The organism is Acinetobacter sp. Brlt_5 (assembly GCF_051949055.1).
GTDB lineage: Bacteria > Pseudomonadota > Gammaproteobacteria > Pseudomonadales > Moraxellaceae > Acinetobacter > Acinetobacter indicus.
Genome location: NZ_JAYJLP010000006.1, coordinates 57672 through 115342, shown reverse-complemented (window position 1 = coordinate 115342; position 57671 = coordinate 57672). Strand labels below are relative to the sequence as shown.

The 57671-nt window shown below is 46.4% G+C and carries 52 protein-coding genes, 5 tRNA genes, 1 pseudogene and 1 riboswitch (2 of these 59 cut by a window edge); of the genes and pseudogenes, 16 read left to right on the top strand and 42 right to left on the bottom strand.

The features are described 5' to 3' along the window. Positions 1-160, top strand: the final stretch of a protein-coding gene (gene fadA / locus VF685_RS05995) for an acetyl-CoA C-acyltransferase FadA (RefSeq protein WP_286385103.1). Its footprint begins 1013 nt before the window's first position; 160 of the gene's 1173 nt are visible here — the last part of the coding sequence; its start codon lies off the left edge, out of view; its stop codon occupies positions 158-160. Positions 161-204: 44 nt separating this feature from the next. Here the strand turns inward: fadA and VF685_RS05990 are convergent, their stop codons facing one another. The 4 genes from VF685_RS05990 to VF685_RS05975 form a co-directional block, all read right to left on the bottom strand. Further along, a complete protein-coding gene (locus VF685_RS05990) occupies positions 205-1335 on the bottom strand; it encodes a hypothetical protein (protein WP_286385102.1) in 1131 nt (376 codons plus the stop codon). Further along, the gene (locus VF685_RS05985; protein ID WP_286385101.1) at positions 1332-1853 is read right to left on the bottom strand and encodes a Panacea domain-containing protein; all 522 of its coding nucleotides are present in this window, start codon (positions 1851-1853) and stop codon (positions 1332-1334) included. The genes VF685_RS05990 and VF685_RS05985 overlap by 4 nt, the downstream gene beginning before the upstream one ends. Before the next feature lie 243 nt (positions 1854-2096). Then, positions 2097-3458: a nucleobase:cation symporter-2 family protein gene (locus VF685_RS05980; RefSeq protein ID WP_005181726.1), complete on the bottom strand. Its 1362-nt coding sequence runs from the start codon at positions 3456-3458 to the stop codon at positions 2097-2099. Between the two features lie 543 nt (positions 3459-4001). Further along, positions 4002-4751, bottom strand: a complete 750-nt coding sequence (locus tag VF685_RS05975) for a hypothetical protein (protein ID WP_286385099.1) — start codon at positions 4749-4751, stop codon at positions 4002-4004. Between the two features lie 283 nt (positions 4752-5034). Here VF685_RS05975 and VF685_RS05970 point away from each other — a divergent pair, with 283 nt between their 5' ends. Further along, positions 5035-5718, top strand: a complete 684-nt coding sequence (locus VF685_RS05970; protein ID WP_177155267.1) for a DsbA family oxidoreductase — start codon at positions 5035-5037, stop codon at positions 5716-5718. Between the two features lie 65 nt (positions 5719-5783). Here VF685_RS05970 and VF685_RS05965 read toward each other — a convergent pair whose 3' ends face one another. Then, positions 5784-5984 carry a dodecin family protein gene (locus tag VF685_RS05965; RefSeq protein ID WP_005181715.1) on the bottom strand — a complete coding sequence of 67 codons (201 nt, stop codon included), beginning with the start codon at positions 5982-5984 and terminating at the stop codon, positions 5784-5786. Positions 5985-6388: 404 nt separating this feature from the next. Here VF685_RS05965 and VF685_RS05960 point away from each other — a divergent pair, with 404 nt between their 5' ends. The 4 genes and pseudogenes from VF685_RS05960 to VF685_RS05945 form a co-directional block, all read left to right on the top strand. After that, positions 6389-6550 (top strand): hypothetical protein, encoded by a 162-nt coding sequence (locus tag VF685_RS05960; protein WP_164844932.1) that lies wholly within the window; start codon positions 6389-6391, stop codon positions 6548-6550. A gap of 322 nt (positions 6551-6872) precedes the next feature. Beyond that, complete coding sequence (locus VF685_RS05955; protein WP_005181710.1) at positions 6873-7052, top strand: hypothetical protein; 180 nt, start codon at positions 6873-6875, stop codon at positions 7050-7052. Positions 7053-7061: 9 nt separating this feature from the next. Beyond that, positions 7062-8399 carry a hypothetical protein gene (locus tag VF685_RS05950; RefSeq protein ID WP_163143075.1) on the top strand — a complete coding sequence of 446 codons (1338 nt, stop codon included), beginning with the start codon at positions 7062-7064 and terminating at the stop codon, positions 8397-8399. 262 nt (positions 8400-8661) lie between these two features. Then, a pseudogene (locus tag VF685_RS05945) lies at positions 8662-9624 on the top strand (hypothetical protein); the annotation flags it as partial. A 59-nt stretch (positions 9625-9683) separates the two neighbouring features. Here VF685_RS05945 and htpG read toward each other — a convergent pair. The 5 genes from htpG to VF685_RS05920 form a co-directional block, all read right to left on the bottom strand. Continuing rightward, positions 9684-11603 (bottom strand): molecular chaperone HtpG, encoded by a 1920-nt coding sequence (gene htpG / locus VF685_RS05940; protein ID WP_286385096.1) that lies wholly within the window; start codon positions 11601-11603, stop codon positions 9684-9686. Positions 11604-11695: 92 nt separating this feature from the next. After that, positions 11696-12040, bottom strand: coding sequence for a lysozyme inhibitor LprI family protein (locus tag VF685_RS05935; protein ID WP_016659674.1), 345 nt, complete (start codon positions 12038-12040; stop codon positions 11696-11698). A 171-nt stretch (positions 12041-12211) separates the two neighbouring features. Beyond that, on the bottom strand, positions 12212-12799 hold the full coding sequence (locus VF685_RS05930; protein ID WP_180036771.1) for an OmpW/AlkL family protein: 588 nt from the start codon (positions 12797-12799) through the stop codon (positions 12212-12214). Positions 12800-13155: 356 nt separating this feature from the next. Next, positions 13156-14523, bottom strand: a complete 1368-nt coding sequence (locus tag VF685_RS05925; protein WP_005181697.1) for a Na+/H+ antiporter family protein — start codon at positions 14521-14523, stop codon at positions 13156-13158. A 110-nt stretch (positions 14524-14633) separates the two neighbouring features. Beyond that, positions 14634-15509 (bottom strand): alpha/beta fold hydrolase, encoded by an 876-nt coding sequence (locus VF685_RS05920; protein ID WP_168382476.1) that lies wholly within the window; start codon positions 15507-15509, stop codon positions 14634-14636. A gap of 134 nt (positions 15510-15643) precedes the next feature. Between VF685_RS05920 and VF685_RS05915 the strand changes: the two genes are divergently transcribed. Beyond that, positions 15644-16126 (top strand): DUF4442 domain-containing protein, encoded by a 483-nt coding sequence (locus VF685_RS05915; RefSeq protein WP_163143096.1) that lies wholly within the window; start codon positions 15644-15646, stop codon positions 16124-16126. 56 nt (positions 16127-16182) lie between these two features. Here the strand turns inward: VF685_RS05915 and VF685_RS05910 are convergent, their stop codons facing one another. The 29 genes from VF685_RS05910 to VF685_RS05770 form a co-directional block, all read right to left on the bottom strand. Continuing rightward, positions 16183-16539: a DNA transfer protein p32 gene (locus VF685_RS05910; protein WP_286385091.1), complete on the bottom strand. Its 357-nt coding sequence runs from the start codon at positions 16537-16539 to the stop codon at positions 16183-16185. A 223-nt stretch (positions 16540-16762) separates the two neighbouring features. Further along, complete coding sequence (gene rpoC / locus VF685_RS05905; RefSeq protein WP_075167624.1) at positions 16763-20953, bottom strand: DNA-directed RNA polymerase subunit beta'; 4191 nt, start codon at positions 20951-20953, stop codon at positions 16763-16765. A gap of 152 nt (positions 20954-21105) precedes the next feature. Then, positions 21106-25194 (bottom strand): DNA-directed RNA polymerase subunit beta, encoded by a 4089-nt coding sequence (gene rpoB, locus VF685_RS05900; RefSeq protein ID WP_104470485.1) that lies wholly within the window; start codon positions 25192-25194, stop codon positions 21106-21108. Positions 25195-25504: 310 nt separating this feature from the next. Then, on the bottom strand, positions 25505-25876 hold the full coding sequence (gene rplL, locus VF685_RS05895) for a 50S ribosomal protein L7/L12 (RefSeq protein ID WP_004774018.1): 372 nt from the start codon (positions 25874-25876) through the stop codon (positions 25505-25507). A 48-nt stretch (positions 25877-25924) separates the two neighbouring features. Continuing rightward, complete coding sequence (rplJ, locus tag VF685_RS05890; protein WP_075167586.1) at positions 25925-26431, bottom strand: 50S ribosomal protein L10; 507 nt, start codon at positions 26429-26431, stop codon at positions 25925-25927. A gap of 349 nt (positions 26432-26780) precedes the next feature. After that, positions 26781-27476 (bottom strand): 50S ribosomal protein L1, encoded by a 696-nt coding sequence (gene rplA / locus VF685_RS05885; RefSeq protein WP_005181684.1) that lies wholly within the window; start codon positions 27474-27476, stop codon positions 26781-26783. Positions 27477-27479: 3 nt separating this feature from the next. Then, positions 27480-27908 (bottom strand): 50S ribosomal protein L11, encoded by a 429-nt coding sequence (gene rplK / locus VF685_RS05880; protein WP_004868049.1) that lies wholly within the window; start codon positions 27906-27908, stop codon positions 27480-27482. A 118-nt stretch (positions 27909-28026) separates the two neighbouring features. Then, a complete protein-coding gene (nusG, locus tag VF685_RS05875) occupies positions 28027-28560 on the bottom strand; it encodes a transcription termination/antitermination protein NusG (protein WP_005181681.1) in 534 nt (177 codons plus the stop codon). A 7-nt stretch (positions 28561-28567) separates the two neighbouring features. Beyond that, positions 28568-29008, bottom strand: coding sequence for a preprotein translocase subunit SecE (gene secE, locus VF685_RS05870; RefSeq protein WP_005181678.1), 441 nt, complete (start codon positions 29006-29008; stop codon positions 28568-28570). A gap of 72 nt (positions 29009-29080) precedes the next feature. Beyond that, positions 29081-29156: transfer RNA gene (locus tag VF685_RS05865), tRNA-Trp, on the bottom strand. Positions 29157-29207: 51 nt separating this feature from the next. Beyond that, a complete protein-coding gene (tuf, locus tag VF685_RS05860) occupies positions 29208-30398 on the bottom strand; it encodes an elongation factor Tu (RefSeq protein WP_152342173.1) in 1191 nt (396 codons plus the stop codon). A 148-nt stretch (positions 30399-30546) separates the two neighbouring features. Further along, positions 30547-30621 (bottom strand) — tRNA-Thr (locus VF685_RS05855). 15 nt (positions 30622-30636) lie between these two features. Continuing rightward, a tRNA-Gly gene (locus tag VF685_RS05850) sits at positions 30637-30712 on the bottom strand. Between the two features lie 36 nt (positions 30713-30748). Further along, positions 30749-30832 (bottom strand) — tRNA-Tyr (locus VF685_RS05845). A gap of 56 nt (positions 30833-30888) precedes the next feature. After that, positions 30889-30964 (bottom strand) — tRNA-Thr (locus VF685_RS05840). A 98-nt stretch (positions 30965-31062) separates the two neighbouring features. Next, a complete protein-coding gene (gene trpE / locus VF685_RS05835) occupies positions 31063-32556 on the bottom strand; it encodes an anthranilate synthase component I (protein ID WP_286385180.1) in 1494 nt (497 codons plus the stop codon). Positions 32557-32676: 120 nt separating this feature from the next. Beyond that, positions 32677-33348 (bottom strand): phosphoglycolate phosphatase, encoded by a 672-nt coding sequence (gph, locus tag VF685_RS05830; RefSeq protein ID WP_005181670.1) that lies wholly within the window; start codon positions 33346-33348, stop codon positions 32677-32679. A gap of 63 nt (positions 33349-33411) precedes the next feature. Continuing rightward, the gene (locus VF685_RS05825) at positions 33412-34119 is read right to left on the bottom strand and encodes an FHA domain-containing protein (RefSeq protein WP_005181667.1); all 708 of its coding nucleotides are present in this window, start codon (positions 34117-34119) and stop codon (positions 33412-33414) included. Between the two features lie 66 nt (positions 34120-34185). Then, the gene (gspD, locus tag VF685_RS05820; RefSeq protein WP_168407435.1) at positions 34186-36435 is read right to left on the bottom strand and encodes a type II secretion system secretin GspD; all 2250 of its coding nucleotides are present in this window, start codon (positions 36433-36435) and stop codon (positions 34186-34188) included. A 40-nt stretch (positions 36436-36475) separates the two neighbouring features. After that, positions 36476-37312: a type II secretion system protein N gene (locus VF685_RS05815; protein WP_160241692.1), complete on the bottom strand. Its 837-nt coding sequence runs from the start codon at positions 37310-37312 to the stop codon at positions 36476-36478. Beyond that, complete coding sequence (gene gspN / locus VF685_RS05810; RefSeq protein ID WP_104473370.1) at positions 37312-38052, bottom strand: type II secretion system protein N; 741 nt, start codon at positions 38050-38052, stop codon at positions 37312-37314. The genes VF685_RS05815 and gspN overlap by 1 nt, the downstream gene beginning before the upstream one ends. A 163-nt stretch (positions 38053-38215) precedes the next feature. Continuing rightward, positions 38216-38542, bottom strand: coding sequence for an H-NS histone family protein (locus tag VF685_RS05805; protein ID WP_005181647.1), 327 nt, complete (start codon positions 38540-38542; stop codon positions 38216-38218). A 145-nt stretch (positions 38543-38687) separates the two neighbouring features. Continuing rightward, the gene (locus tag VF685_RS05800; RefSeq protein WP_016659684.1) at positions 38688-39116 is read right to left on the bottom strand and encodes an acyl-CoA thioesterase; all 429 of its coding nucleotides are present in this window, start codon (positions 39114-39116) and stop codon (positions 38688-38690) included. A gap of 10 nt (positions 39117-39126) precedes the next feature. Beyond that, entirely contained in the window at positions 39127-40320 is a 1194-nt protein-coding gene (locus VF685_RS05795) for a heme biosynthesis protein HemY (protein WP_127799618.1), read from the bottom strand. Between the two features lie 2 nt (positions 40321-40322). After that, positions 40323-41168 (bottom strand): hypothetical protein, encoded by an 846-nt coding sequence (locus VF685_RS05790; RefSeq protein WP_005181639.1) that lies wholly within the window; start codon positions 41166-41168, stop codon positions 40323-40325. Further along, entirely contained in the window at positions 41165-41944 is a 780-nt protein-coding gene (locus VF685_RS05785; protein ID WP_075167812.1) for a uroporphyrinogen-III synthase, read from the bottom strand. Before VF685_RS05785 ends, VF685_RS05790 begins: the two co-directional genes overlap by 4 nt. 1 nt (position 41945) lies before the next feature. Further along, positions 41946-42863 carry a hydroxymethylbilane synthase gene (gene hemC, locus VF685_RS05780; RefSeq protein ID WP_034598116.1) on the bottom strand — a complete coding sequence of 306 codons (918 nt, stop codon included), beginning with the start codon at positions 42861-42863 and terminating at the stop codon, positions 41946-41948. Between the two features lie 108 nt (positions 42864-42971). Further along, complete coding sequence (locus tag VF685_RS05775; RefSeq protein WP_127799612.1) at positions 42972-43712, bottom strand: LytR/AlgR family response regulator transcription factor; 741 nt, start codon at positions 43710-43712, stop codon at positions 42972-42974. A gap of 55 nt (positions 43713-43767) precedes the next feature. Continuing rightward, positions 43768-44922, bottom strand: coding sequence for a sensor histidine kinase (locus tag VF685_RS05770; protein ID WP_104989206.1), 1155 nt, complete (start codon positions 44920-44922; stop codon positions 43768-43770). Here VF685_RS05770 and argH point away from each other — a divergent pair. Both argH and VF685_RS05760 read left to right on the top strand, forming a co-directional pair. Further along, entirely contained in the window at positions 44913-46343 is a 1431-nt protein-coding gene (gene argH / locus VF685_RS05765; protein ID WP_171065096.1) for an argininosuccinate lyase, read from the top strand. The two genes, VF685_RS05770 and argH, sit on opposite strands and share 10 nt — an antisense overlap. Positions 46344-46364: 21 nt before the next feature. Beyond that, complete coding sequence (locus tag VF685_RS05760; RefSeq protein WP_005181625.1) at positions 46365-46634, top strand: oxidative damage protection protein; 270 nt, start codon at positions 46365-46367, stop codon at positions 46632-46634. Between the two features lie 961 nt (positions 46635-47595). On the opposite strand, the gene phoU is transcribed toward VF685_RS05760, so the two are convergent. Beyond that, positions 47596-48318, bottom strand: coding sequence for a phosphate signaling complex protein PhoU (gene phoU, locus VF685_RS05755; RefSeq protein WP_005181619.1), 723 nt, complete (start codon positions 48316-48318; stop codon positions 47596-47598). A 124-nt stretch (positions 48319-48442) separates the two neighbouring features. Further along, positions 48443-49783 (bottom strand): TolC family outer membrane protein, encoded by a 1341-nt coding sequence (locus tag VF685_RS05750; protein WP_168383639.1) that lies wholly within the window; start codon positions 49781-49783, stop codon positions 48443-48445. Positions 49784-50131: 348 nt separating this feature from the next. Here VF685_RS05750 and VF685_RS05745 point away from each other — a divergent pair, with 348 nt between their 5' ends. The 7 genes from VF685_RS05745 (at position 50132) to VF685_RS05715 (ending at position 56813) form a co-directional block, all read left to right on the top strand. Beyond that, positions 50132-51154 (top strand): hypothetical protein, encoded by a 1023-nt coding sequence (locus VF685_RS05745; protein ID WP_440203587.1) that lies wholly within the window; start codon positions 50132-50134, stop codon positions 51152-51154. A gap of 60 nt (positions 51155-51214) precedes the next feature. Beyond that, positions 51215-51345, top strand: a riboswitch (TPP riboswitch). A gap of 84 nt (positions 51346-51429) precedes the next feature. Next, entirely contained in the window at positions 51430-53325 is a 1896-nt protein-coding gene (gene thiC, locus VF685_RS05740; protein ID WP_005181616.1) for a phosphomethylpyrimidine synthase ThiC, read from the top strand. A gap of 77 nt (positions 53326-53402) precedes the next feature. Continuing rightward, on the top strand, positions 53403-54011 hold the full coding sequence (locus VF685_RS05735) for an NUDIX domain-containing protein (protein WP_005181612.1): 609 nt from the start codon (positions 53403-53405) through the stop codon (positions 54009-54011). Positions 54012-54032: 21 nt separating this feature from the next. After that, on the top strand, positions 54033-54836 hold the full coding sequence (locus VF685_RS05730; protein ID WP_168384668.1) for a metallophosphoesterase: 804 nt from the start codon (positions 54033-54035) through the stop codon (positions 54834-54836). A gap of 214 nt (positions 54837-55050) precedes the next feature. Beyond that, positions 55051-55578: an RNA polymerase-binding protein DksA gene (gene dksA, locus VF685_RS05725; RefSeq protein ID WP_016659695.1), complete on the top strand. Its 528-nt coding sequence runs from the start codon at positions 55051-55053 to the stop codon at positions 55576-55578. 2 nt (positions 55579-55580) lie between these two features. Further along, positions 55581-56501 (top strand): tRNA glutamyl-Q(34) synthetase GluQRS, encoded by a 921-nt coding sequence (gluQRS, locus tag VF685_RS05720; RefSeq protein ID WP_075167818.1) that lies wholly within the window; start codon positions 55581-55583, stop codon positions 56499-56501. 51 nt (positions 56502-56552) lie between these two features. After that, positions 56553-56813 (top strand): zinc-ribbon domain-containing protein, encoded by a 261-nt coding sequence (locus tag VF685_RS05715; RefSeq protein ID WP_005181597.1) that lies wholly within the window; start codon positions 56553-56555, stop codon positions 56811-56813. Here VF685_RS05715 and ftsW read toward each other — a convergent pair. Then, positions 56802-57671 carry the 3' portion of a putative lipid II flippase FtsW gene (ftsW, locus tag VF685_RS05710; protein WP_440203586.1) on the bottom strand. Its footprint extends 327 nt past the window's final position, so only the last 870 of its 1197 coding nucleotides appear in the window; its start codon lies off the right edge, out of view — the gene reads right to left on this strand; the stop codon is at positions 56802-56804. The two genes, VF685_RS05715 and ftsW, sit on opposite strands and share 12 nt — an antisense overlap.

Genomic DNA, 57671 nt, shown 5'->3' with positions numbered 1-57671 from the left:
CGGTGGTGCAATTGCATTGGGTCACCCATTGGGTTGTTCGGGTGCACGTATCACCACCACATTGCTGAACGTGATGGAACAACAAGATACCCAAATTGGTCTTGCGACCATGTGTATCGGTCTTGGTCAAGGTATCGCGACCATTATCGAGCGTGTTTAATCTTTAAATACCAAGATAAAAAACCCCGCTTAATGCGGGGTTTTTTAATCTGAACCTTTTGTTTTAATTTCTAACTCGAATTGTGACTTATTGGTATCAGATGTATTAATAGGATTATCATGAATTAATCCTCCACAAACTACTGCAACAATAGTAAGAATTATCAATGTCATCCAACGGAGCACATAATAATTTCTTGTCTCGACTTTACTATTTAATGAAGATATCCAAGAAGTTAATAAAATAATAAGTAGGCTAAAGGACAACAATAGAATAGAGGTTACAAATACTAAAACTAATAAATTTCCATTATTCTGTAATAATTCAACAGTTGCTCTTATTAAACTCATTCCTCCAAATAAAGCCACAATAATAGATGCAAAAATACCTAGGATAGTGACAAATTGGGTTGTCATATTTTTACTGGTATTTTCAGCTTCACTCCTAGCTAGTTTAGCTTGTTCTAATGCATGATTTGACGCATTTGATGCATTATCAGCGTTGATAAGTGCAGTGCTAACTTTTTCCGCAATAGCATTTGCACTTTGAACTGCTATAGCAGAGGTCTCAGAAGCTTTTTTTGCATCCTCTAGAGCATCTTGGACCTGAATAGTGGCCTGATTAGCACTACCTAGCGCATCTTCTGCTCTCTCTGAGGCTTCTCCTACTTTGGTTAAAATTGATTGAGAGTTCTTTAATGCCTCATTAGCTGCTTCTTTTGCTTGATTTGAGATTTCTGTAGCTTTATTAGCTGTCTTCAAAATAAAATTTTTCTGTATAACAGCAAGACTAATATGGCCAACAAATTTCCTATAACAAGCTTTTATATGCTTAATACAAGTATCTTGAGAAGTTTCTTCTCCTCTCCTTGTTGTCCCATCCATTATTTTAATTAAATTTGAAGGAACCCCTGAAATACGTAAATTTTTTTCTATTCTCTCTTCTATCATAGTTTTTAATTCATCTAGCTCACTCTTTTTAAAAGAATATTCTTCATTAAAAACTATCTCAGTAATTCGGTCATATGCTAGCTCGTAAAAAGTTTCACCAGCTTCACTAACTAAATATGCAGGAACTTCTTGAATAAAATACGCAGCACACGCACTAATTAGCCGTCTATTACTTAAAGTATCAGACGGCGCTAAGTGACTTTTTATAAGCTTTTCTAAACTCATATAATTTTTGTAGCTGAACGTAACTCCTCTATAGAATAAGTCAGCCCTCGTCCCCCACTTTTAATAATTGATTCATAATTTGACCATGCTGGTTCTTGATGAGTCATTTCCACAAGCTCAAAAGCATCTTTATTTATTAGTTTAGATATAACATTTTGTGCCAGAGATATAATAGATGGATTATTACCCTCAAAATTTTCTTTATCAAACTCTTTAATTATAAAATCAGTATCTTCATCTTCTACTAAAGAGAACTCAATTTCTGTACTTGGCATTGTAATAGCCCGTCCACCATAAGTTTTAAATTCATTGTACACACTCGGTAAAACTGGTCCAAACTGCCACTTCTCAATTTTCTCATTATCTGTAAAAAATTCACAAGCATCAGTATTGTTCGCGAAATAAGTCGCGACAATGTAATATAAAATTTTTTGAAGTTTAAGATGAGTAATTGGGTACTGTGGGTATTTCTCAATTGCTTCACATATGATGTAGTTTGCTAGATTTAGTGCTTTCATTTCTTACCTCCACTCATACCCCCAACTTATAAGTTAATTCCTCAAAATTGGTCGGAGTATTATCCCTGTTTTTTTATTTTTATAAAGTAAAAAGTATATTCTTTAACCTTTTATTTAACATCATACGACACAAGTTGTCACTAATTTTTCTCTCGGTTAAACAGCTTAAACGCCCCATGTGCTACATCGGGCGTTTTTAAATTGCATCTCAATCACGACTGAAACAAGCTTCAGCTCATCGCCTTAATGTTCCGGCTTGGCCACTGTGGTTAACACTGGCTCAACCACTGTCTTTTTACCAAAATGAAGATGGTTAAACAGGATATTCAGGAAAATCGCCATCACACAGGTCGAGCTAATGCCCGAATGGAACAGGGTTTTAAACCAGGTCGGAAACTGGGCATAGAAAGAATGATCAATAATTGGAATCATCCCGGCGGCTAAAGACGTTGCCACAATAATCAGATTCTTCTGGTCGCTATAGTCCAGTTTAGATAAAGTACGAATCCCGCTGGCCGCCACTGTACCAAATAGGACCAGACCAGCGCCGCCTAATACCGGCGTAGGAATGGAAGCAATAATACGGCCCATAATCGGCAGCAAGCCCAAGATCACCAGAATCAAGCCACCGGCAGCTACCACAAAACGGCTTTTCACACCGGTAATCGCCACCAACCCCACATTCTGAGCAAAGGCACTTTGCATAAAGGTGCCAAAGAAGGGCGCTACTGCTGAGGAAATCATATCGGCGCGCAAGCCATTGGCAATACGCTTGTCATCGACTTTGGCACCGACAATATCTCCCACTGCAATAATATCGGCCGTGGTTTCAGTTAACACCACCACCATCACAATGGTCATGGCCAGAATTGCAGACAGATGAAAAGTCGGTGCGCCAAAAGCCAAAAAGTCAGGAAAGGCAAACCAGGCACCCTCACCCACTTTGGAAAAATCGCCAAAACCCAAGACATAGGCCAGAATCGAACCGATCAGAATCGCCAGTAAAATTCCGGTACGGCGAATGGTTTCAGAACCAAAACGGCTTAAAAGCAGCAAAATCCCCAGGGTCATGGCGGCCAGACCAATATTCTGCATAGAACCCCAGTCAGGTGCATTGCTATTGCCACCCATAATCCAGCGCACGGCCACCGGCAATAAAGACAGGCCGATGATGGTAATCACACAGCCAGTCACCACCGGTGGAAAGAAACGGATAATCTTGGCAAAAAACGGTGCCAGCAATAACCCGATTAAGGAGGAGGCAATCACCGCGCCCAGAATGGCATTAAAACCGCCACCCGTGGTGGCAATACCCACCATGGTGGCTACACCGGCAAAAGACACGCCTTGCACCAGTGGCAAGCGTGCCCCGAAATATTTCACCCCCAAGGTCTGTAACAAAGTCGCCAGTCCGCCCATAAATAATGAGGCAGTAATCAAAATCCCGATTTGCGCAGCAGTTAAACCGGCCGCTGTGCCAACAATCAATGGCGGCGCCACAATACCGCCATACATGGTTAATACATGCTGTAAGCCATAAGTCAGGCTTTTTCCTGTCCCTAAAAATTCATCTTCGGGCGAAATATTCTGTTTGCTCGTTGTCATATGTAGCCCCACGCCGCAGCCTAGTGATGCTTTTCTCTGAAGCCATCCTTAAAAATATACTGGCCCTTGCCTGCATGTTGCAGACAAGCGCGATTCCTGCGGGATTGGAGCAATTACTATGCCATTTTAAAAAATCTGCCGGATTTTGCTGGTAAATCGGCACCAACATGAGGATGAGATGAACTAGTTAAAGACAGGAAAAAATAGAGAGATACTTTCTAAAATTTCAAAACTTTATCAATTACTTAGACCAATTTTTTTTATTCATAATTTTATTTTTCTACTCTGTTTAAGTAGATCACGCACGATGCTGTCCATTTATATAACTTGTAGCCATCCACACCCTGAAAAAGCGCTAGAGACTGTACAGTCACAGTGCATTTTCATAGCCATCTCGGCCAGCAGCAGCACTAAAATATATCCTGAGCCCGTGACTCTATGATCATTAAGGATACACCTTACATCTACCGATACTGCCCCATCACGGTATTGGGGCAGTATTAAGCTTTGGCTTAAAACAGGTGCAAGAAGTTGAGCTATTGCTTATAGCTTTTCAGCCAATGCCTGCTGATGCGCCTGGGTAATGTCCTGCATTTGCTGATTCAGCTTGAGCATGTCCTGATAGGCCTGATTAAACTGTTTCAGGCCTGCATCTTCATAGAACATAAACAGGTTGTTTTTCATTTCCCAGCGATTATTTTTTAGAATCCCAAGCAGCACATAGGCCTGACTCAGGCTCTGTTTTTCCAGCTCAAACAGCACCATGCCTTCATCATTCTGGCGGCTTTCCAGCAGAGATTCACTTAACTGACGGCGCAGGTGCGATTTAATCGGTAATTCTTCAATTTGGGCCAGCGCCTGTGCTTCATGTTCAGTCAGATGCTCCTGATACAGCTCCATCATGGCCTTGACCTGTGACAGCATCGCTTCAGTTTCAGTATAGTCCTGTTTTTTATCTTCATTCAGGCGTTTAAGATCCAGAAACTGATCCCATTGCAGCGCTTTCAGTTCGCGTAAATAGCTATTACGCGCTTCGGCACTTTGCACCAGATGACTAATCACAAATTCAGCCATCAGGGCATAATCACCACTTAAACGCGGATCGGACGGATCAACCTGAATCGGGGTCGACCAATCCTGCGCCTGTAGATAAATCTGCTCGGCCTTGTCATACAGCACGTTCTGATATTCATGTAATTGGGTCAGTTCTTTTTGTTGTGCCTGATATTGATAAAACATCAATCCAAACACGGCACAGGTCACGAGGACGATGATCCACACTATACGTCGCATATCCTGTCCTCTTGTTGTAGTTCTCGTTATCATAACGCTTTGTTGCTGTATCGCCCGTTTTTTAGACAAAATTATTCAACAAAGCACACAAAAGATCAAACAATAAAAATGACTTAAGTGATTTATTTTATTAAGCTAATTTTTTATTGTTTAGCTCATTTTGGAAAAATATAAAGTGATGAGGATGAAAAATACGGTTTGCTGGCGGCAAAGTACCCATCTCGGCTTTAATTCAGGCAAATCATCCCCATCAATAGTTGAAAACAAGGCAAAGAGAATATTCATGCGTGTAGATATCTGGTCCGATGTGGTCTGCCCTTTCTGTTATATCGGCAAAAAACGTCTTGAAGCCGCGGCAGCACAGGTCGGCGTAGAACTTGAGGTGCACTGGCACAGTTTCCAGCTTGACCCCGACGCACCGGAACGTCAGGAAATTTCCAACTCTGAACGTCTGGCGCAAAAATATGGCCGTACCTTGGCAGAAGTAGAAGACATGCAGCGCAATATTGCCAGCATGGCTGCTGAAGAAGGTATCCAATTTAACTGGGAACAGGCCAATTCCGGCAATACCTTAAATGCCCACCGCCTGATTCATCTGGCGCAAAGCAAAGGCTTGGGCAATGAAGCCAAGGAAGCCTTTTTCTACAGCTATATGACCCAAGGTCTAGCCATTGGCGAACGCGAAACGCTGGAAGATGTCGCTGCGCGTATCGGTTTAAACCCGGTGGAAGTCGATGATGTGCTCGATTCTGATGCCTATGCCGATTTTGTGAAATTTGATCAGGATGTAGCGCGTGATCAGCTTAAAGTGACTGGCGTCCCATTTTTTGTATTTGACCAGCGCGTCGCTTTAGCCGGTGCACAGCCACGGGAAGTGTTTGAACAGGTGCTGAAAAAAGCTTTGGAAACACCTGCAGACAACGGCGCGCAATGTCAGGATGACCAGTGCGATGTACCGGAACAATAAGCAGTTGTATCTTTAAGCATCGCTGCCATAAAAAAATCCCCTTACGGGGATTTTTTCTATGTGCCTTATTCCACCAGGAAACTGATTTTTAAATTGACCCGATACTCGGTAATCTTATTGTCCTTAATCACCACTTTCTGTTCATTAATCCAGGCACCCTGCAGGTTTTTGACTGTTTCACCGACTTTGGCAATGCCGCTTTGAATGGCATCTTCAAAACTTTTATTACTGCTGGCATTCACTTCTACTACTTTTGCAATCGCCATGATTGATCCCTCAGTGTTGGTATAAACGTTCATCTTAGAATAAAAAATAGACAATAAAAGAGCGCTTAACCATACCGCGTCAAAAACTTACATCTCTATACAGATCAAGGGATTTGTACAGAGATGACGCATGGATGGGGCAAAAAATCTGGAGATTTTTTCATCTTAAAACAGGATGATCTCGTTCTTGTAAAAATCATCATTAATTTAAATCTTGTAGCTAAATGATTAGAGCAATTATTCTAATTTATTGTTTTTAAATGTTATTTTTTAACAAAAAGTCTTAAACTTGCCGATATGATCATTTTCTCTCAATCACAACGCGCTATCATAGCTGTTGTTTGAATACACTCTCTCACGATGACTTTTCTCCCAAGTCATCCTTTTTTGTGAAGGTAAGATTGATGAACTTTTTAAAAGCGCTTGGCCTGTTTATGGTCACCCTGTATGCAGCCAATGTATCAGCAGAAATGGTTTATGTACCAAGCTTCCCGACTGAAAAAGCCCACACTGAAACCGTGAGCAACGATCAGCCTGTAAGCGCTGAACAGAACAAAGAAGCTTAAGCACTTCTTTAAATACAAGCAGACCTCAGGTCTGCTTTTTTTATTGCGGGTTAGAACAATTCTGCGGCTGACACCTGATCCGACCGGACAATTTGAGACTGACATTTTTTGTCAATTCGGCAGCATGATCTGTTTATTCTCTGATTTAACTGAAATTTATCTAAAAAATTTTTTAATATTTCTTATATTGAAATCCCAATTTCTGTCATAAATGCCTAAAAATCCACAAAAGCTGACATTTTTTTTCATGTAATTTTTAGTGAAATACCTATAATCAAAGTGATCCAAAACAATTATTTAAGTACAGGTTGATGAGAGAGCAATGCACGAACTTCAAGCCCTGATTCAGAGAAAAATTTCTCCACAAGAGATTAATGTAGAAAATCTGGTGGCGCTGGCGGAACATTATTCACAGCCGCATTCTGCCGAATACAAATTGGTTGAACTGGCCCTGAATATTGTCCTGGCCAGTTATCTGGAAAAAGCACAACAACTGGTTTAAGTTTCCACCATGAATACTTTAGAAAAATCCCGGCTGATTAAAGAACTGCATGACCTGACGGGCGCACTGGAGCGTCGTTCCTTGAGTCTGTATGAAACCGCCAAGGCCAAAAGCCGGATTAAAAGTATTTTTGTTGAATGCGACCAGCCACTGTTTAAAAAACAGATTCTGGCCTATAAGGCACAGGTGCAGCCGGAACGTTCTGCCGAAGAATTTGCGCGCGACACCATTTATGCATGTTCTTTTCGGGGGGTGTTTCAGCAGGTTGAGGCTCTAGAACAAGCTTTATATACCCAGCCCGATTCAGGTTGGGCTATCTTGTATCAGCCCGCCTCCGGCTGGCAAATCTGGCTGATTCCGGCACCCGCACGTACTGCCCTGCTCAGTGACTGGGGCAATCTGGAACAGGTCTATCGCTGGATGTTGCAACAGCAGCATCAGTATCGCAGTCTGCACACCGATCTGGAATTACTTAACCAGCAAAACTATGCCGCAACGCAGGCCTTTCAGCATACCGTCGCAGCACGTTCATCTGTAGCGATAGAACCTGAAGAAGCAGCTCAGCAGTTCAAGCCTACCAAAGCCGCACCTGTTCAGCCTGAACAGCAAGCAGATTCCGTACCCGAAGCAGAGTCTAGCGCCCGTCATCTGCTGCTCAATCAGCTCAGCTGCCCGATTTCCGAATTACCCCTGGACCATCTGCCGGCGGAAAAACTGTGCCGGGTATTTTTACCAGCCCGGCCTGAAGTGATGCAGTATGCCGATGTGCTGGTTCATGATGCAGAGCAAGCGGCTCTGCTCAAGCGCCCCGGTTATGTGGCCGAGCAGATCAATGCCCAAGGTCGTTTTATTAAATATCTGGTCTTGTTTGGCGCCTTGGATGCCATGCAAGCCACCCGTTTTGCCCACGCCTTTAGCCAGCAGCATGAACATGAAATTGCCGCAATTCGTGAAATAGACAGCGCTGTACTGGAAAGCCAGCTGTTTGCGCTGGACAGTCTGTTTCAGTGCTATCAACATGCCGAGCAGATGATCTGGCACAAAGAAGATTATTATCCGTTTATTCCGCTGCACCTGATTCATACCCAGAAATTTATCCAGTTTGAGGAAACAGCAGCCACGCTGGCCACCCCGCTGATTTTATTAAAAGAGCGACAAAAAATTCGCCTGATTCATGGCCAGCAGCGTTTACAACTGGCGCGTACCGAACCGGCCTATCCCTATATTCTGCTCGATCGTCAGCAGGGCGTGAGCTGGCAAATCATTCAAAAAGTCTTGAATCACCTGCCTGCGCCGGTCGACCCTTTACGTCTGGTTCAGGCCATTCAACGGCTCACCGCCAGTTAATGTTTATGTTTTTGTAGCTGCATCTTGCTTTTCGCCTGAAGATTTTCAACACTAGCAAAAAGAGCTTAAAGATCAGTAAATAATGCCAAGAAAAGTACATTTTATAGCGCCATCATTATTATTATTTTGCCTGTTAGGCAGTGGATATACGGTTGCAGACAACAATACCAACCTGGAGACAGAACCGCAGACCGCACCACCAGGTTATGAGGTGCCGCTGGTGCCCGAAACTGAGGCGGGTAATGGTTTTTTCTATACCCTGCCGCGGCTGATTGATGCCACCCCGACCATTTTGCCGGAACAGTCGAATGAACCGATTGTGCCGCCCACGCATGAAACCGAAGAACAAAGCTGGGTAGACCGGCGCCAGAAGCAGATTCGCCATTGGGCAGACAATACCGCACATAAAATTGATAACTGGTTTGGAGAAACCAGCCCGGAGGAACCGGCCTCTGCGACCTTGCGTATTCTGGTCGACAGTCGCTGGAACAAATATGATGACTACGATATTAAACCGCGGGTACGTGGCCGGATTAAACTGCCGACGCTGGAACGCAAATTAAGTCTGGTCTTTGGTGATGACTCGCTGGATAACGAACTGCAAAACAGTGTTGCCATTACCAATGAAAACCCCAGTAACAGCCCGGACAAAACCCTAGATGGCCGACGGGCACGTGAAGACAACAGCTCGCTGGCCTTACGCTGGTCTGACTTCACTGAACGCTTACCCTTTGAAACTGATGCCGACCTCGGGGTGCGTTCCGGCGATGATATTTATGCCCGTTTAAAAATTGCCAAGGACTGGGAACTGGTCAATGATTTTTCCTTTCATGCCGAGCAGATTTACCGTTACGGCCTCGACAGTGAAAACTATTTAAGAACCAACCTGGAACTTATTCATGCCCGGCCCGATCATCCGTTTTTAAGCAACCAGTTTAGCCTGACCTATGCCGATGAACAGGATGATGACCTCAGATGGGACAATTACAGCTTTAGACAGCACCAGTTCTTCCACGGCAACCGTTTTAACTACGGACTCTACACCGGCGGTTATTATCATAATGATGATTTACGCCTGAACAGCTGGGGACCGTTTGTGTCCTGGCGTCAGCCGTTCTTGCGTGAATGGTTTTTTGTGCAGGGCGACCTGAATTACTATAATGATGACCGTGAAGACCGCAGCCATTACCCGAGTGTCTTGCTACGTTTAGAAGCCCTGTTCTAAAGCCGTCAACAATATAATCGTGCATTAAAAAACCTCCCGCAGGAGGTTTTTTAATAGGCTTATTTTAAGAGCAGACTGTTGATGCGTTTCAGGTACTCTGCCGGATTTTCTGGCAGTCCCCCTTCTGCAATCAGGGCCTGATCAAAAATCACATTGGCCAGATCATCAAACTGAGCCGAACCTTGCAGTTTTTGCACCAGTGGATGCTGCGGGTTAATTTCCAGAATCGGCTTCATTTCTGGCACCGGCTGACCGGCATCTTTCAGCATCCGGATCAGCTGTGGCGACAATTCCCCATCAGCCGTAACCAGACAGGCCGGAGAATCAACCAATCGTGTGGTCACGCGCACTTCTTTGGTTTTATCTTTCAGCGATTCAGACAGCTGCTCCACCACTGGCTTAAACTGCTCTGCCGCCTGTTCCAGTGCCTTCTTCTCTTCAGCATCTTGCAGATCGCCCAAATCGACCGCACCTTTAGACACGTTTTGCAGCGGTGTACCATCAAACTCATGTACGAAGTTCATGGCCCATTCATCAACACGTTCAGTCATCAGCAGGACTTCAATGCCTTTTTTCTTGAACAGCTCCAGCTGCGGCGAGTTCTTGGCCGCGGTCAGGCTATCTGCGGTTACATAGTAAATGGCTTTCTGGCCGTCCTGCATCCGCGCTTTGTAATCTGCCAGTGAGGTACTGACCTCATCCTGGGTGGAGGTCGCATAGCGTAATAATTTCAGGATACGCTCACGGTTACCAAAGTCTTCGCCCAGGCCTTCTTTTAAGACCGAACCAAATTCACGATAGAAAGTCTTGAAGTTGTTCTGGTCTTTTTCATCTTCAGATTTGGCCAGACCATCCAGCATGGTCAGCACACGGCGTGCGTTACCTTCACGTATGGTTTTCACATCGCGGCTTTCCTGTAGCAGTTCACGGCTGACGTTCAGCGGTAAATCGGCGCTATCCACCACACCCTGTACAAAGCGCAAATAGTTTGGAATCAGGTTGTCAGCATCATCCATAATAAACACGCGTTTGACATACAGCTTGATGCCAGCTTTGGCTTCGCGGGTAAAAATATCATGTGGTGCTTTTGGTGGAATATACAGCAACTGGGTATATTCGGTGCTGCCTTCGACACGGTTATGCGACCAGGCCAGCGGCGCTTCAAAATCATGGCTCAGGTTTTTATAAAACTCGATATACTGTTCTTCGCTAATCTCGTTTTTACTGCGGGTCCATAAAGCACTGGCCGAGTTAATCGCTTCCCATTCATCAGTTTTCACATACTGGCCGCCTTTTGGGTGTTCACCTTCCGCTACTTCCTCTTCCTGCCAGACTTCTTTTTGCATTTGAATGGGCAGGCTGATGTGATCAGAATATTTATTGATAATCTGCTTCACTTTATAGCTTTGCAGATAGTCCAACGCATCTTCACGTAAATGCAGGATGATGTCGGTGCCACGACCTTCCTTGTTGATTTGCTCGACTTCAAATTCACCGGTGCCACCGCTGATCCAGCGTACACCTTCCGATGCGTCCAGACCGGCACGGCGTGATTCTACGGTAATTTTATCGGCCACAATAAAGCCAGAGTAGAAACCCACCCCAAACTGGCCAATCAGCTGGGCATCGGCTTTTTGATCACCGGTCAGCTTGGACATAAAGTCTTTGGTGCCGGATTTGGCAATGGTCCCCAGGTTATCAATCGCTTCCTGCTGGCTTAAACCAATACCGTTATCGGAAATGGTCAGGGTATTGTTCTCTGCATCCAGACGCACACGCACGCGCAGGTCCGGATCATTTTCATAATATTCAGGATGGTTGATGCCTTCAAAACGCAATTTATCGCAGGCATCAGAGGCGTTAGAAATCAGTTCACGCAGAAAAATTTCAGGGTTGGAATAAAGAGAATGCGTCACCAAATGTAAAAGCTGAGCCACTTCAGCCTGGAAACTGTGTTTTTGTGCGCTTTGTTCGCTCATTCATCACTCCTTAAATTGACAGCATTGTTGTATTGGAATGCCTTATGAATTGGAGTGAGGCGACGATTTTTCAATAGGAAAACAAAAAAATATTAAAATGGGCCCTGCTGATAGACCCGCTGCATATACTGCTCCAGCTTTTGCTGACGCATCTGGTAAACCTGGGTCAGACATTCAACCGACTGGCCACAGCGGTCACGCAGGGCCAGCCAGCGCACCTGTTCATCCCGTATAGCCGAACGTGTCCCCATCGGTACCAGACGGTTAATAATTTTATAGGTGGTGGCCATCTTCACATCGGCATCATTAACATTACGATGTTCACAAATGGCATGTTCGGTTGGGGTTTGAGCACGTTCACAATTAAAGCTGGCTGCAGCGGCAGGCAGGCTGATCAAACTGGCGAAGACCAAGGCAAAGGTTGTATTTCTATTCATATTTGATCTTCTCACTTTTTCATTTCTTTCATTTCATTCACTACAAATTAAATGAAAACGAATACTTAACTCAATATTCTGATTTTGTTCTATTGTTATCATTTTGCAATAAAAAGGCCCCATCACCAGGATGGGGCTACGCTGAATTTTATTATTGGTACTTTTTTATAATTAGAATTTGTAGCTATAACCGATGGTGTACACCATTGGATCGATATCTAAATCGAACTTCGCATTTCCTAACTCATCAATCAAAGTGACCTCTGGGCTAAGTTGCGCATAACGTGCATCAAAGAATACGCCCCAGTTCTTGGCATCTGCTGGCTGGAAATTAAAACCAATCTGGCCGGCAAAACCAAAATCTTCTTTTACATCTTTAGCAACGCCCTCTTCATCCCAGGCCACAAATGCAGTACCACCAACACCGATGTATGGGGTAAAACCAGTACTGTTTTTAAAATGGTATTTTGCAGTCAGCGTTGGCGGTAAATGTTTAATTTTAGCGACACTATTACCATCTAAGAGCACATCATGGCTAATTGGTGCAGCTAAAAGCAGTTCTGTCGAAATATTGTCATTAAAGAAATATTCAACTGACGGGGTAAATGCATATTCATGATCTGCCTCAACTGTTGCGCCGCCGAGATTATAATCGCCTGTAGGTGCTACAACCGAACCGCCCAGCTTGACTTGCCATTGGCCTGCCATCGCAGAAGCAGAAAGACCCATTAATGCAACGAGTGTAATTTGCTTTAACATTTTAATACCCCACTGGAAGATTATTTATTCAAAAATTAAACATTAATTAATAATAAACACGTTATAAATTAATATGCAATACTTACCCTATATAATAATTTTATATTATTTTCAAACTATTGATTATTAAATTAATTTATTTTAACCAACCACACAACTTGGTTTTAAATACCAACCTGATTTATCAAGATTAAATAATAATATTCAGATTAAAATACTCAGGTTTATTTTAAACGCTCTATAATATATATTTTAAATACATCTATTATTAGATTATCAGAATGATTATAAGATTTATTATAAATACATCTATGATTCAAAAAAATCCCGGGATTTTATTCCCGGGATATTTCAGGTTAAAGCACCATGGCGGCAATCCAGCCAAAAATCATCAGCGGGATATTAAAGTGAATAAAGGTCGGCACTACACTGTCTTTCATATGGTCATGCTGACCATCCATATTCAGGCCTGAGGTTGGCCCCAAGGTCGAATCCGAAGCAGGTGAACCGGCATCGCCCAGTGCAGCCGCAGTCCCAATGATCGCAATAGTTGCTGCAGGACTAAAACCAAATTGAATACAGAGCGGTACATAAATAATCGCCAGAATCGGAATGGTAGAGAATGATGAACCGATACCCAGAGTAATCAGCAAACCAATCAACAACATTAAAAAGGCTGCAAGTGCCTGGCTATTACCAATCCAGTCAACCGACGCTTCAACCAGCGCAGAAACCTGTCCTGTTGCCTCAATCACGGCAGCAAAACCTTGCGCAGCAATCATAATAAAGCCAACCAGTGCCATCATCCGCATACCGGTAATAATAACATCGTCCGCTTCTTTCCACTTAAAGATCCCGGCACAGCTCAGAATCGCTACACCAACCAGACCGGCCAGAATCATCGAATCTGAATACAGCTGCACGCCAAGGGTTACCAGAATCGCAATGACTGCCATCCAGATGGTGAACGTCGCCACTTCAGGTTGACCTGATTTTTGTGCCACACCCATTTCAGCCGAAATGCTTTGCTGCTCTTCAATATGCACGTCTTTATATTCACGTGGCTTACGGTATGAGAAAAACACCGCGATCAGCAAACCGACAAACATCCCGAATACCGGAATGGCCATCGCTGTTGGAATCTGGTCATAGCTGATCTCAAATCCATACGGCTTGCCAAAGGTATTGATATTATGGCCCAGAATATCATTCAGGAAGATGGCGCCAAATCCGACCGGCACCAGCATATAGGTGGCCACCAGACCAAAGGTCAATAAACAGGCCACCAGACGACGGTCCAGTTTCAGGTGGTTAAATACCATCAACAATGGCGGAATCAGCACCGGAATAAAGGCAATATGTACCGGAATCACGTTCTGGGAGAATACCGCGGCAATGGCCACCACCAGGAAAATAAAGTATTTGACCCGGTTTTGCGCTTTCAGATCGGCCTCACCCTTTAAGGTGTGAATCATTTTATAGGCCAATAAATCAGGTAAACCTGAACGCGCCAGAGCCAGTGCAAAAGCACCTAAAATACCGTAGGCCAAAGCAATTTTAGCACCACCGCCCAGGCCATTATTAAACGCCTCTAAAGTACCTTGCAGGCCCAAACCAGCCAGCAAACCACCCGTAACGGCACCAATGACCAGTGCAAAAACAACAGGAACACGTGCCAACGACAGCCCGAACATGACTGCGATGGCGGCAAGAATTGCAAACATAAGAAAAGACGGATCGAGAAAAAACGCTATTTTATCAGAGATTGATCGCTATTTAGCTGCTGTTGTTGCGCTGTCCGATATTTGTCTTGACCTTGCCAGTAACAGTCAAATTAACTGCCTGATTTTGAAAATGCAAAATCCCGAAGATGTTGAGCAATCCGCTCCGGCTGGCTTAAAATTGCCCAGTGATTGGCCGCAATCTCCACTCGCTGGAAGTCTGCTGCCCAGTTCGGCACTTCATCAATCAGCTCCGGACTGACAAAGCGGTCTTCGGTCAGTACCACGGCCTGTACCGGACAAATCGCCACACGCTGACGTGGTTTGAGCAAACGCGGGATAAAATTGGCCCGATACAGATTGACGCCATATTGACCATCCTGCTGGATATTCGGGTTTAAGGCCAGACCCGAGCTTTGCTCCAGCTGCTGTAGCATTTTGCCCCAGCGCTCTGCACTCATGTATTGCCACACCGTCGGTGCCAGTAAGGGCAATTGAAACACAGCGATATACCAGGACTTGCCCAGCTGTTTTAAGAATTTAGTCTTACCCTGCTGTAACTGCGCACGCATCCAGAATGCAGCATGGTCCAGACAAGGCCCGGAAATGCTGCTGTAAGAGAGAATCCGCTGGCGAAACCGGGCATCGGTCACCGACTCCCAGGACTGAATTGAACCCCAATCATGCGCGGCCAAATGAAATGGCCGGTTGGGTAGCACCGCATCCACCACGGTCAGTAAATCTTCAGACAGGCGTGCCAGCCGATAATCACGAATATGCTTCGGAATGGAAGACTGACCGGCCCCACGCACATCATAGGTCACAATATAAAAATCCTGAATCAGCTGGGCAATAACAGCTTCCCAGACTTCCTGATTGTCGGGATAACCATGAACCAGTACCAGCGCCGGATTGTCCGGCTTGCCCCAGCTTTTGACATACAGGCGCTGCTGGTCTGAGGTATGAATCCACTGCGTATGAGCGTGCATGATGACATCCTGTTCTGTTTATGGGTGATTTCTTGTATTGGCTGTTTATTGGCAAGTGCAGTCAATCAAATCAATGCCACCTGCCGGTTTCTGTTCTAGTATGCAGATCAGTGCAATAAAAATAATTGACCCTTATGAGCCTTTTAAAAAAACTACAGACAATTCCGACCCTGTCCAAATTCCTGATCAATCGCTATGCCCCCTATCGCGGCGCCGGTATTGCGGTCGAGAAAATGGATCTGGCCAATTACCACATTCGTGTCAAAATGCCACTGACACGTAAAAACCAGAATATTGTCGGGGTACATTTTGGCGGTAGCCTGTATGCCATGGTCGATCCGTTTTATATGCTGCTGTTGATGCATCATCTTGGCTCAAAATATATTGTCTGGGATAAAGCCGCGACCATCCGCTTTTTAGCGCCCGGTCGCAGTATGGTCTATGCCGATATCCGTCTCAATGCCATGGAGGTCGATACCATTCGGGAACTGGCCGAGAATTACGCACCGGTGTATCGCAACTATCACCTGAATATTTTTGATGAAGCCGGCGTACGTATTGCCGAGGTAGAAAAGACGGTATACATCCGCCGCAAAAAGCCGCATGCTGCCGGCTAAATAAAAAAGCGCTTATCTTTAAGCGCTTTTTTTATGTGAGATCGTCTAAACCAGACTTAGCGGTTCTGCTCAATCGCGGCACCTGCACCGCCACCAATCGCACCACCAATCGCTGCACCAGTACTACCACCGAAGATGCTTTTACCTACCGCAGAACCAATTGCACCGCCGACGCCACTATAGGTCGCGTTACGGTTTGAACCATCCTGGGTTTTACTACCCACTGCTGCACCGGCACCACCACCAATGGCTGCACCTGCAGTACCGCCGACATTACCACCGACACCACCACCAATTGCACCACCTAAAGCAGCTGCACCAATACGCTGTTCATTTGGAGACATACTTTCACAACCGGCCAGCATAAAGGTAGATAAGGTGGCAGCTGTCATAACACCGATAACTTTTTTCATGATCGCTCTTCCCCTGTTTTGGTCATAGCTTTAGCTTATTCGATATTGATGGGTCGAATCTGAGCAATATGTTACCAACTTGGTAACCAATAGAGGATTTATGTAAAAACACCCGCTTTGCAGCAGCAACCCGGCCCATCTAACGCCAAAGTACAGCGCGATACCCTTTTTTCAGGCATAAAAAAAGACGCCCGAAGGCGTCTCTTTGTGTCATTTCACCAGCTTAGAATTCCTGGTTAAATGCCTGACTTAATGCTTGGTCTACATCAGAGAAGTCATTTTGCAGTTCAAATTCTGCAGCTTCTGCTTCCTGACGACGACGCTCTAAGTGGTAAGCCAAACCTGTACCCGCTGGGATCAGACGACCTACAACGACGTTTTCTTTCAGACCACGTAGATCATCTTCTTTACCGGTTACAGCCGCTTCAGTTAACACACGTGTGGTTTCCTGGAACGATGCAGCAGAGATGAACGAATCCGTCGACAGCGATGCTTTGGTAATACCCATCAACTGGCGATCAAACTTCGCTGGGAACTTGTTCTGTGCAAGTACAGCCTGGTTTTCTTGAACCACGCGGATGTAATCCACCTGTTCGCCTTTGATGAAGCTGGTATCACCACCGTCAGTGATTTCAACTTTACGCAGCATTTGACGTACGATGACTTCAATATGCTTGTCGTTGATTTTTACACCTTGCAGACGGTAAACGTCCTGAACTTCGTTCACGATGTAGTTGGTCAACGCCACTTCACCTTTCAGACGTAAGATGTCATGCGGGTTTTGTGGACCATCAGAAATGGTTTCACCACGGTTCACATGCTCGCCTTCGAACACGTTAATGGTACGCCATTTCGGAATCAGCTCTTCGTAGATCTCTGAACCATCATCCGGAGTAATCACCAGACGGTTCTTACCTTTGGTCTCTTTACCGAAGCTCACAATACCCGACACTTCTGCAAGGATCGCATGCTCTTTCGGTTTACGTGCTTCGAACAAGTCAGCTACACGCGGCAGACCACCGGTAATATCACGGGTACGTGAAGATTCTTGTGGTACACGACCGATAACATCACCGACACCAATTGTTTCGCCATCACGGACAGAAAGAATGGTGTTTTGTGGCAGGAAGTAGAACTGTTCACCACCATCCACTGTGTCTAATACAACAGCAGGACGCAAATCTTTACCTGATGCAGGACGTGAAGTCACTGGCAGGATTTCGATCGTTGACATACCGGTTGCATCATCAGTTTTCGAGGTTACAGTGACACCATCAGCGATCTGGCTGAAACGTACTTTACCTGCAACTTCAGTTACCAGTGGATGGGTATGCGGATCCCAAGTCGCCACGATACCGCCTGCTTCTACCGCTTCGCCATCTTTCAGCAAGATTGACGCACCGTAAGGCAGTTTATAGCGCTCGCGCTCACGACCTAAGTCATCTGCAATACCAATTTCACCTGAACGAGAGGTCGATACCAGGTGACCTTTGGCATGTTGTACAGTTTTCACGTTGTGGAAACGTACGGTACCTTTGTTACGCACTTGAACGCTGTTGGCAGCAGAAGTTCGGCTTGCCGCACCACCCACGTGGAAGGTACGCATGGTTAACTGTGTACCTGGCTCACCAATTGATTGTGCCGCCATAACACCCACAGATTCACCTGGGTTCACCAAGTGACCGCGTGCAAGGTCACGACCATAACATTTCGCACACACACCGAAGGTCGATTCACATGATACTACTGAACGTACTTTCACTTCGTCGACACCTTGCTCTTCCAGGAAGTTGGCAAGTTTTTCGTCAATTAAGGTGTTACGTGGCAGGATCACTTCATCTGAACCGGCTTTCTTCACGTCTTCAGCAACCACACGACCCAGTACTCGCGTACCCAGGTTCTCGATCACGTCACCGCCCTGAATGAATGGTGTCATCACCAGACCAGCCATGGTGCCACAATCTGGCTCAGTGATCACCAAGTCTTGCGCAACGTCAACCAGACGACGCGTCAGGTAACCCGAGTTCGCAGTTTTCAGTGCAGTATCGGCCAAACCTTTACGCGCACCGTGCGTTGAAATGAAGTACTGAAGTACGGTCAAACCTTCACGGAAGTTCGCCTTAATTGGCGTTTCAATGATCGAGCCATCCGGCTTCGCCATCAGACCACGCATACCTGCAAGCTGACGAATCTGAGCTGCCGAACCACGGGCACCAGAATCCGACATCATGTAGATCGAGTTGAATGATTTCTGCTTCTCGTCTTCACCCTGTTTGTTTTTCACAGTGGTGAAAGACAAGTTGTCCATCATCGCTTTCGCTACCTGGTCATTGGTACGTGCCCAGATATCGACGACTTTGTTATAACGTTCACCGGCCGTTACGAAACCTTGTTCGAACTGTTGTTCGATTTCACGAACTTCAGCTTCTGCCTTGTCAATGATCGCCTGTTTGCTTGGTGGAATAACCATATCTTCCATACCAACCGATACACCTGAACGCGTCGCTTGACGGAAGCCCAAGTACATTAATTGGTCAGCAAAGATGACCGTGTCTTTCAGACCCAGTTTACGGTAGCAAGAGTTGATTAACTTAGAGATGTTTTTCTTGGTCATCTCAACGTTAATTTGCTCGAAGCTCAAACCTTCTGGCACAACTTCCCACAGCAGGCAGCGACCTGGTGTGGTGTCTACAACAATAGTTTGTTGCTCACGCTCACCGTTGTCATTGATGACAGTTTGGTATACACGCGCTTTTACGCGAGCGTGCAGATCAACCTGACCGGTTGCAAGGGCACGGTTAACTTCATGCGTATCTGCGAACACCATGCCTTCACCTTTGGCATTTACCGCATCACGGGTGATGTAGTAAAGACCCAAGACCACGTCCTGAGACGGTACGATGATTGGCTCACCGTTGGCTGGAGACAGAATGTTGTTGGTCGACATCATTAACGCACGCGCTTCTAATTGCGCTTCAAGTGTTAATGGTACGTGTACCGCCATCTGGTCACCGTCGAAGTCGGCGTTGAACGCAGCACAAACGAGCGGGTGCAGACGGATCGCTTTACCTTCAATCAGGATCGGTTCAAACGCTTGCAGACCCAAACGGTGAAGGGTTGGCGCACGGTTCAACATCACTGGATGCTGACGGATCACAGATGCAAGAACATCCCAAACTTCTGGCGTCTCGCGCTCAACCATTTTCTTCGCAGCTTTAATGGTAGTGGCTTGACCAGACGCTTGCAGTTTCGCAAAGATGAACGGCTTGAACAGTTCCAGCGCCATTTTCTTCGGAAGACCACATTGGTGCAAACGTAAAGTAGGACCTACGGTAATCACCGAACGGCCTGAATAGTCAACACGTTTACCCAACAAGTTCTGACGGAAACGACCTTGCTTACCTTTGATCATATCGGCCAAAGATTTCAGCGGACGTTTGTTCGAACCGGTAATTGCACGACCACGACGACCGTTGTCTAACAATGCATCTACAGACTCTTGTAACATACGTTTTTCGTTACGTACGATGATGTCTGGCGCTGCAAGGTCAAGAAGACGCTTCAAACGGTTGTTACGGTTAATCACACGACGATAAAGGTCGTTCAGGTCAGACGTTGCGAAACGGCCACCTTCAAGCGGAACCAGCGGACGAAGGTCTGGTGGAAGTACTGGCAGTACATTCATTACCATCCATTCTGGCTTGTTGTTCGACTCTTTGAACGCTTCCATCAATTTCAAACGCTTAGACGCTTTTTTCAGTTTCGTCTCAGAGGTTGTTTGTGGAATTTCTTCACGCAGGCGTGAGATTTCGTTTTCAAGATCGATGTCTTTTAACAGATCCTGAACCGCTTCTGCACCCATTTTCGCTGTGAATTCATCACCGTGCTCTTCCAACGCATTGAAGTATTCTTCATCGTTCAGAAGCTGGTATTTCTCAAACGGAGTCATACCTGGGTCAGTCACCACATAAGATTCGAAATACAGAACACGTTCGATATCACGTAAGGTCATGTCTAATAACAGACCGATACGGCTCGGCAGTGATTTTAAGAACCAGATGTGTGCTACTGGAGAAGCAAGCTCAATGTGACCCATACGTTCACGACGAACTTTTGCAGTTGTTACTTCAACGCCACATTTTTCACAGATGACGCCTTTGTATTTCATACGCTTGTATTTACCACACAAGCATTCGTAATCTTTGACTGGACCAAAGATTTTGGCACAGAACAAACCGTCACGTTCTGGTTTGAAGGTACGGTAGTTAATGGTTTCAGGCTTTTTAACTTCACCATGAGACCACGACTTAATCATTTCTGGTGACGCAAGACCAATACGGATGCGGTCAAACTCTACAGGAGCATGACCGTCTGAGTCCGTCTTTTTGCGCATGATATCGAGCAAGTCTTTCAATTTTTTTCTCCGTGTGCCGGTAAGATTTTCACTTTCCGACTGGGTCACAAATATTGTTTTTTAACTGAATTTTAATCTCCCTCAGTCCCCCTTTGTTAAGGGGGAAGCCCCTCTTTTATAAAGAGGGGTTTGGGGAGATTTAATGGAGATTCTTAGTCACCATTTTTCAGTTCAATGTTGATACCTAAAGAACGGATCTCTTTGGTCAATACGTTGAACGATTCAGGCATGCCCGGATCCATATAATGGTTGCCATCTACAATATTCTTATAGATGCGGGTACGGCCTTCAACGTCATCCGACTTCACAGTGAGCATTTCTTGAAGCGTATAAGCTGCACCGTATGCTTCCAGTGCCCAGACTTCCATCTCACCGAAACGCTGACCACCGAATTGTGCCTTACCACCCAGCGGCTGCTGTGTTACTAATGAGTAAGAACCAGTTGAACGCGCATGCATCTTGTCATCAACCAAGTGGTTCAGTTTCAGCATGTACATGTAACCAACAGTGACAGGACGGTCGAAACGCTCACCCGTACGGCCATCATACAATACGGTTTGACCGGTACGTGACAGACCCGCAAGTTCAAGCAAGTCTTTGATCTGACCTTCTTCAGCACCGTCAAATACAGGTGTTGCCAATGGAACACCAGCACGCAGGTTGCCAGAAAGCGCCAAGATTTCATCATCCGTCAGGCTGTCAAGATCTTCTTGCTCGCCGCCCACCTTGTTGTAAATCTTGTCCAAGAATTCACGCAGTTCAAGAATGGTGCGCTGTTCTTTCAGCATCTTGTCGATCTGATCACCCAGACCTTTGGCTGCCATACCCAAGTGCGTTTCCAGAATCTGACCCACGTTCATACGCGATGGTACACCCAGCGGGTTCAGTACCACGTCTACCGGCACACCGTTGGCATCGTGTGGCATGTCTTCAACCGGCAGAATGTTGGATACAACACCCTTGTTACCGTGACGACCCGCCATCTTATCACCTGGCTGGATACGACGTTTCACCGCAAGGTAAACCTTAACTACTTTCAGTACGCCAGTGGTCAGTTCATCACCTGTAGACAGTTTGCGTTTCTTCTCGGCGAATTTCTCGTCAATTTCAAAGCTCTTCTCTTTCAAGAAGGTTTGAATTTGCGTTAAACGTTCCGCAATCGCTTCGTCACTTGGCTGGATTTCAAGCAGATCAACCAGTTCAAGACCAGACAGCATATCTTCAGACAGTTTGTCGCCACGTTTAGTGCCGCCACCGCCATTCGATTCCTGACCTTTTAACAGACGGACAATACGTTCACGTGCTGCTTCTTCGAAGATTTTGTATTCTTCTTTCAAGTCTTTACGGTATGCATCAAGCTGCGCTTTCTCAATCGCCAGTGCACGTTCGTCTTTTTCCAGACCATCACGGGTAAAGACTTGAACGTCGATGACTGTACCTTTGGTGCCCGATGGAACACGTAAAGAGGAGTCTTTCACATCCGCTGCTTTTTCACCGAAGATGGCACGAAGCAGTTTTTCTTCAGGCGTCAACTGAGTTTCACCTTTTGGTGTTACTTTACCCACCAGGATGTCACCGGCAGTCACTTCTGCACCGATGTAAACGATACCTGATTCGTCCAGTTTAGACAGCGCAGCTTCACCGACGTTTGGAATATCAGCCGTGATTTCTTCAGCACCCAGTTTGGTATCACGTGCAACACATGACAGTTCCTGAATGTGAATCGACGTTAAACGGTCTTCTTGAAGCACACGCTCAGAAAGCAAGATCGAGTCTTCGTAGTTGTAACCATTCCAGGTCATGAACGCCACGCGCATGTTTTGACCCAGGGCCAGTTCACCGCCATCTGTCGATGGACCATCCGCCAGGATGTCACCACGTGCAACTTTATCGCCTAAACGTACCACAACGTTCTGGTTGATACAGGTGTTCTGGTTTGAACGCGTGTATTTGATCAGGTTGTAGATATCTACACCTGCTTCACCCGCGATCATTTCATCTTCATTCACGCGAATTACAATACGTGATGCATCAACAAACTCGATCACACCACCACGGCCTGCAACCACACACACACCGGAGTCACGTGCCACGTTGGCTTCCATACCGGTACCAACCAGCGGTTTGTCCGCGATTAATGTAGGTACGGCCTGACGTTGCATGTTGGAACCCATCAATGCACGGTTGGCGTCATCGTGTTCAAGGAATGGAATCAGCGATGCTGCAACAGAAACCACCTGCTGAGCAGATACGTCCATATGGGTCACTTTTTCAGGTGACATACGTACGAATTCACCGTGGTGACGTACAGAAACGAATTCTTCAGTCAGGTTACCGTCCTGATCTACAACCGAGTCGGCCTGTGCAATCACAGTCCCTACTTCTTCAATCGCAGACAGATATTCAACTTCATCTGTTACACGACCATCAACCACTTTACGGTATGGCGTTTCCAAGAAACCGAAGCTGTTGGCTTTGGCATAAACAGACAGCGAGTTGATCAAACCAATGTTTGGACCTTCAGGCGTTTCAATTGGACACACACGACCATAGTGAGTCTGGTGTACGTCACGCACTTCGAAGCCTGCGCGTTCACGGGTCAAACCACCTGGACCAAGCGCCGATACACGACGTTTGTGGGTGATTTCAGACAATGGGTTGTTCTGGTCCATAAACTGAGACAACTGGCTTGAACCAAAGAATTCTTTGATGGCTGCAGCCACTGGCTTCGCATTGATCAGATCTTGCGGAGACAGGTTGTCAGTTTCAGCTTGTGATAGACGCTCTTTTACAGCACGCTCAACACGTACCAGACCCACACGGAACTGGTTTTCGGTCATTTCGCCCACTGAACGAACACGACGGTTACCCAAGTGGTCGATATCGTCGACTTCACCTTTACCGTTACGGATTTCAACCAATGTTTTCAGTACATCAGTGATGTCTTCGTTCGACAGGATGCCTTCAACTTCGCGCGACTTCTGGTCAGTACCCACTTCGTAAGGACGACCCAGACGACGGTTGAATTTCATACGGCCGACTGGTGACAGGTCATAACGCTCAGAAGAGAAGAACAGGTTGTTAAACAGGTTCTCAGCTGCTTCTTTGGTTGGTGGCTCGCCTGGACGCATCACTTTGTAGATTTCAACCAGTGCTTCTTCACGACCTGTAGTCGTATCGGCACGTAGCGTATCTGCAATGAATGAACCGCGGTCGATGTCGTTGGTGAACAGGATGTTGAACTGCTTCACGCCGCCTTCAGCCAGTTTCACCATCACTTCATGGCTTAACAGGGTGTTGGCTGGAATCACATCGCCATCTTTCAGCACGATGTCTTCGGCAGTAATACGCTCGTACAAGTATTCATCCGGCACTGACAGTTTGGTCAGACCAGAGGCTTCCATTTGACGAACATGACGTGCGTTGATACGCTTACCTTGTTCAACAATGACTTTACCATCGGCATCAATGATATCGAATTGTGCCATTTCGCCACGCAGACGTTCTGGAATCAAGTCGATCTGATAGCTACCCATATCCAGGTAAACAGGAACTTTTTCGTAGAACAGGTCAAGAATCTGTTCGTTGTTATAGTTCAGGGCACGCAGAACCACAGTCGCTAGTAATTTACGACGACGGTCGATACGTACATAGACTAAATCTTTGGCATCAAATTCAAAGTCTAACCATGAACCACGGTAAGGAATGATACGCGCTGAATACAGCACTTTACCGCTTGAGTGAGTCTTACCTTTGTCATGGTCAAAGAATACGCCTGGTGAACGGTGTAATTGCGATACGATTACACGCTCGGTACCGTTGATCACAAAAGTACCGTTATCCGTCATCAATGGCATTTCGCCCATATAGACTTCTTGTTCACGTACGTCTTTGATTGATTTCGTTTCACGATCTTTCAGGATCAAACGAATTTTAACGCGCATTGGTGCCGCATAAGTTGAGCCGCGAAGGATACATTCGCGTACATCAAACTCTGGTTTACCAAGACTATACTCAACAAATTCTAAAGCAGCATTGCCAGAATAACTTTCTATAGGAAAAACTGAACGAAATGCGGCTTGGAGACCGATATCTTCGCGGTTTTTTGGAGATTTGCCATCTTGCAAGAAAGTACGGTACGAGTCGACTTGAATCGCCAACAGGTACGGTGCTTCCATGACTTGGGGCAATTTACCAAAATTCTTACGGATCCGTTTCTTTTCGGTATATGAGTATGCCATCTGGAGTCCTCGGAAAGTAAACCAAGCCCGCCTGCAGAACGGGCTCAGAAGGAATTACGCAGGCCGATATGGCCACCACTCTTTACAAATGCTGCAATTTTTAGTGGTATTAAAACGCTTAACAATATTTTTTAACATTGAAAAATATTGGTAAGCGTTTGATTGTTATCTTTATTTTTAATTTGTATGAAATTTATATCATGCAAACAAAAATCGAGCCGATTATTGTAACGCAAAAAGGCTGATGACCCAAGAGCCATCAGCCATTTTTTGGAGTCGATTATAAAAAAAATCGACTCCGCTTAAGCTATTACTTAAGTGTAACTGTAGCACCAGCTTCTTCAAGTTTCTTCTTAAGCTCTTCGCCTTCTTCTTTAGAAACGCCTTCTTTAAGTACTGCTGGAGCACCTTCAACCATGTCTTTCGCTTCTTTAAGACCAAGGCCAGTCGCTTCACGAACTGCTTTAATTACTGCAACTTTGTTTGCACCGAAAGAAGTCAACTCAACGTTGAATTCAGTTTGCTCTTCAGCAGCAGCAGCGCCAGCGCCTGGAGCAGCAGCAACTGCAACAGCAGCAGCAGATACGTTGAATTTCTCTTCGAAAGCAGAGATCAGTTCAACAAGTTCAAGAACAGTTTTTTCAGCAACTGCGTTTAAAATTTCTTCGTTAGTTAAAGCCATGAGAATAACTCCAAATGGAAATTGAATGGTGTGTAAATTGATTTAAGCTTAAGCTGCTTCTGACTCGTTTTTCTCTTTGAGTGCTGTAATAAGGCGACCCAATTTCGAAATAGGAGCTTGAAGAACGTTTGCAAGCATAGTAAGCGCTTTTTCTTGGTTCGGAAGATTTGCAATCACGCTAACTTCAGCACCTTGATAAACCTTGCCGTCAAATGCAGCAGCTTTAAGTTCAAATGCTTTGTTTGTTTTAGCGAAATCTTCGAACAAGCGTGCAGCTGCACCCATGTCGTCTTCAGAAGTCGAGAAAGCTAAGATTGTTGGACCAACAAGAGTTGCATTCAAGATATCGAATTGAGTACCTTCGAATGCACGCTTAGCCAAAGTATTACGCACGATACGAGTCGTAACACCAAGCTTACGCGCTTCAACACGTAAAGCAGTTAATTGCTCAACGGTTAAACCTTGATAGTCAGCAACAACAGCAGAGAACGCGCGAGAAGCAACTTCGTTTACTTCTGCTACGATCTGTTTTTTGTCTTCGATAAGAAGAGCCATTGTAAAACCTCCTAACGGTGATTTATGTATCCACAAGGGATACACTCCCAATTCGTGAATTCATCACTGAACTCACACGCGGAGGAGGAATAAATCACACCACCGCGTCTACGCAGGCTGGGATTTTAAGAGAAGAGCATAAAACTCTCCTCGCCTGAGGTCTTTGACGCTGATAAATTCTCATTTACCAATTCAAAGTCCGCCTGAGGATCGATCAGCAAAGCAACGCTTTGCCGATCCGCAAGACGAGAAGCTATGCTTCGAGTGAAGCTTATACCCTCTCTTGCGTGAAATTTAAAGCAGTGCTTTAAATTTCACTCAGGACTTTAAAATTCTGTCTAAGTTAAACTTAGTTAGAAACGTTGTTTACATCAACAGTCAGACCAGGACCCATAGTTGAGCTTAGAGTGATCTTTTTGATGTATACACCTTTAGAAGTCGCAGGTTTTGCTTTCTTCAGGTCAGCTACAAGAGCTTCAACGTTTTGACGAACAGCTTCAGCAGTAAAACCTACTTGACCGATCGCAGCGTGGATGATACCCGCTTTGTCTACACGGTAACGTGCTTGACCAGCTTTTGCATTTTTAACTGCAGTTGCTACGTCAGGAGTAACCGTACCCACTTTAGGGTTTGGCATTAAGCCACGTGGACCAAGGATTGTACCTAATTTACCTACAACGCGCATTGCATCTGGAGCAGCAATTACTACGTCAAAGTCAAGGTTACCCGCTTGGATGCTTTCAGCCAGGTCATCAAAACCAACTACGTCCGCGCCTTCAGCTTTAGCAGCTTCAGCAGCAGCGCCTTGAGCAAACACAGCTACACGTACAGTTTTACCTGTACCTGCAGGAAGTGTAGTCGCGCCACGAACAACCTGGTCAGATTTACGAGGGTCAACACCTAGGTTTACAGATACATCCAAAGATTCTTTGAATTTAGCTGCAGGAAGGCTGTTAAGAACTTGTACTGCTTCTTCTAAAGTATAAACTTTGTTTGCTTCTACAGCAGCAGCAATGGCTTTTTGACGTTTAGTTAACTTTGCCATGTCTTATAGCTCCACTTCCAAGCCCATAGAACGTGCAGAACCAGCGATGGTACGTACACGCGCGTCTAAGTCAGCACCAGTTAAGTCTGGTTCTTTCGTAGTCGCGATCTCTTCTAACTGAGCACGAGTCAACTTACCAACTTTAGTTTTATTTGGTACAGCTGAACCCTTCTGGATACCAGCAGCTTTCTTAAGCAGAATAGCAGCAGGTGGAGTTTTCATGATGAATGTGAACGACTTGTCGTTGTACACAGTGATCACTACTGGAATTGGAAGACCAGCTTCAACTTTTTGTGTCGCAGCATTGAATTCTTTACAGAATGCCATGATGTTAACACCACGTTGACCTAGTGCAGGACCAATTGGTGGAGATGGATTTGCTTTACCAGCTGGAACTTGCAGCTTGATATAGCCGTCAATCTTCTTAGCCATTTTCAATTACCTCTGGGTACAAACGCCGCTAGGCTCCCCAATGATTTCTAAGTAACGATACCGTTACAACAACAATGCCCGATCCATAACAAATCGGGCGTTTTCAACCAGCAGTGAATTAAACTGATTTTTCGACTTGGCGAAATTCCAGCTCAACCTGTGTTGGTCGATTGAATACATTAATCGTCAACGTTAAACGCGACTTGTCGTAAAGGACTTCTTCCACCACGCCTTTAAAGTCGGTGAATGGACCGTCAATTACCAGTAATTCTTCGCCTGGTTCAAACATCGTCTTCGGACGAGGTGCTTCACCAGTATTGCGTACACGTGCAAGAATCGCATCAGCTTCACGCTGCGTAATTGGCGCAGGTTTTTCCGGTGTACCACCAATAAAACCTAATACTTTTGGACATTCTTTTACAATGTGCCAAGTATCATCATTCATTTCCATTTCGACTAGCACATAGCCCGGAAAGAATTTACGCTCAGATTTACGTTTCTTACCATCCTTCATTTCTACCACTTCTTCGGTAGGAACTAGGACTTCACCAAAGCTATCGGCAACAGCGCTACGCTGGATTCGATCATTAAGCGAACGCATCACTTGTTTTTCATAACCAGAATAGGCATGAATAATGTACCAACGTTTCATAGCTCTCTTACCCGATAATAAATTTAATTGCCCAACCTAAAACGTAGTCAAAACACCACAATAAAATGGATGCTACAACTACAACTGCAAGTACGTGCCAAGATGTGGTCACTGTCTCTTGCTTGGTTGGCCAAGTCACTCGACGCAGCTCGATTCGTGAATCTTTCAATAAACGAACAAAGCCTTTGCCTTGATGGGTGGCGTATAATAAACCTAAAGCCACTACGATACAAGCCAAAATTACCCCAACGCGCACCCAAATATCATTTGCCGGTGCCCAGTACGCTGGTAGATGCTGATTCACCATGGTTGCCGCAATGAATAAAATCAAGGCGATAATCCACAACACGTAGTCTAATGGAGAACCCGAATTTACAACTTCAGCAGGATTATTTCTTTGAGGAATTGGCGCTTCGCTTAATGCGTCACGCGATTTATCATTCGACATTTTTGTACTCGTCGTAGGATTCGCGACTTATTATATGACCAGTTTTGCCAGCATCAAGCTTTTTTTGAAAAATGGCAGGCCAGGAGGGACTCGAACCCCCAACATTCGGTTTTGGAGACCGACGCTCTACCAATTGAACTACTGGCCTGTAGAACAAGCCGAAATCCGCAAACTTCGGCTTGTGAAACTTATTTTATAATTATGCAGTTACTTTAGCAACTACACCCGCACCTACAGTACGGCCACCTTCACGGATCGCGAAGCGTAAACCAGCGTCCATTGCGATTGGGTGGATTAATTCTACTGACATTTCAACGTTGTCGCCTGGCATAACCATTTCAACGCCTTCTTTCAGCTGGATCGCACCAGTTACGTCCGTAGTACGGAAGTAGAACTGTGGACGGTAACCATTTAAGAATGGAGTGTGACGGCCACCTTCGTCTTTAGAAAGTACGTATACTTCTGCGTCGAATTTAGTGTGCGGCTTGATTGAACCCGGTTTAGCAAGTACTTGACCACGTTGAACTTCTTCACGCTTAGTACCACGTAGAAGAACACCACAGTTCTCGCCAGCACGACCTTCGTCAAGAAGCTTACGGAACATTTCAACGCCAGTAACAGTTGTTTTCGCTGTATCTTTGATACCAACGATTTCAACTTCTTCACCTACTTTAACGATACCAGTTTCTACACGGCCAGTTACAACTGTACCACGACCAGAAATTGAGAATACGTCTTCGATTGGCATTAAGAATGCTTGGTCGATTGCACGTACTGGCTCTGGAATGTAAGTGTCAAGCGCTTCAACAAGAGCTACAACAGCGTCTTCGCCATATTGACCTGATTCACCGTTAAGTGCTGCAAGAGCAGAACCACGGATTACTGGAGTGTCGTCGCCTGGGAAGTCGTAAGTAGAAAGAAGTTCACGAACTTCCATTTCAACTAATTCGATTAACTCTTCGTCGTCTACGATATCGCATTTGTTTAAGAATACGATGATGTAAGGTACACCTACCTGACGAGAAAGAAGGATGTGTTCACGAGTTTGTGGCATTGGACCATCAGTCGCTGAACAAACAAGGATCGCACCGTCCATCTGAGCAGCACCAGTGATCATGTTTTTAACATAGTCGGCGTGGCCTGGGCAGTCAACGTGAGCGTAGTGACGAGTTGGAGAATCGTATTCTACGTGAGAAGTGTTAATTGTAATACCACGTGCTTTTTCTTCTGGAGCAGAGTCGATTGCAGCGTAATCTTTCGCTTCACCACCGAATTTCTTCGCGCATACAGTTGCAATTGCAGCTGTTAAAGTTGTTTTACCATGGTCAACGTGACCGATTGTGCCCACGTTAACGTGTGGCTTATTACGTTCAAACTTAGCCTTAGCCATGTTTATTTTCCTCGTTTACGTCGAACACAATCTGAGCAATACTCAGCCTCGACATATCGCCTAAAAAACTAGACACCTAATACTTAAAAAGCAGACTAAATAGCCTGCTTTTTTTAAATCTCATGCAACCAAGTTGCTAAACTGTATCTGGAGCTCTTATCGAGATTTGAACTCGAGACCTCTCCCTTACCAAGGGAGTGCTCTACCACTGAGCTATAAGAGCGATCATCTTCGATGATGGAGCGGGAGACGAGGATCGAACTCGCGACATGCAGCTTGGAAGGCTGCCGCTCTACCAACTGAGCTACTCCCGCACATTGTTGGTAATGTACCACTTCATTCGAAGTTAATGGTGGTGGGAGAAGGATTCGAACCTTCGAAGCTTACGCGGCAGAGTTACAGTCTGCTCCCTTTGACCGCTCGGGAATCCCACCAATATCACACTTATTGCAGTGCTCGTTCTTTACTTCACATCTCGAATTCTCTAAGATGGTGCCGGCACACGGATTCGAACTGTGGACCTACTGATTACAAGTCAGTTGCTCTACCAACTGAGCTATGCCGGCGTTTCTTAGTGTTTCGTACGTTTCGTATCGGAACGGTGTGCAGTTTAGCAAAACTTGAAATCAGTGCAAGTGTTTTTTTTAAAAAAACCGTCAAAAACTCACAAAATCAATCCGTTTGACGATAATTCAACCGCTTTGATCACTGCGCGAGCTTTTATTTGGGTTTCATTCCACTCAGATTCAGGATTTGAGTCGGCAACAAGGCCTGCGCCAGCCTGCACATAGACCTTATTTTCACGAATAACACAGGTCCGAATCGCAATCGACATGTCCATTTCGCCATGCCAGCCTAAATAACCAACAGCACCACCAAAAATTCCACGTTTTACTGGCTCAACTTCGTCAATAATTTCCATGGCACGGATTTTTGGTGCCCCAGAAAGTGTGCCTGCCGGGAAAGTTGCCTTAAAAACATCCAAGGCATCAACATCATCACGCACTTCACCCTGCACATTGGACACAATATGCATGACATGCGAATAACGTTCGATCACCATTTGATCAGTCACCTGCACTTTGCCAATTTTTGAAACGCGACCAACATCATTACGGCCCAGATCAATCAGCATTAAATGCTCGGCAATCTCTTTTTCATCAGAAAGCAAATCTTTTTCCAGGGCCAGATCTTCTTCCTTAGTTTTACCACGTGGACGCGTGCCGGCAAGTGGACGCACGGTGGCAATACCATTTTCCAGACGCGACAGGATTTCCGGCGATGAACCGACAATATGGAACGGGGTGTTATTGTCCAAGGTGCGCCCTTGTACCAGGAACAGATACGGTGATGGATTGAGATGACGCAAAGCGCGATAGACCTGTAACGGCTCACCATCAAAGTCAGACACCATACGATGCCCCGGCACCACTTGCATGACATCACCAGCACGAATGTATTCTTTGACTTTCTCAACCGAGGCAATAAAGTTGTCACGACCGGTTAAAGATTCAAAATGTGGTGCCGTATGGGTCTGTGCTTGCAGATTTACCGGTGTCGCCAGCAACTGCTCCAGCGCATCCAGTTGCGCCTGTGCTTTCTGATAGGCATCAGCATCCTTACTATCAGCGTGCACAATCAGGAATAAGGTATCTTTTAAGTTGTCAAACACGATCACGGTTTTAGACAGCATCATCCAGATATCTGGCAGGCCCACCGGATCGGCGTCTGGAATATTGTTCAGGCGCGGTTCGATATAACGCACGGCGTCATAGCCAAAGTAACCGACCAGTCCACCAGTAAAGCTTGGCAACGCCGGTAAATCGGCCTGTGTTGGCACTTTAAACTGGGCCTGGAAATCACGGATAAACTGGAAAGGATCACTGCACGGCTGCTGTAGCAGTTCGCCATTGGCCTGCTGAATAGTCAACTGCCCTTCATTGCAGGAAAACACGGTTGACTCGCCCAGGCCAATAATCGAATAGCGCGCCCAGTTTTCACCGCCTTCGACAGATTCAAACAGATAGGCCTGTTCATGCTCTTTTAAACGCGCAAACACAGACAATGGGGTTTCGGTATCGGCCAGACGCTGACGGTAGACAGGAATCAGGTTATAGCCGGCAGCTTGCAGTTGTTGATATTGGGCTTGAGTGGTCATGTTGAATCTCTTTCATTTTCGCGGGGTCATAGGAAGGTTGCTGGTAGGTGCTGACTTAGTGACGCCATCGAAAAACTACACAATCACTCATTGCGGTGTCCTTTTACATCTATTCTTACATTAGGAAGCTAATAATTCTGTCAGATTATCCACCACTTGCTGCGGCTGACAATCATAAATACTCTCGCCATGATTATAGCCATAGCTGACTACAATACAATCAATACCGGCACGACGTGCGGCTTCCACATCATTGGAAGAGTCGCCAATCATCAACACTTGGGATTTTTCTACCCCAAAGGTCTCAACACAGTGCAATAACTGGCGTGGATGCGGTTTACGTTCGCTAAACCGATCACCACCAATCACATCAACAAAATAATGGCTCATGTCCAGTGCATCTAAAATGGCGCGTGATGGCAGCTCGGGCTTGTTGGTGACACAGATCATTTTTTTCTGCTGCTGTTTGCCCCATTCCAGAAACTCCAGAATTCCGGCAAAAGGCTGGGTATCCAGACAAGGATCGGCATTGTAAATTCCTAGGAAAGTTTCCAGCAGCTGCTGATGCTGATCGGGATGCACCTCTCCGGTTAAATGCAGCAAGGTGCTGTGACAAAATACCGAGGTGCCTTTGCCAATCCAGGTGCGTACCTGTGCTTCGGTGACCATGGGCAGCTGCAAGGCATTCAGGCTCATATTCATGGCACGATACAGATCGGTGGCTGAATCGACCAGCGTACCGTCCAGGTCAAATAAAATCAGCTCACGGGTGTCAAGTTTGGCCACAGACATTTTGGTCCTCTCAAAAAATAAAGGCATGCCAAAGCATGCCTCGATTGTATGCTGTGTCGCGGTTTATTTAAACAACAGCCAGGCAATAATTGCCAGGATCACCAGCACAATAATGGTCATCAGGCCGACAGAGGCATTTTTCTGCTGCTCTTTTTCCTGCTCAACGCGTGATACAGGCTGCTCAACCGGTACCGGTTGTGGCTCTGGGGTGGCCGCGCTTAAATCGGTCCCTTCAGGAATTGGGGCCGGTTTTGGTACACCGACATTGGTTGGCATGCCATCACGTGTCAATTGTACCGATGCATCACGCTCTTTCAGCTCAGGCATACCCTGATCATTCATCTGCTGTGCCGGCGTTTTCACTGCTACAGTTTCTGTCGGCTCGGCTGCAGTAGCGGTTTCCACCACATCCAGCTCAGGAATCTGTTCTACTTCGGTGCCTGCAGGCGCAAGCGGCTCATCTGCCAACAGTTCCGGTTTGGCTGGTGCCAGGACTGAAAATTTAAAGCTGGCAAACTGGACAATATCACCCTCATGCAACGGAGTTTCCTGCTCAATCCGCAGGTCATTCACAAAGGTGCCATTGGATGAATTTAAGTCTTGTACCCACAGGTCTTCAGCTTTCAGTAGCAACGCAGCATGTTTGCGTGATACTTCAGCCGACTGCAGCACCACATCAGCTTCCTGATGACGCCCCACCAGCATGTCACGATCAACACTAATTTCCTGCCCGGTAAATTCACCCGTAATTGCTTGTAATTTCCAAGTCATAGCGAACTTCTCTTTAAATTTTTGCCCATCATAACATGCTCAAAACCAGATTCCATGTCCGCTCTGTTAAGAGCGCGGTCTTAAGGTGGTCGTGGTGGTGGTATTGGTGGTTTTGCTGACTTGCGGGCTTAAGGTCTGACGCTGCAGCGCCGGTTCTACCGCAACGGGTGTGGTCACCACAGCCGCCCCCGACTGTGCCGCAGGGGTCGCGGATGGCACCTGCTGATAACGGGTTTGATTTAGTGGAGTTTTAGACACTGGCACCCGCTGCTGATAGATATCTTCCACCCGCTCCGGCAGTTTGGCAAAATTACCATCCTGATCCAGTGCCAGTTGCAAGCTATACAGCTGACTATAACGCTGCTGCGAAATCCGGCGGATATCATTCTGATCTCCAACAATGGTCGGGTGAATAAAGATTAACAGATTACGCTTCTGATTAGACTTGCCATCGGAACGGAATAAACGCCCCAGTCCTGGAATGGCACCTAACCCCGGCACAGCCTGACGCGAATAGGCAGTGTTATCTGAAATGAGGCCACCCAAGACAATGGTCTGACCATGCTCGGCCAGAATCGAGGTCTTAATTGCACGTTTGCTGGTGACCAAGTCCTGCGCCTGTCCTTTGCTGGATTTAACCCCAGAAACTTCCTGTTCCACTTCCAGACGCACTGTGCCATTTTCGCCAATATGCGGCACCACTTTTAGGGTGACCCCGACATCCTTACGCTCAATGGTGGTATAGGGATTGACGGTACCATTTCCGGTACTGACCGAACCAGTGACAAACGGCACGTTCTCACCAACCACGATATAGGCTTCTTCATTGTCCATGGTGACAATAGATGGGGTCGACAACAGATTGGATTTGGTGGTTTCTTTTAAAGCTTGAATCAGCGCGCCATACAAACGGCGTGAACCATCACTACCTTCCTGATAATCCCCCAGCACCAGTGAGGTACCCGCGCCAATCGCACCACCGGCACCCGCTGCACCTCCAGTTAAATAACCGGCGGCAATATTTTTCAGGCTGGAACCCAAGTTATCAAAATTGATCAGGCCAATGCCGCTGCTTAAATCACCCAAGGCCCATTGCACGCCAAGCTGATCGGCATCGGTGCCTTCTACTTCAATAATCGCGGCTTCAATCAGTACCTGCTGACGGCGTGTATCCAGCTGCTGAATCGCAGATTCAATTTCACGCATCAGCTGTGGATCGGCTTTGACCACCAGGGCGTTCTGGCTACTATCGGCAATAATACTGACGCCATTACCATTAAAGCTGGTGATCTGGCTCTGCTGATCAAAACCGTTATTCAGGGTAATACTTGGCGAGGTACTGCCTGTGCTATTGCTGGATGTGCTGTTACTGCTGTTATTGACCAGACTGCTAACGCTATTGTTACTGCTGTTTTTCGTATTGGAAGATGAGCTGCTGACCGCCTGCCCCGATACCAGCCCTTGCAGAATTTCCGCCAGGCTTTGCGCACTGGCATATTTTAAGCGGAAGACTTTTAAGCCACCAAGACGGTCGGCCGCCGGCACATCCATCATTTCAATCATCTGACGGATGCGCTTGCGGGTGGCAGTATCGCCTTTAATGATAATGCGATTGGTCCGGTTATCCGCCACAATTCGCACCCGCGAGCCTTTGAGATCTTTGGCATTGCCGGTCGAGCTCATTGACTCCAATAGCCCGATCACTTCTTCGGCCTGACTGGACTGTAGCGAGATGGCTTCAATATCATTTTGGCCGGTGCCATCCAAATTACGGATGATATTTTCCAGCTGATAGATATTGCTGGCCCGGTCCGAAACAATCAGGGCATTGGTGCCGGCCACCGCAGACAGATGGGCAAATTGCGGCATTAAAGGCCGTAAAGCCGGAATCATGTCATTGGCATTGGTATTTTCCAGCCAGATGACCCGGGTCACAATCTGGTCGCCACGCGCATTCTGGCGCGCATCAAACGGAATTCCGGAGCTTTTGACATTGTTATCTGGCACCAGCTTGATGGTATTGCCCGATGGAATAGCCACTACCCCATTAACATTAAGCACGCCCAGAAACAGGTCATAGACTTCATTGCGGTTCAACGGCTTGTTGGAAATGACCGTGACATTGCCGCGCACCCGCGGATCAACCGCGAAGTTCTTACCGGTAATATCGGCCACTTCATTAATAAATGCAGTCAGGTCAGCATCACGTAAATTAATTTTCCAGGTTTGTGCATAGCTCGCCGTACTTACCATAGCCACCAGAGGTGCGCCGACCACCAATGCCCAAAGCGGACGCTCATGATTTAATAAAGCCATAATCTACCGTGTTTCCTAACCCTATAAGGTGACAAATCCGTCACTTAAAATCTTGTTGTACCGTGATGACCTGGTCACCACGCTGAACTTCCAGTCTGACCTGACCCTCCTGTCTTGCCTGTTCCAGCAATTGGGCTTCATTTTGCCCTTGTCCGACAGTCTGACCATTTAAGGATAAAATCCGGTCGCCTGGTTGTAATCCCAATCTGCTTCTGAGTGCCGCCGGTGTCCGTGCGGTAATTTCATAGCCCTGACCATTGCCACTATTCACGCCCATATCCTGTAAATAGCGTTCCCGGTCTTGCTGAATCTTTTGCACTGCCTGACCAATCGCATTTTGCGCAGTTGTTGCCGGTGCCGGATTTCTGTTGGGTGCAGCTGGGCTTTGTGTCGGCACAATCGGCTGATTCAGCCCGTTTTCAATGCCTTTAAACTCTATCTCACGGGTGGCGCCACTGCTATGACGCAAAACCACCCGATCCCAGTACACTTCAGCCAACTGATAACCACTGCCTTCAATCACATCGCCGACGCGATAGCGCTCTGCCACCTCATTGACTTTGAGCACGGCAGAAGAAAACTGGTTGGGATAACCGACCATCACGCCTTGTAATTGAAGGTTCAGATTGTCTTCGGCCTGCGTACGCTGGCTCGCTTCATGAAACAAGGCAAAACTGCTGATATTCGGTACACGCAGCTGCTGCGAACCCAGTTCGACCCGATCCAGTTGCATCGCTTGAGGCGGCGCCAGTAATAGCCAGAACAGACTGGCCAGCTTCCAGCATAAATACAGAATCAGCAGCGCCAGCAATAACGGTGCGACACGATCGGCCTGTTTCAGCTGGAGAGTCTGCAGCTGTTCCCAGATTTTCTGCATCAGAAGCCTCCCTTGAATAGCGGCTGGCGGGTACTGATTACATAGGTATCAGCACCAGCCTTGCCTTCATAAGAAGGAACATGCATCAATAAACGCTGGGTCAGCTGCACATCCAGCATCATCTCCTGATCCAGACTCAGGTTTATCATTTTCTGGTCACGTGCATCACGCACATCAATTTTCAGTTTTCCGCTTTCATCCGACAGTGTGCCTTTCAGCGTGGGCACGGTCATGCGCTCTTGACGCTGGGCAAACTGATACACCAGCTCCCCGCCGGCCCAGTTGAGCTGGCCCTGTGCCTGGGCAAACCCTTGCTGCTTGCTATAGTTCAGATCGATATTTTGTAATTGAATCGGATTGGTCGGCCATTGCCAGTCGACCAGGGTTTTTAGAGTTTCTGGCGCAACACGGCCATGTACAGCGTTCAGCATGAAGGTCCCAAAACGGTAACCCATCACGCCTTTTAATTCGGTATGACCACTATGGATTTCAACATCGGCTGCCACTTTCAGCAATAACAGGTCTAAAGGACGCGTATTCCAGCTTAAGCTGCCACGCAACTGTCCCTTGTGCCAATCTGCCTGCCCCTGCCAGATGTTGCCACTGACATTATGTAAACTCTGATTGTTTTTATAAAACTTTGAAATTAACCAAGCTGCAGGAATCTGTAATAACACAAAAATTAAAAAAGCAATGATGGCGAAAATCCACCACGTGATGTATCTCGGTTTCTTTATCATTCCACCACGACCAACCTATCTAATGCATTCATGAACAAATTGTTATTTTCATGCACACATTATGCACACTTTTTTTACAACACCAACGGATACACATAAAAAAACCAAGCAGTTCTGCTTGGTTTCGACACTCTAGTGCGCTTAGATGACAATCTGATGAAGTTTAGATCAAGAAGTCTTCAAGCTTGGCACCTTTTTCCAGTTCTGCCACTAACCAGCGCGGTTGCTTACCACGACCTGTCCAGGTTTCATTGGCATTGGCTTTATTACGATAACGCGGCTCTACCGATTTACGTACATTCTTTTTACGTTTAGACGCACCAAACTCAAGAATCTGTTCAATGCTTAAACCCGCATTTTCAGCAATTGCCAAAATCTGATTATATGCATCTTCAACTGCCTGGTCCTTTTTCGATGCAATTAATGCTTCCGCTTCTTCCTGCAAGCGCTTTAATTGTTCTACAGACAAATTACTAATATCGGGCATCATATTTACTCCACAAGTATGCTTTTATATTAATTTACTTCAATTGCATTAATACATCATATTTTTATATGAATTAAGTTTCAATCATTATTTGAAATGAAAAACAATTATTAACAGAGATAAATAATCTATTTATTCGGGATTAGAATTAATCCAGATAATGCCCCACACTATTTTCCAAAGCCAAAATACGCTGCCGAATCGACTCGGGTAATGGCATTTTCTGCATACTTTCAGAATTCACACAAACCATGATGGCTTCTGCACTCGCGACTACAGCCTGCTGCTGCTCGCTCCATAATAGATAATGCATGCGAAAAGCACTATTTCGGATTTCCTCAACCCGCACACCTATTTTTAAGGTATCCGGATAAAATACCGGACGCATATATTTGCACTGATTTGATGCCACTACCGTCGAAAAGGATTGCTGCATCATTCTGATCTGATCCATATAATGAATGCGGGCACTTTCAATATAGCGGTAATACATCACATTATTGACATGACCAAGCGCATCCATATCGCCCCATGCCACCACTTGTTGATGAATTACTGGATAATCGGTTAATTGCATGCGACTTTACCTAGATTTTAATTTTCATGAAATGACTATTATTTTCAAACACCAGATTTAACTGCTGCTGTAAATGTGGTTGATCTTTTAATGCCGATTTAATTCTTAAATAGTTCATTAAAATATGTTCCGGATATAAATCCAGAAGCTGTGCTGCATCGTCATGACGACCGGTAGCTTCCAATATATGCCATTTGGCAAAACTCAATACCGGTAAAGCAGGATATTGCTGTTCCCACTGATTCAGATAATCTTCAATCTTGAGATAATCCGGTACCGGTTTTAACAGCTGCTGCTGGAACCATAAATAGAACACATCCTGATGAAACTGTTCAGACAGTAAATGCACCGCCAGATGCTCCTGCTGCTCTCCCATATCGCTTAAGCGTACCAGCACTTTTAACCACAGCACTTTAATCGCATACGGCTGGGTAAATATCTGCCCTGACAGATTGCAATAACGCTGTTTTAAATCCTGCAATGCTTCCGGTGTGGCCTGCTCAAAATGCTGCAAGATTTGCTCAAGCCATAACTGCTTGCTGTCCAGCCCTAAATGCCCATATTGGGTCGCACGCAAATATAACCATGGATACTGCAGCGCAAACTCTCCCCACAGTGCGGTTAAGCGCTGTTCATAGGCTTGTTTAACATCTTTGAGCCACGGCGACAGTTGATGGCCATTTAAAAATTCCAGATGGGTCAGGGCTTTTTCCGGTTGCTGCTGCGCCAGATAAATTTCAATACGCTGCAACTCGGCCAGCTCAAAGGCCATGGCCTTGCTCTGGTTTAACATCTGCAAAGCCACCGGATAATCCTGCTGCATCAGCGATAGGCGTGAATGAATCACGGCTTTTAATAAACCAGACTGGTTAAATACCTGACGGATAAAGGCGTCCTGCTCACGCGCGGCATCCAGCAGCCAGATTACTGCCATTTGCTCATAAGGATGTAAATGCTGGAAATCAAACACCGCTGCCTGCTTACGCTGTTCACGGCTTAAATAACGCTTTAGCATCGCCCAGATCAGCTGCACCACCAGACTGATCAGCATCAATAAAATTAAAAGCACCCAGATATTGGTCTGTAGCTGCCAGTCACGCCAATACAGGTAAACATAGCCCGCGCCATAGCCATAACTGAATACACTGAGCAAGGCCACCAGCACTAACGTGACCAAAACATAGGCCAGAACAATCTGCTTCATGATCATTCATCCAATAAGGTGCGGCTGGTCAGCACCGGCACAGGAATCACGGTCAGGCTCTGAATTTCCGCCAATTCAGCGCTTAACTGCTGCGCCCCCCGATCCGGCAGCAGCTGTAACAGATGAAAAATTTCAGTCAGCTCCTGCTGATAATTCAGATATTGGCCTTGTCCTAATAACTGACGTGCCAGTAATAAACGCAACTGCGCTTCTTTTAACAGCAATTGACGCTGACTAAGTACAGTCGCTGGCTGCTCGGCGGCTTCCAGTTTCAACCACTTATGCCAGAAGGCCGGATTGGCCTCTTGCGCCGGCTGCAGTTGTGGCTGCTGGATTTCCTGACGCAACAGCTGATCCAGCTGCTGTAGAGCCTGAGTGACCTGCTGCTGCTGGGCACTGCGCTGTGCCGCAAATTGCTGGATCAGCTGCCGGTCTTTGCTCAGGGTTTGATGCAGGCTTTCGGCCAAGGCCGGTGACAAAGCCCACTGATTCAGCTGAACATCCAATACTGCCAACTTTTCCAGTGCATACGGATATTGCGCCTGCTTTAAGGCAAATTCGATCAGTTCCAGCTGCTGTTGAAGCATCTGCTGCGGCGTGATCGTGGTCTGGCTGATCTGCACTGTAGTATTAGTTGCAGGCGCACTTGAAGATGCTGACGGTGAAGGATTGCTACTCTGGCGCTGCAAAGCCACTAGCTGGTCATTGAGATTGGCGCGGCTTTTTTCCGCCTGATGCATACTCTGAGACAATTCGGACTGCTGCGCCGTTATTTTAAATACGTCATAGCTCAGCTTTAACATCCAGGCCAAGCCGATGATCAATAATAAAATAAGTAGCTTCTTCATGCGTGTCCTGATTTAAGCTCAATCTGCTGCAGTATTGTTTCTGTTTTTAAATTCGTCAACTTGATCAGTTGAAAACGGGTGTGATGCTGTTGTTGATAATCCATCAACAGCGCTTCCAGGCGGTCACCCAGCACCAGATAACGTCCCCGGTTCAATAATTCTTTTTGCGCTTGACTCAGCCGCAACCAGTTTAACCAGCTGGCCTCACTGCTAATCAGCATCCAATAGTCCCGGTGCTGCTGCAGTTGTGGCAATAGCGCGGGCATCTGCTGAATGGACGCGGCCGGACACTGACGCTGATATAAAATAAAATTCAGAATCTGCATTCCGGCCTGTTGCAGGCTGTCCATCATAAACTGACGACCGCCTTCACCGCGCCAGAAGGCAATACATGAACCGGCCGCCAGGGATTTTAATAAAGGCAGTTCCAGCATCCCTTCCGAGGTTTCAACCTCCGGCACGGCGCTCGAAATTCCGTATTCTGCCAGTACCTGCGCCGTTTTTTCACCAACCGCAATCCACTGTAAATGTTGTAATTGATCGAGATGAATACCGCTTTGCGCCAGATACTCCATCCCGATGTGTACCGCGGTCGGGCTGACCACCACAATCCGCTGCGCCTGCAGTAATTGCTGGTACAGCTGTGCCAATGCATCGGACCAGGGACAGGCCTGTAATTCCAGCAGAGGCAGCTCAATCACCGACCAGGCCTGTTGCCTTAAAGCCTGTGACAAGGTACAGGCACGATCGGCCGGGCGGGTATTAATAAACAGCATCTTAATATAAGGCTTTTAGCAGCTCACCTGCCCCTTGTGCCAACAGGTTCTGTGCCAGTTGTTCACCCAGCTGTTCGGCCTGCTCGGGTGCGGCACTGAGCTGTGCGCTTAACAAGGTCTGGCCATCGACACTGCCCACCCGGCCTTCCATCGACAGCTGGCCATCTTTTAAAGTGGCATAACCGGCAATCGGCACCTGACAGCCACCTTCCAGATAAGCATTAAACGCACGTTCTGCGCGTACACAGACATTGGTTTCATCATCCATCAACGGCAAAATCAGCTCGAGTACGGCCTGATCATTAGTCCGGCATTCCAGCCCCAAAGCGCCCTGACCCACGGCCGGCAAACTCACTTCAGGCGCGAGCGTATGACGAATCCGCTCACTAAGGCCCAAACGCTTCAGGCCGGCACTGGCCAGAATAATCGCATCATATTGACCTGCATCCAGCTTGGACAGACGGGTACCAACGTTACCGCGCAAATCAATAATCTCCAGGTCAGGGCGTGCTTTTAAAATCTGGCATTTACGGCGCAAACTGGACGTTCCGACTTTGGCACCCTGCGGCAAGTCCTGAAAGCTGGCATAAGTATTGGACACAAAGGCATCCAGCGGATCTTCACGCTCGCAAATCACCGCCAGGCTTAAGCCTTCTGGTAGCGCCATTGGCACATCTTTCATGGAATGCACAGCAAGGTCAGCACGACCATCTAGCAAAGCTGCTTCTAATTCTTTGACAAACAGTCCCTTGCCCCCAATTTTGGCTAAGGGGGTATCGAGAATTTTATCACCCTGGGTCACAAAGGTGACCAACTCCACGTTTAGACCGGCATGTAAGGCTTCTAAACGCGCACGAATGTGTTCCGCCTGCCATAATGCCAGCGGGCTTTGTCGAGTTGCAATTTTCAGGGTGTTCATCATGTCAGTGAAAGCAAATAAAAGGATTCCCTTAAACTTAACCTGATCGCTTGAAAATGCAAGTCAATTTGCACCCTGAGATGGCGAAAAAGCCATTTCAGCCGGTGCTTACAGTTTCTGAATACGTTCTCTTAAGGTCGGTAAATGACGACGGCTTACTGCCAGACGTTCTTCCAGTTCACGACAACGCACCTGATATTGACCGGTATTAATCACTTCCAGTCCTTCAAGATAATGAATCGAGACCAGTGCATTGCGATGAATCCGAATAAACTGATCGGCAAATTCATGCTCCAGGTCTTTTAAGGTTTCGTCAATCAGCACGCTGCCATTTTTATGGCGCACGGTGACATATTTTTGATCTGCTAAAAAATAATAAATATTTTCTACAGGCACCAGTTCAACACCACGATAAGTTTTCGCCGTGATCTGGTGGCGTTTTATATTCAATTCTTCCATATTTTCTTTTTGTTTTATGTGACTCAGCTGGGCTTGCGTGAGTTTGGTTAAGTGATCTAAAACCTGCTGCAATTCCTGTTGCATGACCGGTTTTAACAAATACCCTTCTGCCTGCGATTTAAATGCATCAAGTGCATGCTCATCATAGGCGGTACAAAAGACAATTGCCGGCATGGAGTCAAGCTCGCGCAAATGCTGGGCGCAGCTTAGTCCATCCATTTCTGGCATCTGAATATCTAATAACACGACATCTGGCTGATGTTCATCTGCTAGCTCAATGGCCTGCTCACCATGACTGGCGGTTGCCACCACCTGATGTCCAAGTTGAGTCACCAAGCGGGCCAAACGCTCAGTTGCAAGAGGTTCATCATCACAGATCAGAACATCCATTTATCCCTCCTTTACGTTAAATCATTTATTTTTATAGCTTAACGTGAATTTTTTTTTATTTATATGGATACTGTACCACGGTGGTATACATGCCCTCCCCTGCATACGTTTGAAAGACCACCTTTCTTCCATAAAAGGCGCGTAGACGCTGTTGCACATTTTGAATTGCAATACCATGTCCTTGTCGTAAATTCATTTTAGCGTTTACGTAAGGGTTTGTAATGACGATATTGACTTGATTTTCCAAAATTTCTACCAATACGCTAATGGTACTCGGTCTGGATATTTTTTCAACACCATGAAAAATACTATTTTCCAGTAAAGGTTGTAAAGTTAATAAGGGAATTTGTACCTGACTGAGCAGTTGCGGCTGTTCAATTTTCCATTCCACCTGCAAGCGTTCACCCAGACGAATCTGCTCAATCTCCAGATAACGCTGGCATAATTCAACTTCTTCCTGCAGCTTGACCAGCTTGACTTCCTGTAAACTGGCACGAAACAGACGTGACAGATTGAGCAGCATCTGCTCGGCTTTTTCAGGATCAATCGCAATCAGGCTAATGACATTATTTAAACTGTTGAATAAAAAATGCGGATGGATACGCGCTTGCAAGGCATGCACCTTGGCCTTTAGAGCACTTTGCTCGCGCAGATAATTCTGTTCGCGCAAATATAAATAGCGAAAACAGAATGCTCCCAGCAAGATGCCATAACTTAAATGCAAATCCAGCCCGCCCCCCAGCTCGGCTGCAGTCAAGTCACGCAGATGAAAATTCTGGCCAAAATGCGTCAGCAGATTCAGGCTTAAAGTGGTCACCAGTACAATTAGCTGTAGCAATAAAAAACCAAAACCGAGCGAAAAGCCCAGACTCATCCGGCCCAAACGTCTTTGAAAATATTCAATAAAGGCAGTAAAGGCCAGCAGCACCCAGTTAATATACAGCACATATTGCAGCAGCCTTGAGCCGGTTAATGCCTGCCAGCCCTGCGCTTCAGCCAGTGCCAGCACCATGGCCAATACATTGCTGGCAATAAATAATTCAATTAGATGTTGCCAACGCCCTATTTTCGTAAAAAAATAACTGTAATTTTTTTCATCAGCCGTATCTGCAAAAGATGATCTCACCTGCCCTTCGGCAAGTGATTCCGAATTTGTTATACTCGTTTTCAAATTACTGCTTTTTATTCTATTGAGCCGACATGACCACATCTTCTAATTCCTCAAATCCGTCACAAACCCAGACTTCGGGTATGTGGGGCGGTCGTTTCTCTGAAGCTACTGACGCATTTGTTGCTGAATTTACAGCATCTGTCCAATTTGACCAACGCTTTTATAAACAAGATATTGCCGGTTCAATCGCCCATGCAACCATGTTGGCCAAAGTTGGCGTGCTGACTGCACAGGAACGTGACGACATCATCAACGGCTTAAACACCATTAAAGCCGAAATTGAAGCGGGTCAGTTTGAATGGCGTATTGACCTTGAAGATGTGCACATGAACATCGAATCACGCCTGACCCAGCGTATTGGCATTACCGGTAAAAAACTGCACACCGGCCGTAGCCGTAACGACCAGGTGGCGACCGATATCCGTCTGTATGTGCGTGATGAAATTGATGCCATTTTAGAATTATTGAAAAAACTACAAACCGGTATTCTAAGCCTGGCGGCAAAGAACACTGACACGATTATGCCGGGCTTCACCCATTTACAAACTGCTCAGCCTGTGACTTTTGGTCACCACCTTATGGCCTGGTTTGAAATGCTGGTGCGTGACTCTGAGCGCTTAATTGACTGCCGTAAACGTGTGAACCGTATGCCACTCGGTTCTGCTGCTCTGGCAGGCACCACCTACCCAATCGACCGTGCCTATACCGCAGAATTACTGGGCTTTGATGCCGTTGCTGAAAACTCGCTGGATGCAGTATCTGACCGTGATTTCGGGATTGAATTTAACGCCGCTGCATCGCTGATTATGATGCACCTGTCGCGTATGTCGGAAGAACTGATTCTGTGGACCTCAGCCCAGTTTAAATTTGTGAATATTCCTGACCGTTTCTGTACCGGCTCATCAATCATGCCGCAAAAGAAAAACCCGGATGTCCCTGAACTGGTTCGCGGTAAAACCGGCCGTGTCTATGGCGACTTAATGAGCCTGTTGACCCTGATGAAAGGTCAACCACTGGCCTATAACAAAGACAACCAGGAAGACAAAGAGCCTCTGTTTGATGCAATTGATACTGTACGTGGTTCACTGATGGCGTTTGCTGACATGATTCCGGCATTGGTGCCTAACATTGCAGAAATGCGTGAAGCGGCGCTGCGTGGTTTCTCTACTGCAACCGACCTTGCGGATTACCTGGTGAAAAATGGCGTTGCTTTCCGTGATGCCCATGAAATTGTTGGTAAAGCGGTCGCACTGGGCGTACAGGAAGGCAAAGACCTGTCTGAACTGACCCTGGAACAGCTGCAACAGTTCTCTGACCTGATTCAGGCCGATGTATTTGAAAAAGCCTTGACTCTGGAAGCTTCAGTGAATGCACGTAACCATATTGGGGGGACTGCTCCAGCACAAGTCGCTGCTGCGATTGAACGCGCCCACGCCCGTTTAGAGCAACTTTACGCTTAATCTTAAATTCGGAGTATGGATATGTCTCGACAAGTATTTTGCCGTAAGTATCAACAAGAAATGGAAGGCTTGGACTTTGCCCCGTTCCCGGGTGCCAAAGGTCAGGAATTATTTGATACCGTGTCTAAACAGGCCTGGAACGAATGGCTGAAACATCAGACCACGCTGATCAATGAAAAGCGTTTAAATGTGTTTGAAGCAGATGCGAAAAAGTTTCTGGAAGAACAACGCGAAAAATTCTTCAATAATGACGAAACCTTAGAAAAAGCCGAAGGGCTAAAGCCTGAGTAAAACTTAAAGCGCTGCTTTAAGTTTTACGCAAGACAAGGACGAAGTCCGCGTAGGCTTTCATGCAAAAAGAATCTCCATTTTTGGGGATTCTTTTTTATGCACGGTTGTAAAAATTACGTAAGACAAGCGAAGCGCGTAGTTTCAAATGTCTCAAAGGAGTCTGAAGAGGCTCCTTTTTTATACTCGATACTGCTCCGCCACGCCGCAAGACGAGAAGCTGTGCTTCGAGTAAAAAAGAAAGCGCTGCTTTAAGTTTTACGCAAGACAAGGGCGAAGTCCGCGTAGACTTTCATGCAAAAAGAATCTCCATTTTTTGGGGATTTTTTTATGCACGGTTGTAAAAATTACGTAAGACAAGCGAAGCGCGTAGGCTTAAATTTGAAAGGCTCCAGAAATGGAGCTTTTCTTTTACTCTATCCAAACCCAAGATCAACCACTGCACATAGGGTTTTATCTCGGAAGATGCTTTTAGCCTTTAATCCAAAAAAATTTCATCGATAAAAAATGAATTCCTCTTCATTCACCCATTTCAGGCTTGGCACAGAAAAAGTAGATGAACTCTGTTGTTTTCCAGCCGCAAGCTCCCTGTTTATAGTGAGCTTAAGGTGATTGGTTTTTATTGAATTGACAGGTATATCTGGACAACTATAAAGTTTTACTTCACCAAAATCAGGGGTTTATAATTTAGATTAAAATTAACCTATTTAACCGATTAGTATTGTAACTGGCCGATACATTTGTTCATAAAACTCAACATTAGACTACAATAAGCTTAAAGATTTCCGCGCATCATCTTCCTATAATAACAATCAAGGAGATGGAAGCATCTCTTATAATAGATATAAATATCCCCGATTTCGATCTCAGATTTCCCCCAAAATCTGGGATTTTTTTTATCCATTTTTTGCGTAATCCATAAAAAAAGCCTGAAATTATTTCAGGCTGTTTCTGGTATTCAAACTTAGCGTTCTTGAACTTTCTGTTCAATTTCTTCCATGCTGGTATGACGCACATCCAGACCTTTGACCATATAAATCACTTGCTCGGAAATATTACGCGCATGGTCACCAATCCGCTCTAGGGAACGCAGTACCCACATTACATTGATGACACGGGAAATATGACGCGGATCTTCAATCATATAGGTCATTAAGGTCCGGGTGGCCGACTGGTATTCACGGTCGATATCGGCATCGGCCAGCAGTACACGTAAAGCCTGATCGACATCCAAACGGGCAAAAGCATCCAGCGCATCATGAATCATGACTCGCACCTGGTTACCAATATGACGGGTCTCCATATAACCGCGCGGCGAGCCCCCTTCTTCACATAGGCTTTGTGCAATCCGGGCAATTTTGGCCGCTTCATCGCCAATACGTTCCAGGTCGGTATTGGCCTTGCTCATGGCAATCACCATGCGCAGGTCAATTGCTGCAGGATGACGGCGCGCCAAAATCAGGGTTAATGCTTCATCAATTTCAGTTTCCAGACGGTTCACCGCATTGTCCTGAAATTGCACCTCTATTGCCATCGCGGCATCTGTGTCCAGCAATGCATGAATCGCATTGGCCACCTGCTGTTCTACCAAGCCACCCATGGTCATGAATTTTGTATTGACATCCTGTAGATCTTCATTAAATTGAGAAGAAATATGGTGATTTAACACAGGATTATTTGGACTCAAGAGATGTACTCCAATGCAATAATAACGGACTTATTTGATCATTGATTATTAAATCACATTAAACATTAAGCTTTTATGACAATTTAAACAAGTGCCCGATTTCATCATTTTATTTTATTGAAATTTAAGGTTTTTCTATTAACCACAAGTTCATCTCGGCCAGATCTTTTTCACTGAGTTGCCCCACCGACGCCCTGAGGCGCAGCACATTAATCAGATAATCATATTTGGCATTCAAATAGTCCTGCTTGGCCGAAAAAGCATTACGCTGGGCCAGCAGGACATCGACCATGGTTTTTAGGCCTTCATGATATTGGGCACGCGATGCGCGCGATACCAGTTCTGCCGATTGCATGGCCGCCTGTCGTGCCTGTAACTTGGACTGATCGGTTTCCACCTGCAAATAGGCACTTTTTACATCGGTATTGGCTTTACGGATGGCCGCATCCAGCTCGGCTTCGGCTTTATCGACATTCACCGCTGCTTTCTGGATATTGCGCTGGGTACGGCCGCCGGTAAACACATTCCAGTTCATTTCAATACCGACCTGATCAAACTGGCCATCCTGAGAAATCAGGCTTTGTGGCGTCTGCTTGTTATAGCCATAAGTGCCGACCGCTTCAATTTGCGGATAACGCGCGGCCTGCTCGACCCGTTTCTGGTCTTCGGCATAACGCTGCTGCAAGCGGGCCTGTAAAATGGACAGGTTCTGACTTTGTGCCAGCTCGGTCCATGCCTCTAAACTGGCCGGATAAGGCTTTTGGAACTGAAAGTCATCTCGCAGTACCGCCAGATTTTCACGATATGGCCCGATCAGCTGCGCCAGTTGTTCCTGTGCCAGCACCAGCTGCACATGGGTAGCAATCCGGTTGGCCTTGGCATTTTGATATTGCGCCTCGGCTTCGCTGACATCACTGCGCGCGACCAGTCCCTCGCGCAGCTTGGCATTCATCATGTTCAGCTGTTCCAGCAGTGCCTGCTCTTCCTGCAAATAGGCCGTCGTTAAAGACTGCTGGCGCAGCACATTAAAATAGGCTTCGGCCACATTTAAAATATGCTCCTGCTTTTGCAGTCTTAAGGTGACTTCACTGAGACTGAGTGAGGTTTTGACCTGTTTTAGGCCTTCCCAGGCATCCCAGCGGAATAAAGGCTGGCGTGCAGTGACACTCACCTGACGGGTGGTGGTTGCTGAAGGTGACAGGCTTTCAGAGCTGACTGGAAAACCTGGAATTGTCGCAGCATTGGCGTCCTGACTGCGCCGGGTGATATTGCCAGACACAGTCACGGTCGGCAGCAAATTGCCTTTGGCAATGCCTAAATTCAGTTGATCGGCTTCATATTGCAGCAGATTGGCCTGCCAGTTCGGATCGGTGGCTTTGGCACGCTCATAGGCCTCGACCAGATCCAAGGCTTGCGTCCAAGGGCTAAACAACAGCAGGCCCAATATACATATTTTTTTCTTCATTTTATTCGTTTAACTCATCTCGCCAAAATGGCCATGTCTCAGTCAAGCATTGACTCAATTTGCTCCATAGTAGCGATTTATCGCATTTTTTTCGTATGTTTTTGATTATTTTTTTATATTTTACCGCTTTAACCCGAGCAGCAAGCTGTCCAGTTGAGTTGAGCCAGGAGCGCACTCACAGCCATGTAACCAAACTTCAGCACAACGCTACAATTCGCCGGCCCGAAGCTGGTTACAATAGCGCCATACATTCCGCACTTGTTGTTTTTTGCTGCTTTTTTTAATTGGGTTATCGTGAAGCTTATTTCTCCCCGCTGGCGTACTTTACTGCTCAGTTTATGTTCTGCAATGGTTTTGACCGCGTGTCAAAGGTCAGAACCTCCTGTGGTCATTGAACAGAAGCCGAAGCAGGCTGTGGCTGAACAGGCGGTCGATTTAAAGTCGATCTGCCGCGGCATTGAACAGGAAATGCGCGAGATTAACCAGCAGCGCACCACCTTTGCCCTGGAACAGATTAACCAGGATTTAAAAGTCTGTTTGCCACTAATGGATTTCCCCGACCAGCAGCATCTGCTGGAACTGTCTGCCCAGATGTACCAGAATTTTCTGAAAGTCGAACGTACCGCCCAGCAGCAGACCGCTTTTGATCAGTATGCCTTTGATCTGGCCCAGCATCCCACCATTCAGCAAAGCCATTTCGAACAGTTTGCCTTACGCGACCAGTATCTGCTGAAACACAAAGGTCAGGCCTATGTCGACCTGTATGATGCCGGTGAAGGGCAACTGGTCTATCGGCGTAATCCGCAGTACCTGGCTCGTATTTTTGCGCCTTATCTGCCCGATGCCGAACGGATTTTTATTGAAAATCTGGCCGAACAGAATATGCAGCGTCCGATTCGTGATGGCGGCCTGACCATTGATGCCCAGGAAGTGGTGCGTCGCGCCCTGTTCTGGGAAGATTATGTCAAAAACTATCCTGACAGCAGTTATATCCGCGATGCGCGTTATCTGGATCAGGTCTATCGTATGTTCCTGTTTAAAGGCACCTTAAATACCCCGGTTTCAGACAGCTATGAAGCAGAATATGCGATTCAGCCCAGTGTCTGGTATGAAATTGAAAAGCTGGCCAAGCTGGAGCAGTCACGACTGGCAGATCAGGCGCGTAAATTCCGCAGCTTTGTACAGATGTCGCCACAGGAACGGCGTAACCGTATTCCAGTCAGCCTGACCGCACAGGAACAAAACAATGAACGTGCCAACACCCTGGCGCTAAAGCAGCTGTCCCATTATCTGGATTTACCGCTAAACGGCTTAAGTCCGACCCGTGACTGTTTTAGCGATGCGGTCTGTATGCCTTATCAGAATAACTAAGCCACCCACCAATTTGGCAGTTTTATCACTGGCCTTTTTAAGCCAACCTGTTAAGATTTAAGCAGCTTGACGGAGCGCGAGTAAATCCTCGCTGAGATTGTGTAATTGTCTAACCGTATAGATGATTAAGCACAAGTACCGTTGAACCTGATCAGGTTAACACCTGCGTAGGAATCAAGCGCAACTAAACCTTAAGTTTCGATTTATTATTCAGGATAAATCCGTTTCGTTTTGGTCGTGCTTGATTCGTTGATGCTCTTCATAAGGATCATGGTATGAACCAATTAACGAATCTTTCTTCTGAGGCCATTTCTGCTCAACACGAGCAAGATGCCAAAGACCTCACCCGTATTTTACCCGCTTCGAGCAAAGTCTATATTCAGGGCTCACGTGAGGATATCCGTGTCCCGATGCGCCAGATTGAACTGACTGAAACCCCAACCAGTTTAGGCGGTGAACACAATCCGCCGGTAATGGTCTATGACACCTCTGGCGTTTACACCGACCCGGAAGTCAATATTGATCTGAACCAGGGTTTACCGAATGTGCGTGAACGCTGGATTGAAGAGCGTAACGATACAGAAATTCTGGATCAGCTCAGTTCTAAATTCGGTCAGGAACGCCTGCGTGACATCCGCACTGCCGACATCCGTTTTGCCCATATCCAGAAACCGCGCCGGGCCAAACGCGGGCATAACGTGACCCAAATGCACTATGCCAAACAGGGCATTATTACTCCGGAAATGGAATACATCGCCATCCGTGAAAACCTGCGCCAGCAGCAAGGCGTCGATATGCGCCAGCATCCGGGACAAAACTTTGGCGCACAAAATCTGCGTGAAATTACCCCGGAATTTGTACGTCAGGAAGTCGCTGCCGGCCGCGCCATTATTCCCGCCAACATTAACCACCCTGAAATTGAGCCGATGATTATTGGCCGTAATTTCCTGGTGAAAATTAATGCCAATATTGGTAACTCGGCACTGGGTTCCGACATTGCCGAAGAAGTGGCGAAAATGACCTGGGCCACCCGCTGGGGCGCCGATACCATCATGGACCTATCGACCGGGAAAAATATTCATGAAACCCGCGAATGGATTATCCGCAACTCGCCGGTGCCAATTGGTACCGTGCCAATTTATCAGGCGCTGGAAAAAGTTAACGGCGTAGCAGAAGACCTGACCTGGGAAATCTTTAAAGACACCCTGATTGAACAGGCCGAACAAGGTGTGGACTACTTCACCATTCATGCTGGGGTACTGCTGCGTTATGTACCGCTGACCGCCAACCGCCTCACCGGTATTGTGTCACGTGGTGGTTCAATCATGGCACAGTGGTGTCTGGCGCATCATGAAGAAAACTTCCTGTATACCCACTTCGATGAAATCTGCGAAATCATGAAAGCCTATGACGTGTCGTTCAGTCTGGGCGATGGTCTGCGTCCGGGCTGTATCCAGGATGCCAATGATGAAGCACAATTCAGCGAACTTCGCACCTTGGGCGAGTTAACGCATCGCGCCTGGGAACATGATGTGCAGGTGATGATTGAAGGCCCGGGCCATGTGCCAATGCATATGATCAAGGAAAATATGGATCTGCAACTGGAAGTCTGCAAAGAGGCGCCGTTCTATACCCTTGGTCCGCTAACCACCGATATTGCACCGGGCTATGACCATATTACCTCGGCCATTGGGGCCGCCATGATTGGCTGGTATGGCACGGCCATGCTGTGCTATGTGACGCCAAAAGAGCATTTAGGTCTGCCGAACAAGAAAGATGTTAAAGACGGTATTATCACCTACAAGATTGCTGCACATGCCGCCGATCTGGCCAAAGGCCATCCGGGTGCGCAGGCGCGTGACAATGCCCTGTCCAAAGCCCGCTTTGAATTCCGCTGGGAAGATCAGTTTAACCTGAGTCTGGACCCGGATACGGCGCGCAGTATGCATGATGAAACCTTGCCGAAAGAAGCACACAAATCGGCGCACTTCTGTTCGATGTGTGGACCGAAATTCTGCTCCATGAAAATCACCCAAAATGTGAGAGATTATGCGCAAAATCAGAATCTTGCTAAAGAAGCCATGCAAAGCGACACAGAGGTTGCGGAAGGTCTCAAAGCCATGAAGGAGACCTATCAGCAGACTGGTCAAAAATTGTACCACGACGTCTAAACTATCGAAAAAGAGTTTGTGTTCCATTTAATCTCAGTTAGGATGAAAACTGATGTTCTTCATCCGTATGATGTTTTATGGAAATACTTAAACAGGCGACCTATGGTCGAAATGAACTGCGCATTCAACAGCGTGAATTCTTGTTTCGTGGCTTTATTCAGGTTGAAAAAGTCAGTCTGAGCCATCGCCTGTTTAATCAAAACCACTATACACCGGTCATTCATCGGGAGTTGATTCAACGCCCGGAGGCAGCCGGTGTATTGTTATATGATGAAAAAAAACATAAATTTGCATTAATAGAACAATTTCGTATTGGGGCAATGGATGATCAGGATTCTCCCTGGCAACTTGAAGTCATTGCGGGCGTACTCGATGGTGATGAATCACCGGAAAGCTGCATTCGCCGTGAAACCCTAGAAGAATCAGGCTGCGAAGTTGAAGAACTGCAGCATCTGTTTACCTTCTATCCTTCTGCAGGGGCTTGTGCGGAAATCTTTCATTTATATAGTGCGAAAGTAAATTTGCCGGAACAAGGCGGTGTGTTTGGTCTCAGTGAGGAAGGCGAAAATATTCAATTGCATATTTTTGAATATGAGCACTTACCCATCTTATTGGCCAATGGTCGGCTCAGGAATGCGCCGCTGATCATCGCCCTGCAATGGTTACAACAACAAATTAAACCATAAGGAATGTCTAAGGGGCCAGGCATGACTTTTATAAGCAAAAATACACAAAGCTGGACCATCGTCCAGATTTCAGACACACATTTAATGGATCAGGAAGACCTTAAATTTGTGCAGATGAATCCGGAACACAGCTTTCATGGCATCATGCGCGATATTCAGCAACGCTATCCTGAGCTGGATGCCATTGTTCATACCGGGGATCTGGCACAGGTGCCGGTGCCGGCGACCTATGCGCGCTATCTGGCATTTATGCACCGCCTAAATATTCCGTTTTATCAGATTCCGGGCAATCATGATGAAGTGGAGTATTTTCCGTTTCACCAGCAGCAAAACCGGGTACATGCCATTCATTTGGGACGCTGGACCATCATGCTGCTGAACAGTGCGGTCAAGAACCAGATTGATGGCCGGATTGAACCATCCCAGCTCGCGCAACTGGACCAGCTGTTAACCGAACATGCCGGCCAGCATGTGATTCTGGCCTGTCATCACCATCCTTTTGCCATGCAGTCGCATTGGGTCGATCAGCACAAACTGAAAAATACCGCAGATCTGACTGAAGTGATGGCCAAGCATCAGAATATTAAAGCGGTTTTATTTGGCCACGTGCATCAGGATTCACTGAATATCTGGAACAATATTCCTTTTTATTCAACACCTTCAACCTCAGTGCAGTTTAAACCGCACAGTGATGATTTTGCCCTGGGACAGGAAGCACCGGGCTATCGGGTCTTGCATTTAAAGGACAATGGCGAGTTCGACACACAGGTGCATCGTGTTGAAAATTTGGTCGGTCAAATAAATAATGAAATTTCAGGTTATTAACTTTTCATTTTATTCTTTTTGCTTTAAGTTATGGCTGCGAAGGAAAACGTGATACGACGAAATCCAAACATCAAAGACTATCAATATACATAAAAAGTCTATATGATGACGACCCCCGAAGGGATAATCTTCTCCTTGGGAGTGGATAAAAACACTTGCATATCACCATATTTTTTGCGTATAGATAATACGTATATGATGAGGAATGCCCTACATGGCGAATGACAACCAAAATCAAGTCTTGGACGAACAAACAGATGTTGTAGAGGAAAAATCTACAAAGCGCGTGCGTAAGACAAAGCCAAAGGCGTCAGAAGGTGGTTCTACTGCTAGCTTATTTGGTATTGAGCCTTATCAGCCGAAAAAAAATGAAGAATATATGTCTGAGGGCCAGCTTGAGCACTTCCGTCAGATTCTCTTGGCCTGGAAAGCCGAGCTGATGTCTGAAGTTGATCGTACGCTAAACACAATGCAAGATGAAAATACTGCATTGCCTGACGTAAACGACCGCGCCACTCAGGAAGAAGAGTTTGCCATCGAGTTACGTACCCGTGACCGTGAACGCAAACTGATCCGTAAAATTGAACAATCCATTGAAGCCATTAAAAACGATGACTACGGTTTCTGTGAAACCTGCGGAATCGAAATTGGTTTACGCCGTTTAGAAGCGCGTCCAACTGCGACTTTGTGTATTGACTGCAAAACTTTGGCAGAAATCAAAGAGAAGCAAAATAACGGTTAAGCATGTCTATTCGTAATCCCTCCCTGCCCCTCCCTTTGATAAAGGGAGGGAAAGCTGAAGAGAATTACGTGGGCCGGTTTGCGCCATCGCCAACCGGCCCTTTGCATTTTGGTTCCCTCATTACCGCGGTGGCCAGTTATTGCGATGCCAAGGCCCAGCATGGGCGCTGGCTGGTCCGTATTGAAGACACTGACATTCCCCGTATTTATCCCGGCAGTGAAGCGCATATCCTGCGTTCTTTAGATGCCTTTCAGTTCGAGCCGGATGGCGAGATTCTGTTTCAAAAAGACCGTTTGGCCATTTACGAAGACGTTCTTGAGCAACTCGCCGAGCAAGGCTGGGTCTATGCCTGTCAGTGCACGCGTAAAATGCTCGGTTCCAATCATATTTATGCTGGCACCTGTCGCAATCTGCAACTCCCCTTTGCACAGCAGGCCATCCGCCTGAAAGTGACCGATACAGACATCTGCTTTGAAGACCGCTTGCAGGGCCGGCATTGCTCCAACCTGCAACAAGATCTGGGGGATTTTGTCTTAAAACGCCGTGACGGGATTATTAACTATCAGCTGGCCGTGGTGGTCGATGACTATCTGCAAGGCATTACCGATGTCGTCCGCGGCGCCGACCTTTTGGACAATACCGAACGACAGATCTGGCTTGGGCGGGTGCTGGGCTATCCGGAACTGCGCTATCTGCATTTGCCGCTGGCCATGAATGATCAGGGGCAAAAACTCTCCAAGCAGAACCTGGCCCAGCCGCTGGATTTAAATCAGGCTCCTCTGCTATTACAACAGGCGCTCACGGCTTTGCACCAACCCCCGGTAGTTTTAGACACCCCGGCACGTATGCTGCAGCAAGCCATTGCCCAGTGGTCAATTGAGGCCATTCCACATACAACTCAGCTACAGGGCAGCTACGCATAACTACACAATTTGCGCTAATCTAGAAAAAAATAACTGCAAGATGGGATTACTATGTTTTTTATTTTCGGGATTGGTCCAAAAACCAAAGTGCTGGAGAAAAACCAGTTTGTCTGTCCGGTCTGTCGCACCCGCACCAGCTATGAACTGAAGCAGCAGCGCAATTATTTTTCCTTATTTTTTATTCCTTTAATTCCGCTATCCAAAGCCAAAGGCAGCTTTGTCAAATGTCTGAACTGTAAAACGGAAATGCCAAGCACAGTGTTGCACCATGCTCAGCCAGATCCATTTCAGCAGAGCAATCTAGAAGCTTGATTCCTCACGGCTTGGATTGGTCTGCTGGGTAGTACTTTCAATTTTCAGAATCAGACTGACCATCACCGCACACATAATTAGCGATGAACCACCATAACTGATAAATGGCAGGGTCAGCCCTTTAGTCGGCAACATGCCCATATTCATGCCGGCATTCACCAGAATCTGTAACAGGAAGATGATGCTGATGCCATAGGCCAGATAACCAGCACGTAAATACTGATGTCGCAAGGCACGATGACCAATGCGAATACAGCAGACCAGCATGGTGAAAGACAGGCTCAGCACCACCAGGATACCAAAAAAGCCAAATTCTTCGCCTAAAACGGCCAGCATAAAGTCGGTATGCGCTTCCGGCAGATAGGACATTTTCTGGATACTATGCCCCAACCCCACCCCGACCCATTCACCCCGGCCAAAAGCCATTAAGGCATTTGACAGCTGATAACCGGCCCCGAGCGGATCATTCCACGGGTTAGAGAAAGACATTAAACGTTCAAAACGGTAGGGCTCAAACACCACCAGGAAGGTAAACGCACCCAGCATCGCACCCAAGGCAATCCCGAACTGAATCAGTGGTGCACCGGCCAGGAAGAACACCCCGAGCATGGTCAACGCAATCACCACAGTCGCACCCAAATCCGGTTCTGCCATAATCAGGCCCACAGTCGCCGCCATAATCACTGCCAGCCGTACCAGACCTTTAATATTATTACGCACTTCTTCGGCACGACGTACCACGTAGTCGGCGGTAAAAATCGCCATCATCACCTTGGCCACTTCTGAAGCCTGCAAGGTAAACCCGGCCACCCGAATCCAGCGTTTGGAACCATTGACTTCGGTACCGACCACCAGTAC

Coding starts and splice junctions, on each gene's coding strand:
- VF685_RS05990 (WP_286385102.1), bottom strand. CDS start 1,335: ATGAGTTTAGAAAAGCTTATAAAAAGTCACTTAGCGCCGTCTGATACT.
- VF685_RS05985 (WP_286385101.1), bottom strand. CDS start 1,853: ATGAAAGCACTAAATCTAGCAAACTACATCATATGTGAAGCAATTGAG.
- VF685_RS05980 (WP_005181726.1), bottom strand. CDS start 3,458: ATGACAACGAGCAAACAGAATATTTCGCCCGAAGATGAATTTTTAGGG.
- VF685_RS05975 (WP_286385099.1), bottom strand. CDS start 4,751: ATGCGACGTATAGTGTGGATCATCGTCCTCGTGACCTGTGCCGTGTTT.
- VF685_RS05970 (WP_177155267.1), top strand. CDS start 5,035: ATGCGTGTAGATATCTGGTCCGATGTGGTCTGCCCTTTCTGTTATATC.
- VF685_RS05965 (WP_005181715.1), bottom strand. CDS start 5,984: ATGGCGATTGCAAAAGTAGTAGAAGTGAATGCCAGCAGTAATAAAAGT.
- VF685_RS05960 (WP_164844932.1), top strand. CDS start 6,389: ATGAACTTTTTAAAAGCGCTTGGCCTGTTTATGGTCACCCTGTATGCA.
- VF685_RS05955 (WP_005181710.1), top strand. CDS start 6,873: ATGCACGAACTTCAAGCCCTGATTCAGAGAAAAATTTCTCCACAAGAG.
- VF685_RS05950 (WP_163143075.1), top strand. CDS start 7,062: ATGAATACTTTAGAAAAATCCCGGCTGATTAAAGAACTGCATGACCTG.
- htpG (WP_286385096.1), bottom strand. CDS start 11,603: ATGAGCGAACAAAGCGCACAAAAACACAGTTTCCAGGCTGAAGTGGCT.
- VF685_RS05935 (WP_016659674.1), bottom strand. CDS start 12,040: ATGAATAGAAATACAACCTTTGCCTTGGTCTTCGCCAGTTTGATCAGC.
- VF685_RS05930 (WP_180036771.1), bottom strand. CDS start 12,799: ATGTTAAAGCAAATTACACTCGTTGCATTAATGGGTCTTTCTGCTTCT.
- VF685_RS05925 (WP_005181697.1), bottom strand. CDS start 14,523: ATGTTTGCAATTCTTGCCGCCATCGCAGTCATGTTCGGGCTGTCGTTG.
- VF685_RS05920 (WP_168382476.1), bottom strand. CDS start 15,509: ATGCACGCTCATACGCAGTGGATTCATACCTCAGACCAGCAGCGCCTG.
- VF685_RS05915 (WP_163143096.1), top strand. CDS start 15,644: ATGAGCCTTTTAAAAAAACTACAGACAATTCCGACCCTGTCCAAATTC.
- VF685_RS05910 (WP_286385091.1), bottom strand. CDS start 16,539: ATGAAAAAAGTTATCGGTGTTATGACAGCTGCCACCTTATCTACCTTT.
- rpoB (WP_104470485.1), bottom strand. CDS start 25,194: ATGGCATACTCATATACCGAAAAGAAACGGATCCGTAAGAATTTTGGT.
- rplL (WP_004774018.1), bottom strand. CDS start 25,876: ATGGCTTTAACTAACGAAGAAATTTTAAACGCAGTTGCTGAAAAAACT.
- rplJ (WP_075167586.1), bottom strand. CDS start 26,431: ATGGCTCTTCTTATCGAAGACAAAAAACAGATCGTAGCAGAAGTAAAC.
- rplA (WP_005181684.1), bottom strand. CDS start 27,476: ATGGCAAAGTTAACTAAACGTCAAAAAGCCATTGCTGCTGCTGTAGAA.
- rplK (WP_004868049.1), bottom strand. CDS start 27,908: ATGGCTAAGAAGATTGACGGCTATATCAAGCTGCAAGTTCCAGCTGGT.
- nusG (WP_005181681.1), bottom strand. CDS start 28,560: ATGAAACGTTGGTACATTATTCATGCCTATTCTGGTTATGAAAAACAA.
- secE (WP_005181678.1), bottom strand. CDS start 29,008: ATGTCGAATGATAAATCGCGTGACGCATTAAGCGAAGCGCCAATTCCT.
- tuf (WP_152342173.1), bottom strand. CDS start 30,398: ATGGCTAAGGCTAAGTTTGAACGTAATAAGCCACACGTTAACGTGGGC.
- trpE (WP_286385180.1), bottom strand. CDS start 32,556: ATGACCACTCAAGCCCAATATCAACAACTGCAAGCTGCCGGCTATAAC.
- gph (WP_005181670.1), bottom strand. CDS start 33,348: ATGTCTGTGGCCAAACTTGACACCCGTGAGCTGATTTTATTTGACCTG.
- VF685_RS05825 (WP_005181667.1), bottom strand. CDS start 34,119: ATGACTTGGAAATTACAAGCAATTACGGGTGAATTTACCGGGCAGGAA.
- gspD (WP_168407435.1), bottom strand. CDS start 36,435: ATGGCTTTATTAAATCATGAGCGTCCGCTTTGGGCATTGGTGGTCGGC.
- VF685_RS05815 (WP_160241692.1), bottom strand. CDS start 37,312: ATGCAGAAAATCTGGGAACAGCTGCAGACTCTCCAGCTGAAACAGGCC.
- gspN (WP_104473370.1), bottom strand. CDS start 38,052: ATGATAAAGAAACCGAGATACATCACGTGGTGGATTTTCGCCATCATT.
- VF685_RS05805 (WP_005181647.1), bottom strand. CDS start 38,542: ATGATGCCCGATATTAGTAATTTGTCTGTAGAACAATTAAAGCGCTTG.
- VF685_RS05800 (WP_016659684.1), bottom strand. CDS start 39,116: ATGCAATTAACCGATTATCCAGTAATTCATCAACAAGTGGTGGCATGG.
- VF685_RS05795 (WP_127799618.1), bottom strand. CDS start 40,320: ATGAAGCAGATTGTTCTGGCCTATGTTTTGGTCACGTTAGTGCTGGTG.
- VF685_RS05790 (WP_005181639.1), bottom strand. CDS start 41,168: ATGAAGAAGCTACTTATTTTATTATTGATCATCGGCTTGGCCTGGATG.
- VF685_RS05785 (WP_075167812.1), bottom strand. CDS start 41,944: ATGCTGTTTATTAATACCCGCCCGGCCGATCGTGCCTGTACCTTGTCA.
- hemC (WP_034598116.1), bottom strand. CDS start 42,863: ATGAACACCCTGAAAATTGCAACTCGACAAAGCCCGCTGGCATTATGG.
- VF685_RS05775 (WP_127799612.1), bottom strand. CDS start 43,712: ATGGATGTTCTGATCTGTGATGATGAACCTCTTGCAACTGAGCGTTTG.
- argH (WP_171065096.1), top strand. CDS start 44,913: ATGACCACATCTTCTAATTCCTCAAATCCGTCACAAACCCAGACTTCG.
- VF685_RS05770 (WP_104989206.1), bottom strand. CDS start 44,922: ATGTGGTCATGTCGGCTCAATAGAATAAAAAGCAGTAATTTGAAAACG.
- VF685_RS05760 (WP_005181625.1), top strand. CDS start 46,365: ATGTCTCGACAAGTATTTTGCCGTAAGTATCAACAAGAAATGGAAGGC.
- VF685_RS05750 (WP_168383639.1), bottom strand. CDS start 49,783: ATGAAGAAAAAAATATGTATATTGGGCCTGCTGTTGTTTAGCCCTTGG.
- VF685_RS05745 (WP_440203587.1), top strand. CDS start 50,132: ATGGTTTTGACCGCGTGTCAAAGGTCAGAACCTCCTGTGGTCATTGAA.
- thiC (WP_005181616.1), top strand. CDS start 51,430: ATGAACCAATTAACGAATCTTTCTTCTGAGGCCATTTCTGCTCAACAC.
- VF685_RS05735 (WP_005181612.1), top strand. CDS start 53,403: ATGGAAATACTTAAACAGGCGACCTATGGTCGAAATGAACTGCGCATT.
- VF685_RS05730 (WP_168384668.1), top strand. CDS start 54,033: ATGACTTTTATAAGCAAAAATACACAAAGCTGGACCATCGTCCAGATT.
- dksA (WP_016659695.1), top strand. CDS start 55,051: ATGGCGAATGACAACCAAAATCAAGTCTTGGACGAACAAACAGATGTT.
- gluQRS (WP_075167818.1), top strand. CDS start 55,581: ATGTCTATTCGTAATCCCTCCCTGCCCCTCCCTTTGATAAAGGGAGGG.
- VF685_RS05715 (WP_005181597.1), top strand. CDS start 56,553: ATGTTTTTTATTTTCGGGATTGGTCCAAAAACCAAAGTGCTGGAGAAA.